The following is a 55252-nucleotide window of genomic DNA, read 5'->3' as shown; positions in this document are numbered from 1 at the left end:
CCGGAAGGGGGTGCGGCCCCGCGGGCCGCGCCGCGAGTGAGCCCGCCACGGCCAGCAGGGCCGAGGCGGCCACCAGGAATCTGCCCATGCTCCGGACCGTACGGGGCACGGCGTCACGTCCCCACCCAGCCTGCTCCGTACGGCCCAGCGCCTCACCCCGCGGTGGGCGCCGCGGGCATCGCCGGGAGGGGCAGCGGGAGTCCGGGCAGTCCGTCGATGCTGGTCGCGATGTCGGACTTCTTCGCGAAGTAGCTGCTGAGGCTTTCGTCGTCCTCGCGCCGGAAACGGTCCGCGTGCAGCGAGCGGTCCTCGTCGTACGACATGAACGGCACCCCGTACCCGCAGGTGTCCCGGATCAGCTCGGCCGTCACCACGATGATCGCGCGCAGTCCGTGAGGAGTCGGGTCCACCCCGGGGAAGTGGCCGAGCAGGCCGGGGAAGCGCGGGTCGTCACGGAAGACCGGTTCACCGCGGCCGTGCACGCGCACGATGTTGGGCGGGCCCTGGAACGCGCACCACATCAGCGTGATGCGCCCGTTCTCCCGGAGATGGGCCACGGTCTCGGCGTTGCTGCCGGCGAAGTCGAGGTAGGCCACGGTCTGTTCGTCGATCACGGCGAACGACCCGCTCACGCCCTTCGGCGAGAGGTTGATGGTGCCGTCGCCGTCCAGAGGCGAGGTGGCGGTGAAGAAGACGGGCTGCTCCTCGATGAAGGTGCGCAGTCGTCCGTCGATACGTTCATGCGTTTTTCCCATGGGTGAAGTCTCCGCCGACGGACGCCGTCGCCGGTAGCGGGTTTCACCCACCGGGACCGGTGGGCGGCAGGGGTTCGTAGCGGGCGCGCTGCGCCTCGTGGGCGACCTCGGGGTCCTCGTCGTCCTCCAGCGGGGCCAGCACGCGTTTGCGCAGGGCCAGGCCGTGGGCGCAGAGCAGGCGGAGGCCGGACCGGCGCACGTGCCGGGGGCGGCCGGGGGCCACCAGGGCGGTCAGCCACTCCTCCGGGACCAGCAGGACGTACGGTGCGAGCGCTCTGCGGGCGACGCGCACCACCGGCGGATGCGGGTCCTCCATGGCGGCCATCAGCTCGTCGGGCGAGGTGGCGTCCAGCATGAGCAGCGAGGCGAGCGCCGCGGCGCGCACCCGGCCTTCGGGGTGGGCCGTCAGCGGCCTCAGCAGGGCCGCGGCGCCGGGTTCCCCGGACTCGGCCAGCCCGAACAGCGCGCCCGGCGCCACACCGGGTGCGACGGGGTCGGCGCACAGGGCCCGGTGGAGCTCCAGCGGGTCCCGGCCTTCCATCCGCAGGACCAGGCGTGCGGCGGAACGCACCCTCGCCGACGGATCGGCCAGGTGCCGCGCGGCCTCCTGGCCGCGGCCCGCCCGGTGCAGTCCCGTCACCGCGGAGGACCGTGTCATGGCCGAGGAGGCGGTGAGCAGGGGGTCCAGGAGCCGCTCCGGGTCACCCGTGGTGACCTGGGCCAGCAGCGCGCCGGTGCACCAGTGGCGGACGGTCCGGTCCGGCGCGGTGAGGACGAGCTCCGTGAGGCCGGCGGGGGTGAGCAGCTCCCGCTCCAGGGACAGCTCGGCCCCGAGGATCCGGGCGCGCGGCACATGGCTCGCGCGGAGCCAGTCCGGCAGTCCCGCAGGCCGGGGGCCCGCGGCCGCCAGCATGCGTTCCAGGGCCCAGCCGCCGTGCGGGCGCAGGTTCACGTGCAGGGCCAGGGGCACCAGCAGGGAGAGGTCCGGATCCTGCCCGCGCAGGGCGGCGGCCGTCGTGCGGCGGGCGCGTTCCCGCACCTGCGCCCTGCGGTCGGCGCAGCGGACCAGCAGCAGGGGCAGCAGGGCGGGGCGCCCGGCGGTGAACGCCAGCGCGGCCTCGCGCACCTGCCACCGGTCGTGGCACAGGGCGATCGCGGTCTCCGGCTCGCCGGGCGGGAAGCGCGACCAGGTGACGTCCCGGGCCTCCTCGTCCCAGCGGGGCGCGGTGGTCCAGTCGACCGATCCCCGTCCGTCCGCGTACCCGTCCCGGAGCAGGGTCCGCAGCGCCCGGACGCGGCTCGGGCGCGCGGTCGCCGACCGAATCCTCCCGTCGAGACGGACCCATGCCTCCCAGTCCCCCGTGTCCAGGGACGCGGTCACGGGCCTGCCCAGCAGGAGCCGGTCCTCCGGCGGGAGGTACTGCGTGGGGGACAGGGGGATCAGGCTCCGCATGAGCGCAGCATAGAGAAGAGCGCACACCGCTCACCAGCATCTTTGACAAACCATACGGTGGACCGCATAGTTATACCTCGTCCTCGAGGATCGAGCGGCCGGGCGAGGGCCCGTCCGATCCACGGCGTCACCACGGCCTCCCTTCCGTACGTGCGGGGGGAGGCGGTCGCACACCCACCCCTTGTACTCCCGAGGAGCACGCAGTGAGCAACGGCACCGGAAACAGCGACGTACGCCTCTGGGGCGGCCGTTTCGCCGACGGTCCGGCCGAGGCGCTGGCCAAGCTGTCCGCGTCGGTCCACTTCGACTGGCGGCTCGCGCCGTACGACATCGCCGGCTCCCGTGCCCACGCGCGCGTGCTGAACAAGGCGGGACTCCTCACCGCCGACGAGCTGACCCGGATGATCGGGGGGCTGGACTCGCTCGAAGAGGCCGTGGCAGACGGTTCCTTCACCGGCACCATCGCCGACGAGGACGTCCACACCGCCCTGGAGCGCGGCCTCCTGGAGCGGCTCGGTCCCGACCTCGGCGGCAAGCTCCGGGCCGGCCGGTCCCGCAACGACCAGGTCGCCACGCTCTTCCGCATGTACCTGCGCGACCACGCGCGGGTCATCGGCGGTCTGATCGCCGAGCTCCAGGACGCGCTGGTGGGACTGGCCGAGGCGCACCCGGACGTGGCCATGCCCGGCCGCACCCACCTCCAGCACGCGCAGCCCGTCCTCTTCGCCCACCACGTCCTGGCGCACGTGCAGCCCCTGTCCCGGGACGCCGAGCGGCTGCGGCAGTGGGACGAGCGGACCGCCGTCTCCCCGTACGGCTCCGGCGCGCTGGCCGGTTCGTCCCTCGGGCTCGACCCGGAGGCCGTCGCGGCGGACCTCGGCTTCGAGCACGGCTCCGTCGCCAACTCCATCGACGGCACCGCGTCCCGCGACTTCGTCGCCGAGTTCGCCTTCATCACAGCGATGATCGGCGTCAACCTCTCGCGCATCGCCGAGGAGATCATCATCTGGAACACGAAGGAGTTCTCCTTCGTCACCCTCCACGACGCCTTCTCCACCGGTTCCTCGATCATGCCGCAGAAGAAGAACCCGGACATCGCCGAGCTGGCCCGCGGCAAGTCCGGACGCCTCATCGGGAACCTGACCGGGCTGATGGCGACCCTGAAGGCACTGCCGCTCGCGTACAACCGCGACCTGCAGGAGGACAAGGAGCCGGTCTTCGACTCCTGCGACCAGCTCGAGGTCCTGCTGCCCGCGTTCACCGGCATGATGGCCACGCTCACCGTCAACCGGGAGCGCATGGAGGAACTGGCTCCGGCCGGCTTCTCGCTCGCCACGGACATCGCCGAGTGGCTGGTCAAACAGGGCGTCCCCTTCCGGGTGGCGCACGAGGTCGCGGGCGAGTGCGTGAAGGTGTGCGAGCAGCAGGGCATCGAGCTCGACGAGCTGACCGACGAGCAGTTCGCGAAGATCTCCGAGCACCTCACCCCGGAGGTGCGCACCGTCCTGAACGTGCCCGGCGCGCTCGCCTCCCGTAACGGGCGGGGCGGGACGGCCCCCTCGGCCGTCGCCGTCCAGCTGGCCGAGGTGAAGGCCGACCTCGCGACGCAGCACGCCTGGGCGACCGCCCGCGGATGATTCGCAGGCATCGCGGGCTACGTTGACGGGAAGGCGTTCGGAACGACCGACCCAGAGGAGCCCGCGATGCCCTTCGCCCGCCTGAACCGAGCGACCACCCCGACCTCCCACATCGGGCTCGGCCTGGCCGCCGTCGGCAGGCCCGCGTACATCACGCCGCACCGTGACCTCGATCTGCCGGAGGACCGGGGTGTGGACGCGCTGCGCGCCCGCACGCACGAACTCCTGGACGCGGCCTACGCCCAGGGTGTGCGCTACTTCGACGCCGCCCGCTCCTACGGCCGGGCCGAGGAGTTCCTCGCCGAGTGGCTCACCGCCCGCCCCGAGGCCACGGACGTGGTGACCGGCAGCAAATGGGGCTACACGTACACCGGCGACTGGCGCCTCGACGCCGAGGTGCACGAGGTGAAGGACCACGGCCTCGCCGCCTTCGAGCGCCAGCACGCGGAGACGGCCGGGCTGCTCGGCGGCCGGCTCGATCTCTACCAGATCCACTCGGTGACCGCCGACAGCCCGGCGCTCGGCGACAAGGGCCTGCACGAGCGTCTCGCGGAGCTCGCCGCCGAAGGCACCACGATCGGCTTCTCCACGAGCGGTCCCGCTCAGGCCGATGCCGTCCGTGCCGCCCTCGCCGTGACCGTGGACGGCGAGCCCCTCTTCCGCACCGTCCAGGCCACCTACAACGCCCTGGAGACCTCCGCGGGACCCGCGCTCGCCGAAGCGCACGAGGCGGGGCTCACCGTCATCGTCAAGGAGGCCATGGCCAACGGCCGGCTCGCCGGGACCGAGGCCCCCGCCGTCGTCCGGGAGATCGGCGCCGAAGCCGGGCTGGACGCGGACGCGGTGGCACTGGCGCTCGGACTGCACCAGCCGTGGGCCGGAGTCGTCCTGTCCGGCGCGGCCACCGTCGCCCAGCTGGCGGCCAATCTGCACGCGCCGCTGCTCGACCTGGACCCGGACCGGCTGGACCGGCTGGCCGCGCTGGTGGAGGAGCCCGAGGCGTACTGGCGCCACCGCACCTCCCTGCCCTGGAGCTGAACACACCGGGAGCGCGGCCTCACACCCACTGAGCGAGCGTCTCGAAGTCCTCACGCACCAGGCCGACCCACGGGTCGACCCGCAGCAGCAGGGACCGCCCCGGGTGGTGTGCGGCCACCCAGGCCCTGTCGAGGTCGGAGATCTCGTCGTCGACCCAGGCGAACGGCCGCCCGTCCGCGTAGTCGACGACATGGCGCGTCTTCCAGTAGGTCCCGTCCGGTCTCAGGGCGTGCATCGCGGGCCAGTCGATGTACGGCAACGAGGGCAGCCCGATGCGCGGGCCGACCCACTCGTTGGCCTCGTCCTTCCAGGTCGTCGCCCAGACGAGCTCGTACCGGGCGGCGAGGGCCAGCAGCTCGTCGCCGTGTGCCGGGCTGAGCAGGACGGGCAGCGGGGTTCCCTCCTTCCATCCCGTCGGCCGCATCTGGTGGAGGGTGTAGTCCTCCGGGAGCGGGCGGCGGGCCAGTGCCGCGAACGGGTTCAGCGGACCGTCGACGTCGATCAGCAGCAGCGGCTTCATGGCGCCATGGTGCCCCGCCCCGCCCGTTGCGGGGGGTCGTCGGCGGCCCGCGTGGCGCCGCGCCGGTCCTCCTCCGGCTGCCGCTGTCAGTACGTGCCGGGGGAAGGCCGGCTCCGCCGGGGCGGCGCGAAGAGCGAGGAGGCGTGCTGCCGGTCGCCGGCGCCCGGTGACCAGGGGGGATTCGCCACGGTGTGACCGTCAGCCGACCATCGAGGATGGGACATCGGTGTCTCAGTTGATCTAATGTCGTCTCATGGCTCTTGATCACGAGCAGGTGCTGCGAAGCGCCGCCGCGCTGCTGACCCGTAGATCCACGGCGACCATGGACGAGGTGGCCCGGGCCGCGGGTATCGGCCGCGCCACCCTCCACCGCCACTTCGCCGGGAGGGACGCCCTGGTCGGAGCGCTGGAAGACCTCGGGATCAGGGAATTCGAGGCCGCCCTGGACGCGGCCGCGCTCGATGAGGGCCCTGCCGAGGACGGGCTCCGGCGTCTGATCGCCGGCGTCCAACCGAGCGCGGGGCTGCTGTCCTTCCTCGTCACCGAGAACCAGCTCTTCGAGGGCGACGACGTCAACGAGGGCTGGAGCCGGCTCGACGCGCGGGTCTCCGCCTTCTTCCGCCGCGGCCAGGAGCGCGGCGAGTTCCGGATCGACCTCACTCCGGCCTGGTTGACCGAGGCACTGTACGGCCTGATCGGGAGTTGCGCGTGGTCCGTGCAGACGGGGCGCGTCGCCGCACAGGACTTCCCCTACATGATCGTCGAGTTGCTCCTCGGCGGAGCACGCCGGAGCGTGGAGAAATGAGCAGCACCAATCAGCGGGCGGGCATCACGGGTGACCCGCACCATCCGGGCCGGTGGATCGCCCTCGCCGTACTCGTCCTCGCCGTGCTGCTGGTCGCCGTCGACGCGACCGTCCTCGGACTGGCGACCCCGTTCCTCAGCGAGGACCTCGAACCGACCGGCACCCAGCTCCTCTGGATCGGCGACGTCTACTCCTTCGTGATCGCCGGACTCCTCGTCTCCATGGGCAGCCTCGGTGACCGCATCGGCCGCAAGAAGCTGCTGCTGACGGGTGCGACCGCCTTCGGGGCGGTGTCCGTGCTCAACGCCTACGCCTCCAGCCCCGAGATGATGATCGTGGCCAGGGCGCTGCTGGGTGTCGCGGGTGCCACCCTGATGCCCTCCACGCTCGCCCTGATCCGCAACCTCTTCCACGACCCGCGCGAGCGCAGTCTCGCCGTCGGCATCTGGGGCGCCATGGCCTCGGCGGGCGCGGCCGTCGGCCCCGTCGTCGGCGGGCTGCTGCTGGAGCACTTCTGGTGGGGCTCGGTCTTCCTGATCAACCTGCCCGTGATGGCGGTCCTCGTCGCCGTCGGCATCAAGATGATCCCCGAGTCCAAGAACCCGGCGCCGGGCCCCTGGGACCTGCTCAGCGTGGGGCTCTCCCTGGTCGGCATGATCGGCGTCGTGTACGCCGTCAAGGAGGCCGCCGCGCATGGTGTGAGCTGGGGGAACGTCGCGGCTGCGGTGGGCGGGGTGCTGGCGCTCACCTGGTTCGTGCGCCGTCAGCTGAAGCTTCCCGCCCCGCTGCTGGACATGAGGCTCTTCCACCACCGGGGGTTCTCCGGCGCTGTCCTCGCCGACCTCCTGACGATCCTCGGACTCTCCGGGATCGTCTTCTTCCTCTCCCAGTTCCTGCAACTGGTCCAGGGCCGTGGTCCGCTCGAGGCCGGACTCGCCGAACTGCCCGCGGCCGTCGGCGCGGTGACCGCCGGGCTGCTGGCCGGAAGGGTGGCACGCCGCTACTCCGTACGCTCCGTGGTCGCCGTCGGGCTCGGTGCCATCGGTGTGTCGCTCGCGACGGTCACGGTGATCCACAAGGAGACCGGCTATCCGCTGATCGGCGTCCTGCTCCTGGTGGTGGGCGTCGGCGCGGGATTCGCCTTCACCGTCACCTCCGACGTGATCCTCTCCAGCGTCCCCAAGGAACAGGCCGGATCGGCCTCCGCGGTGTCCGAGACGGCGTACGAGCTCGGCGCCGCCCTCGGCATCGCCCTGCTCGGCTCCATCGTCACGGGTGTCTACAAGGGCTTCGGGACACCCGAGGGCATCCCGGCGTCCGCCGCGGCGGCCGCCCACGAGTCGCTCGGCGGAGCCGTGGAGACGGCCGAGCACCTCCCCGCGCAGCAGGGGAGCGAGCTCGTCCTCGCGGCGCAGGAGGCCTTCGTCAACGGGCTGCGGGTGTCGTCCGCGATCGGCGCCGTGGTCCTGCTCGCGACGGCGGTCGCGGCATGGTTCCTGCTGCGCGACCAGAAGCTGGAGGAAGGCATCATCCCGGACGAGTGAGTGGCCCGGCGCGCATCGCGCCGGGCCACTCGACTTCACTCGTACGGCTCAGGCGGCCTTGGCCTTCGTGGCGTACATGTCGACGTACTCCTGTCCGGACAGCCGCATCACCTCGGCCATGACGGAGTCCGTCACGGCGCGCAGGACGTAGCGGTCGCGGTCCATGCCCTCGTAGCGCGAGAACTCCATCGGCTCACCGAAGCGGACCGTGACCTTGCCCGGGCGGGGAAGGCCGGCGCCGCCGGGCTGCAGCTTGTCCGTGCCGATCATCGCGAAGGGCACCACCGGCGCACCGGTCATCAGGGTCAGCCGCGCGATACCCGTACGGCCCCGGTAGAGCCGGCCGTCGGGGGAGCGGGTGCCCTCCGGGTAGATGGCGAAGGCGTGGCCCTCCTCCAGGATCCGGCGGCCCGTCATGAGGGCCGCGACGCCACCGCGTCCGCCGTCCCGGTCCACCGGGATCATGCCGCAGCCGGTGAAGAACCAGGCCATCAGCCGCCCCTTGAGGCCCTTGCCGGTGACGTACTCGTCCTTACCGATGTAGAACACCGGCCGGTCGCAGCAGATCGGCATGATCATCGAGTCGATGAACGTCAGGTGGTTGCCCGCGAGGATCACCGGCCCGGTCCCGGGGATGTTCTCGACGCCTTCCACCTGGGGCCGGAAGAGCAGGCGCAGGATCGGTCCGAGCACTGCCTTGATGACCGTGAGTCGGGACAACGCATCCTCCGGTGTCGTGGCCGGGTGGCCGGTGCGGGAATTCGCGAGGGTCTGTGCAGGTGAGGACGATACTCGCGGGTACCGCCTCGGCGCACATCGGGTTCACCGAGCCGATACGCAGTGTTGACGTGTGTTTCCGCCATGTTCGTCCACGGGTCGCCCCACCGATGGCGTAGCTGCCTACGATCAGGCCTTCCCCGAAGGTGCCGGACATCACATGCGAGGAGCATTCATGACAGAGCGCGCGCAGACTGCACCCGGTCGGCGGACCCTGCTGGGGGCGGCCGTCCTGGGCACGGCCCTCAGCCTGTCCGGCACGGCCCACGCGGCCGGGCGCGGCGCCGAGGACGGACGGCGTGGCGGCCACGGCTCCTACCGGGACCTGCCCGTGCCCACCGTCATCGGCCACCGCGGTGCCAGCGGCTACCGCCCCGAGCACACCCTCGGCTCCTACCAGCTGGCGCTGGACATGGGCGCGCACATCGTCGAGCAGGACCTCGTCCCGACCAAGGACGGCCATCTGGTCTGCCGTCACGAGAACGACATCACCGGCACCACGGACGTCGCCGACCACCCCGAATTCGCGAGCCGCAAGGCCACCAAGAAGGTCGACGGCACCACGCTCACCGGCTGGTTCACCGAGGACTTCACCCTCGCCGAGCTCAAGACCCTCCGGGCGAAGGAGCGCATTCCCGGCAACCGCCAGGAGAACACCCTCTACGACGGACGCTGGGAGATCCCCACCTTCGAGGAGGTCCTGCGCTGGGCCGACAAGGAGGGCCGCAGGCGTGGCCGGCCCGTCTGGCTCTACGTCGAGACCAAGCACCCGTCCTACTTCAGGGGCCTGGGCCTCGGGCTGGAGGAGCCGCTCGCGAGACTGCTGCGCCGCCACGGCCGGTACCGGGCGGACTCGGCACTGATCCTCCAGTCCTTCGAGCCGAGCTCGATGCAGCGGCTGTCGAAGCTCGTCGCCACACCCCGGGTCGTCCTGCTGTCCGGGCCGAAGGAAAGGCCCTGGGACTTCGTGGAGGCCGGCGACCCCCGTACCGTCGCCGATCTGGTGACGCCCGCCGGACTGAAGTGGATCGCCTCGTACGCCCAGGGCATCGGCCCGACCCTTGACCTGGTCATCCCCAGGGACGGCGCGGGACGGCTGACCACTCCCACCGCCCTCGTCGCGGACGCCCACGCGCGCGGTCTGGTGCTGCACCCGTACACACTGCGCAACGAGAACACGTTCCTGCCCGCGGAGTTCCGGCGCGGCACGGACCCGAACGCCTACGGCGACGCGTTCGGCGCACTCCAGGTGTACTTCGAGGCGGGCATCGACGGCATCTTCTCCGACAACCCGGACACCGCCCTGCTCGCGGCGGCGGACTTCGCCCAGGACTGAGCGGGCGGGACCGGACGGCGACGTCAGCCGCCCGGCCGGCATGCCCCGGTCGGGTGGAGCTCCCCGTGTGCGGCAACCGGCGGCGCACGGGCGGCGTTGACGGGGCATGACTCTTCTTGATCATGTTCCCGCGGTGCGAGCCGAGGGGGAGGGCGACCGCGGGCGAGCCGTCGTCCGGGCCCTGCACGCGCTCGTGCGCGCGGAGGCGGCGGCCGAGGCCCAGGCCGCCGGGACCGAGGCCGCGGACCTGGAACAGGCGGTGTGGCTGCGGCTGCTGGAGCGAGGGGCCGGTACGGCGGTGCCCGCCGACCCCGTCCGCTGGGTCCGCGCCGCCGTACGGGCGGAGGCGCGCACGGCCCGCCGCCGGACCCGGCGCGAGCGCCCGTACGCCGCGGACGGGCTCCCGGGCGACTGGGCCGGATGCCCCGAACGGATCGCGGTGGGGGCCGACGAACGCAGGGCGCTGCGCGCCGCGGTGGGACGGCTGCCCGGGCGATGCCCGCGCTTACTGGAGGCGATGCTGGCTCCGCACGATCCCACGTACCGGGAGATCGCGGGGGAGTTGGGTATGTCACAGGGCAGTTTGGGCCCTATGCGTTCCCGATGCCTCGGATGTCTGCGCAGAATGCTGGCGGCGGAGGTTGTAGCTCCTGAACTGCGGGGAAAGGAGCGGTAGACAACCGGCGGATCAGGTGAGCGGGAGGCATGCACACATGGGCATGAGTGTGACCATCTCGGCGGCGGCGGCTCAGGACGTCGAGCAGATCTTCAGACTCCAGTACCTCTGCTTCCAGAGCGAGGCGGAGCTCTACGGCAACTACCGGATCGACCCACTCGTCCAGACCTTCGACTCCGTCAGGGACGAAGTCACCACGGACCTGGTGTTCGTGGCCCGGCTCGGCGACGAAGTCGTCGGCTCGGTACGAGGCTTCACCGACGCGGACGGCACCGGCCGGATCGGCAAGCTCTGCGTCCACCCCAGACTCCGCAACCACGGCCTCGGCACCCGTCTCCTGCGGGCCGCGGAATCCGGCCTGGCCGACGGGCGTTCGGCCACCCGCTTCCGTCTGCACACCGGGGAGCGGAGCGAGGGCGGTCTCCGGCTCTACCGGAAGGCGGGGTACGCCCGGGTGGGGAATGCCACCGGAGGCGACGGCGTCAAGATGGTCCTGCTCGAGAAGGACGCCACCGCGCCGGCCTTCGCGGCCAGCGCCTGAACGGCTTCCGTGACGCCCGGTCTCAGGCCTCGCGCACGCGGCGCAGCCAGATCATCCCGGTGACCGGAAGGATCACCGGGATGAGCAGGTAGCCCATGCCGAACCCCGACCACACGGTGGAGTCCGGGAAGGCCGAGGGCTCCACCAGCGTCCAGGTGCCGACGATCAGCACGCCCGCGAGCTCGGCGGCGCAGCACGCCAGCGCCGCCCTGCGCGCCTTCTCGCCGCCCCGTACCAGCGAGTACGTGATGAAGCCGTACACGACCGCGGCGACGGCCGACAGGGTGTAGGCGAGCGGAGCCTTCCCGAAGTCCAGGATCATCTCGACGATCGAGCGGGACGCGGCGGCCACCGTGAACACCCCGTAGAACCAGACCAGCACCCGGCCGGGACCGGTGCCGAGCTCGAACTGCTTCCGCGGCGGGGCGGCGGCGGGTGTCCCCGTGCGGTCGGTGTCGCTCATGGTCAGTTTCCCCAGATGTCGTAGAGCCGTACTTCGAGGACGGCGAGCACGACCGCACCGGCCGCCACCGTCACCGAGCCCCAGCGGGTCCGCTCCGAGAGCGACAGGAACCCCGCCGCCGGCACGGCCGCGAAGGCGCCGATCAGATAGGCGATGAAGATCGTCATGCCCTGGTCGGGCCGCTCGCCACGTGCCAGCTGCACGATTCCCACGAGCAACTGCGCCAGTGCCAGCACGGAGACGACCGCCATGCCGATGAAGTGCCAGTCCTTGGTGGGCTGGTCCCGGTAGGCGGCGAATCCGCACCAGGCGGCGAGGGCGAGCGCGGTCACGGCGACCGCGACCGTCAGGGCGTCAAGCATGAGGCGAGGGTATTACGGGTGGCCGGCGCCGCCGCGTGCGGGCCCGCACGCCGGGCGGCCGCGGACCGTGCCCGGGAATCGTGGGCTTTGCCACAGGGGCCGCGCGGCATGATCCATCCGCTGTCGGTGCGGTTGTGGGCCGGTGCGAGAGTCATCGCAGGTCAGGGCGGTGCGCGGGACGATCCGGACACGCCGGGGAGCCTGTCCGCGAACGTCCGCTATGCGGACAGCGCGGTCTGCGGGAACGTTACGTCTGTTTTACTTGGGGCATGACCACGACGAGCTACCGCACCCCTGCGACCGAGGCGATCCCGACGCCCGGTGCTCGTTGTATGTGTCGAATGCGCGCCTTCTGAGGGCCCCCGACCGAGCCTCGCGCCCCGAAGCGAGACCGAGCCCGGCCGTCCGCGCCCCGCGGACCTCTCCGGCCCGGGCATGCCCCCGCACCCGGCGTCCTGCCAGGTCCGGACCATGCCGAGACTCCTACCGGTCGACCACTGAGAACAGTCTCATCAGACGAATGCCCCGTGCCCGGCGGACACCGCGCCGTGCACTCGACAGTGACGGAAACCCTGTGATCACCACTTCGGGCCTCACGAAGGTCTACCAGTCACGCGGCCGTGAGGTCACCGCCCTGGACGGGGTGGACCTGCACGTCCGCGAGGGCGAGGTCTACGGCGTCATCGGACAGAGCGGCGCCGGCAAGTCCTCCCTCATCCGCTGCGTCAACCTCCTCGAACGCCCCACCGCGGGCACCGTGACCGTCGCCGGACAGGACCTCACCGCCCTCGCGGGCCGAGGCCGCCGCGCCGGCAAGGAGCTGCGCCAGGCCCGCAGCCGCATCGGCATGGTCTTCCAGCACTTCAACCTGCTGGACTCGCGCACCGTGCGGGACAACGTCGAGCTCCCCCTGGAGATCCTCGGTCTCTCCGGGCAGGCACGGACCGCCAAGGCACTCGCGCTCCTCGACCTCGTCGGTCTCGCCGACAAGGCGAAGGCCTACCCCGGCCAGCTGTCCGGAGGCCAGAAACAGCGCGTCGGCATCGCACGCGCGCTCGCGGGCGACCCGAAGGTGCTGCTCTCCGACGAGGCGACCTCCGCGCTCGACCCCGAGACCACCCGCTCCATCCTCCAGCTGCTGCGCGACCTCAACCAGGAGCTCGGCCTCACCGTCCTGCTCATCACGCACGAGATGGACGTCGTCAAGACCGTCTGCGACTCCGCCGCGCTGATGAGGAGGGGCCGCATCGTCGAATCGGGGACCGTCGGCTCCCTGCTGGCCACCCCCGGCTCCGAGCTGGCCCACGAGCTGTTCCCCGTCGGCGGCACCGCCTCCGGCCCCGGCTCCACCGTCGTCGACGTCACCTTCCACGGCGAGGCCGCGGCCCAGCCGGTGATCTCCCAGCTGTCGCGCACGTACAACATCGACATCTCGATCCTCGGCGCCGCGATGGACACCGTCGGCGGCAAGCAGATCGGCCGCATGCGCATCGAGCTCCCCGGCCGTTTCGAGGAGAACGTCGTGCCGATCGGCTTCCTGCGCGAGCAGGGCCTCCAGGCCGAGATCGTGAACGACGGCCCAGCCGTCCCCGCCCAGACCACCAAGGAGGTGGCGAAGTGACCTGGTCCGAAATGCAGCCACTGCTCACGCAGGGAACCATCGACACCCTCTACATGGTGCTCTGGTCCACGCTCGTCACCGTCGTGGGCGGCCTGCCGCTCGGCATCCTGCTCGTCCTCACCGACAAGGGCGGACTGCTGCAGAACACCGCGGTGAACAAGGTCATCGGCGTGATCGTGAACATCGGCCGCTCGCTGCCGTTCATCATCCTGCTGATCGCCCTGATCCCCTTCACCACCTGGGTCGTCGGCACCTTCATCGGCCCGTCCGCGATGATCGTGCCCCTCGCCGTCGGAGCCATCCCGTTCTTCGCCCGGCTCGTGGAGACGGCTGTGCGCGAGGTCGACCACGGGCTCGTCGAGGCCGTCCAGTCGATGGGCGGATCCATCCCGACGATCGTCCGCAAGGTCCTGCTGCCGCAGGCACTGCCCTCCCTGATCTCCGGCGTCACCACCACCGTCATCGTGCTCATCGGCTACTCCGCGATGGCCGGCGCGGTCGGCGGCGAAGGGCTCGGCTCCAAGGCCGTCACGTACGGATTCCAGCGCTTCGACAACCAGTTCATGCTCATCACCGTCGTGCTGCTGATCGTCATCGTGACCGTGGTCCAGCTGATCGGCGACGGAGCCGGACGCCTGCTGGCCCGCCGGGGCCGGACCACCTCCTGAACCTCATCTCCCCATGAAGCCCGAACTCCTTGTCCGGGCGCACCACCATCACCACCGGAAAGAGGCACTCTTCGTGCGCAAGAACATCAAGATCACCGCGGCTGCCGCCGCCACCGCCGCCCTCGCCTTCGGCCTCAGCGCCTGCGGCACGGACTCCGACCCGGCCTCCAAGGGTGAGACCGGCGCCGGCGCGGACACGTCCAAGGCGCTCGTCGTCGCCGCGTCCCCCGTCCCGCACGCGGACATCCTGAACTACGTCAAGAAGAACCTGGCGGAGAAGGCCGGCCTCAAGCTGGAGGTCAAGGAGTTCACGGACTACGTCCTGCCGAACACCGCCACCGAGAACGGCCAGGTCGACGCCAACTTCTTCCAGCACAAGCCCTACCTGGACGACTTCAACAAGAAGAACAAGACCCACATCGTCCCGGTCGTCGACGTCCACCTCGAACCCCTCGGCCTCTACTCCAAGAAGGTCAAGGACCTCAAGGACATCAAGGCCGGCCAGACCGTCGCCGTCCCCAACGACACCACCAACGAGGGCCGCGCGCTGCAGCTGCTCGCCGAGAACGGTCTGATCACCGTCAAGGACGGCGTCGGCACCAACGCCAAGCTCAGTGACATCACGGACAAGAAGGGCCTGGAGTTCAAGGAGATCGAGGCCGCGACCGTGCCGCGTGCCCTCGACGACGTCGACGCCGCCGTCATCAACGGCAACTACGCGATCGAGGCCGGATACCAGCCGGGCAAGGACTCCCTGGCCCTGGAGAAGGCCGAGGGCAACCCCTACGCCAACATCCTGGCCGTCAAGGAGGGCAACGAGGAGGACCCGCGGGTCCAGAAGCTCGCGAAGCTCCTGAACTCCGACGAGGTCAAGAAGTTCATCGAGGACACCTACAAGGGTTCGATCATCCCCGCGTTCGGCACGCCCGCGAAGTCCTGACCTCCCGGCGCCACTTGCCGCACGAGCCCCGCACACCCGCACCAGGGTGTGCGGGGCTCCGCCGTGCGGACCCGGCCATGCACATCCGCGCCCCGATGCTGCATGCTGGAGCCTTTACACGGTCCTCGGCATGGAGCTGCGCATGACTAACACCTTCCCGTCCATCTCCATCAGCACGGACAGGTTGGTGCTGCGCCCCTTCGACATGGAGGACGTCCCGGCGTACATCGAGATGATGAACGACGAGCTGGTCACCGCCTGGACCGACGCACCGCACCCCTACACCCAGGTCGACGCCGAACGTTGGGTCCGCAGGATCGCCCCCGCCGAACGCTCCCAGGGCGGCGGCATCGTCTTCGCCGTCACCGAGTTCCTCACCCAGCGCCTCGTCGGGTCCGTGCGGCTGCTCAACACCGACCGGCGCACCCTGGCCACCGAGGTCCGCTACATCACCGCACCCTGGGCGCGCGGTGAGGGATACGCCACCGAGGCCGTGCTGGCCCTCGCCGAGTGGCTCTTCCGTGACCAGGGCTTCGAGCGCATCGAGCTGCGGACCCCCGCGGGCAACACCGCCTCCCAGCAGGTCGCCCAGAAACTGGGCTGCATCAGCGAGGGAGTCCTGCGCAACGCCCGCATAGCCCGGACGGCGACCGAGGACGGGGGCTGGACCGACATCAGGACCGATCTCATCGTCTGGGGACTGCTGCCCGAGGACCTGGAAGGCGTCGCCGAGCAGCTGGCCGACGCCGGGGGCTACGGCACGTACAACGACTGGAACTGACCGTCCTCCCCGCGTCCGGGAGCCCCCGGCGGAGCGTTGGTACGGACCGGATACGCTCACCCTTGCTCCGCACACCCCGCGGAGAGCCCCCGCCTTGCTACACCCCAGGAGACTGACGACGATGGCCGACCGGGTCACGGTGATCGGCTGGGACGGCTCGCCACTGACCAGAGCGGCCACGGCGGCGCTCTCGGCCGCCACGCTCGTCGCCGGTGCCGCCCATCACCTCGCGCTCCCCGAAGTCCCCGGGCGTGCGGAACGCGTCCGTCTCGGCAGCGTCGACCTGGCCGCCCGCAGGATCGCCGGACACCGCGGGAGCGCCGTGGTCCTGGCCGACGGCGACCCCGGCTTCTTCGGCGTCGTACGCACCCTGCGCAAGCCCGAACACGGCCTCGAGGTCGAGGTCGTCCCCGCCGTCTCGTCCGTCGCCACCGCCTTCGCCCGCGCCGGCATGCCCTGGGACGACGCGCAGGTCGTCGTCGCCCACCCGCGCACCCTGCGCCGTGCGGTCAACGTCATCCGCGCCCACCACAAGGTGGCCGTGCTGACATCCCCCGGAGCCGGCCCCGCCGAACTGGCCCTCCTGCTCGAAGGGGTCCACCGCACCTTCGTGATCTGCGAGGAACTCGGCACCGTGCGCGAGCGGGTCACCGTCCTCACCTCCGACAAGACGGCCGACCACACCTGGCGCGACCCCAACGTCGTCATCGTCATCGGAGGCGGCCCCGAGGCCGCCGTCGACAGCGCCTGGATCGCCGGCCGCCGCCCGGACGGCACCCGGCGGGGATGGGCGCTTCCCGCCGCGGCGTACGGCGGTCCGGGGGAGGGCGGTGAGGGGGAGTCGCCCGGCCTGCGCGCCGCCCAGCTGGCCCGGCTCGGGCCGCGCACCGGCGACCTGGTCTGGGACATCGGCTCCGGCAGCGGCGCCCTCGCCGTGGAGGCGGCACGCTTCGGAGCCGCGGTGCTCGCCGTGGACAGCGACCCCGACGCCTGCGCGCGCACGGCGGCGGCCGCCCGCACCTTCCAGGTGGGAGTACAGGTCGTCAGGGGCACCGCGCCGCACGTCCTGGAGCGCCTGCCCGAGCCCGATGTCGTACGCATCGGTGGCGGCGGCGTCCCCGTCGCCACCGCGGTCGCCGACCGGCGGCCGGAACGTATCGTCACCCACGCCTCGAACCGTGACGAGGCGGAGGCGCTCGGCGCCGCCCTCGCCGGGAACGGGTACACGGTCGAGTGCGCGCTGCTCCAGTCCGTCGAACTGGACACCGCGGCCTGGACGGAGCGCGAACGCACCGTCGTGTTCCTGCTCTCCGCGGTGCGTTCCGATCTCGCCCCCTGACGTGTGCGAGCAGAGCGCGAGGTAGGCTGACCGATTGTTGTACCGCGCCCGGACGTTCGACATTTCGTTCGTCAATGTCCGGAAAAGTGGACCGTTTTGGTCGGCGATGTGGTACGGCGCAACCGGGGGACGCGCAACGTGGCGCAGTCCACAGCGAGCCGAGGCAGAACTGTCTGTCGCGGCGGCGAACGACCGCGAGAATGTATACCTCCGCGCGCGTTTCGTGCCGCACGGGGAGCCCGCTCGTTCTTGTTGACGAGCACCGGCGTGCCGTGGTTCGGGCATCCCGGGCGAAGGGCGAAGGAGCACTGACGATGGGCGAGGGGTACGCATGACTGACACCGGCCAGATCCCGGGCGAGGGACTGCCGGAGAACGCAGGCATGGTGGAGCAGCCGGGCATCCCCGCCCCGGACGCCTACACCTACCTCGAACCCTCCGAGCACACCGCCGAGGACGACGACCTCCTTCTGATGCCCGCGGCCCAGGGCGCGTGGAGCGACGCTCCGGTCGCGCAGCCGGGCGAGCAGTTCCCGGCGTACGACCAGGCCGTGAACGGCACCCACGGGTCCGGCGTCACCGACGTCAACGGCGTACGGGTCCCGGCGCACCCGCCCGTGCAGGTCGCGGCCGCCGCCGCGCCGTCCCGGCGCCCACTGCACCGCGGTCCCGCCTCCACCGAGGCACCCTCCTACGGGGGGACGCCGACCGGCGGAGTGGTCCGGTCGCTCGCGGACCGCGGACCGGCCGGACCGCAGACCAGGATGCCCGTGCGGCACGCCGGACCGCCGACGACCGGTCCCGAGTACTTCGACATCCCGGCGGACGACGCGGCCATGCTGCCCGGCCCGCAGCTGGGCGAGATCCCGCCGCAGGGAGCGCCCGCGTGGGGCTCGCCCGAACCGGTGGCGACCCCTGAGCCGGCCGCCGCTCCCCTTCCCGTGGCGGAGCCCGAGGTGCCGGAGGCCCCGTTCGAGCACGTCGCGCCGACGGTCCCCGCCGAGCCGGCCGCTCCCGCGGATGCCGCTCCCGCCGCACCGGTGGAACTCCTCGCGCCCCTCGCACCCGTCACGCCCGCAGAAACGGTCGCTCCCGCCCCGGCGGCTGACGTGATGCCGGAGGCTCCCGCCGGGCCCACGGTGGAGACGGCCGAGGCGCCGCCCGCCGAGGCTCTGCCCGAGGCTCCCGCCGCCGCCCTGGCCGAAGCCCCCGCCGAGGCCGCCGCCCCGGCTGAGGTGCCGGGGCAGTTCGTGCCCGTGGACGACTCCGTACCGACCGCTCCGCACCCCGCCCCGGCACCCGTCGCCGATGCGGCCGCCCCCGCAGTCGAGGCCGCCCCCGCAGTCGAGGCCGCGCCGGCAGTGGAGGCCGCGCCGGCCGTCGAGGCCGTACCGCAGTCCGCCGCCCCCGCGGCGGAGCCCGCTCCGGCCGCGCCCGAGGCCCTGGACGTACCGGAGCCGGTCACAGCCGAGCATCCGGTCACAGCCGAGCAGCCGGCCGCGTTCGAGCCCCAGCCCCAGGCCCAGGTGGAGCCCCAGCCCCAGGTGGAGCCCGGGGCGCCCGCCGCGTCCGAGCCCCAGATGCCCGCCGCGTCCGAGCCGGAGCCGGCTCCGGAGCCCGTCGCTCTGCCGCAGGCGGGACCCCAGACCTTCACGGAGACGGAGCCGGAGACGGAGCCCGTCACCGGACCCGAGATCATCGAGACCCCGGAAGCAGCGCTTCCCGAAGCCGGGCCCGAGGAGGCACCGGCAGCCGAGGTACCGGCGGCCGAGGCACCGGTCGGGGACATCCCCGAGGAGTTCCCGCTCGTCGAGGCGGCGGGCGCTGCCGTCGCCACCGAGGCCGAGGCGGTTGCCCCCGCCGAAGCCGAAGCCGAAGCCGAGGCCGCACCCGCAGTCGAGGTCGAGGCCGGAGCCGCACCCGCAGCCGAGGTCGAGGCCGGAGCGACGGCGGAAGCCGGTTCGCAGGACGTCGCCCCGTCCCCTCCCGCCCCCGGTTATGACGACGCGGAGCGCGAAGCCGTACTGCGCGTGATGCGTGAACGGCGCGACATCCGCAACGGCTTCCGCAGCGACCCCATTCCGCACGAGGTCCTCCTCCGGGTCCTGGAGGCCGCGCACACCGCGCCGAGCGTCGGTCACTCCCAGCCCTGGGACTTCGTCGTCATCCGTTCCGCGGAGACGCGCCGCTCCATGCACGAACTGGCGCAGCGCCAGCGTGAGGCGTACGCCAAGTCGCTTCCCAAGGCCCGGGCCAAGCAGTTCAAGGAACTGAAGATCGAGGCCATCCTCGACACGCCGGTGAACATCGTCGTCACCGCCGACCCGACCCGCGGCGGCCGCCACACCCTCGGCCGCCACACCCAGCCGCAGATGGCTCCGTACTCCTCGGCCCTCGCCGTGGAGAACCTGTGGCTCGCCGCCCGCGCCGAGGGCCTCGGGGTCGGCTGGGTCAGCTTCTTCGACGAACGCGAGATGGTGCGGGCCCTCGGCCTGCCCGACCACCTCGAGGTCGTCGCCTACCTCTGCGTCGGATACGTCGACGAATTCCCCGAGGAGCCCGAGCTGATGCAGGCGGGCTGGTCCAAGCGCCGCCCGCTCTCCTGGGTCGTCCACGAGGAGACGTACGGCCGTCGGGCCCTTCCCGGTGAGGAGCCGCACGACCTCCTCCAGGAGACCATCGCCGGCATCCGCCCCCTGGACGCCAAGGCGCTCGGCGAGGCATGGGAACGCCAGAAGCGGATGACGAAGCCCGCCGGGGCCCTGGGAATGCTGGAGATCATCTCCGCCCAGCTGTCCGGACTCTCCCGGCTGTGCCCGCCGCCCGTCCCGGAGCCCGCGGCCGTCGCGATCTTCGCCGGTGACCACGGGGTCCACGCCCAGGGCGTCACCGCGTGGCCGCAGGAGGTCACGGCCCAGATGGTCGCCAACTTCCTCGGCGGCGGCGCGGTCTGCAACGCCTTCGCCGCACAGGTCGGCGCCGAGGTCTGCGTCGTCGACGTGGGCGTGGCGGCCGAACTCCCCGCGACGCCCGGTCTGCTGCCCCGCAAGGTCCGTTCCGGCACGGCCGACTTCACCACCGGTCCCGCCCTCACCCGCGAAGAGGTGCTCGCGGCGATCGAGGTGGGCATCGAGACCGCACGCGATCTGGTGGCAGCCGGCAACAAGGGCCTGCTCACCGGTGAGATGGGCATCGCCAACACCACCGCGTCGGCCGCGCTGATCTGCGTCTACACGGGGATGGACCCGGCGGAGGTGACCGGCCGAGGCACCGGCATCAACGACGAGATGCACGCCCGCAAGGTCGATGTGGTCCGCCGCGCCCTCGAACTCCACCAGCCCGACCCGGCCGACCCGATCGGAGTGCTGGCGGCGGTCGGCGGCCTGGAGCACGCCGCCATGGCGGGCTTCCTGCTCGGCGGAGCCTCGCTGCGTACGCCGGTGATCCTTGACGGCGTGAGTGCCGGTGCGGCGGCCCTGGTCGCCCGGGCGATCGCCCCCGAGGCGCTCGCCGCGTGCATCGCGGGCCACCGGAGCGCGGAACCCGGCCACGTCGCCGCCCTCAACAAGCTGGGCCTGCGCCCGCTGGTCGATCTGGACCTCCGGCTCGGTGAGGGCACGGGCGCGCTGCTCGCGCTGCCCATCGTGCAGAGCGCGGCCCGCGCGATGCACGACGTCGCGACGTTCGACTCCGCGGGCGTCACCGAGAAGTAGCCGCTGACCGTGCCCGGACGCGCCTGACCGGCTCGTCCGGGCATCCCGGCTCCTCAGGCACACTCCGTTCTCCCGGTGCCCCGCCCTGCCCGGGCGCCCGCCGGGCGGACCCACGGCCCTCCGGTGATCCGGAGGATGCCGGAGCCCGTCAGGGACGCCGGGGGAGGAGAGACCGCCGCCCCCGGCGGCCGACGGCCTCCCCGGGTCCCCTTCCGGCCACCCCGTATCGTGGTCCCACACGTCACCGCCGTACCCAGCCCACGTCACCGCCGCTCCACCGCCGCAGCGGCCCGCAGCACACGCACCCTGCACGAGGAGCCCGCACGACCATGGCCGAGCATGACGATCACCCTGCCTACCCCGTCGGACTGCGCCTGAACGGGCGCCGCGTCGTCGTCGTCGGCGGCGGCCAGGTCGCACAGCGCCGGCTGCCCGCCCTCATCGCGGCCGGAGCCGACATCACCCTCGTGTCCCCGTCGGCGACCGCGTCCGTCGAGGCGATGGCCGACACCGGTGAGATCCGCTGGGAGCGCCGCAGGTATCAGGACGGGGACCTCGCCGACACCTGGTACGCCCTGGTCGCGTCGTCGGACGCAACCGCCAACGACGCCGCGTCCGCCGAGGCCGAGCGCACCCGCACCTGGTGCGTGCGGAGCGACGACGCCGAGGCGGCCACCGCCTGGACGCCCGCAACCGGGCGCAGCGAGGGCATCACGGTCGCCGTCCTCACCACCACCTCGCAGGGCCGGGACCCCCGGCACTCCGCCGCCGTCCGCGACGCCATCGTGGAAGGGCTGCGCGACGGCACCCTCGCCGCCCCGCACCACCGCACCCGCGCCCCGGGCGTGGCACTGGTGGGAGGCGGTCCCGGTGACCCCGACCTGATCACGGTCCGGGGCCGCCGGCTCCTCGCCGAGGCCGACGTGGTCATCGCCGACCGGCTCGGCCCGCGCGACCTGCTCGACGAGCTCCCGCCGCACGTCGAGGTCATCGACGCCGCGAAGATCCCGTACGGCCGCTACATGGCGCAGGAGGCGATCAACCAGGCGCTGATCGACCACGCCAAGGCCGGCAAGTCGGTCGTCCGCCTCAAGGGCGGCGACCCGTTCGTCTTCGGCCGCGGCATGGAGGAGGCGCAGGCCCTGGCCGCCGAGGGCATCGCCTGCACGATAGTCCCCGGGATCTCCAGCTCGATCTCCGTGCCGGGAGCGGCCGGGATCCCCGTCACCCACCGAGGCGTCGCCCACGAGTTCACCGTCGTCAGCGGCCACGTCGGCCCCGACGACCCGCGCTCCCTGGTCGACTGGGAGGCCCTCGCGCGGCTGCGCGGCACCCTGGTCCTCCTGATGGCCGTCGACAAGATCGGTTCCATCGCACGGGCCCTCATCGCCCACGGCAAGTCCCCCGACACCCCCGTGGCCCTGGTCCAGGAGGGCACCACCGCCGCCCAGCGCAGGGTCGACGCGACCCTCGCGGACGTGGGGGAGCGGGTCGTCGCGGAAGAGGTGCGGCCCCCGGCCGTCATCGTCATCGGCGACGTCGTGGCCGTCGGCCCGGACCCGGACGGCCGCCTCCAGGGCTGAGCCCGTCCACGTCCGTCCGCCGAGCCCCCACCCATCCGACAAGGCAGTAGCATCCCGTGGCTGAACTCATCACCGTCGACGACCCGGACGACCCTCGCCTGGGCGACTACACCGGACTGACCGACGTCGAACTCCGGCGCCGCCGGGAGCCCGCCGAGGGCCTCTTCATCGCCGAGGGCGAGAAGGTGATCCGGCGCGCGGGGAACGCCGGGTACGCCATGCGGTCCATGCTGCTCTCCGCCAAGTGGATCGACGTCATGGGCGACGTCATCGACGAGGCCGCAGCGCCGGTCTACGTGGTGACTCCGGCTCTCGCCGAGCGCGTCACCGGTTACCACGTGCACCGGGGGGCCCTCGCCTCCATGCAGCGCAGGCCGCTCCCCGACGTGGCCACGTTGCTGGCCCCGGAGCAGGGGAGCGTGCGGCGGATCGCCGTCTTCGAGGACATCGTCGACCACGCCAACCTCGGCGCGGCCTTCCGCAACGCCGCCGCGCTCGGCGTCGAGGCCGTCCTGCTCACACCGCGCTGCGCGGACCCGCTCTACCGGCGGGCGGTCAAGGTCTCGATGGGATCCGTCTTCCACGTCCCGTGGACCCGCCTGACGTCGTGGCCCCAGGACCTCGCTCTGCTGCGTGAGGCAGGCTTCACCACGGCGGCCCTCTGCCTCAGCGACCGGTCGATCACCCTGGACGAACTCGTCGCACGGCGGTACGAGAAGCTGGCGCTCGTCTTCGGCACGGAGGGCGACGGCCTCACCCCCGGAGCGCTCGCCGGGGCCGACGCCCACGTCCGTATCCCGATGGACGCAGGAGTGGACTCGCTCAACGTCGCGGCGGCCTCCGCCGTCGCCTTCTACGCGACCCGGATCGATCCCGCCTGATCCACGGGACGGGCGACGGGCCCTCAGGCCCCGTCCGTCCGCGCCGGAGAGGAGCCGGCTCCGTCGTACGTCGGTGAGGTCGGGGCTCCCTGTCCCCGTGCGGGGCCCTGACAGCCCTGAGCGGCCGCGATCCCCAGGGCCACCAGCAGCGTCACCACGACGAAGACGACGAGGCGCTGACGCAGCAGTCGCGGATTGGCAGGCCGCCGCTTCCCGCTCTTCCCCGCCGAGGTCGTCCGCACGCCCGGCCGTGTGGCCTGCCTGCCGTTCGTGCTCTTCGGCCCCTGCGCCTGCTGCTGCCCCTGGCGCGGTCCGCCACGGGTGCCCCGGGCCTGCGAGCCGCCGGTACGGGGGGCCGCGGGGCGCGGGGACGCGGGGCGCCGGGCCGGTGCGCGCGAAGCCTGGGCGGGTCCTCCGGCCGAGCGGCGGGTGGACTGCTCGGTGTAGGGGCCCTCGAGCCGGCCGGTCGGCCGGTCCAGCTCCTGCGCGCTCCGCTGGGCGGGCGGGCGGCGCTCCTGCAGACCCTGCGCCTCGCGCGCGGCGATCTCCTTCAGCCGCATGGAGAGCTGCAGTGTGCTGGGCCGCTCCTCCGGGTCCTTCGCGAGACAGGCCCGGACGAGCGGGGCCAGCGCGTCGTGCACGTCGAACAGGTGCGGTTCCTCGTGGACCACGCGATAGAGCATCACCTCGGAGCTGCCGTGCCCGAAGGGCGAATCCGCCATCGCCGCGTAGGCCAGGGTGGCACCGAGCGAGAAGACGTCCGTCGCGGGTGTCACCGCGGCACCGCGCACCTGCTCGGGCGCCAGGAAGCCGGGCGAACCGACGGCCGTCCCGACATGGGTGAGGGTGCTGGCCCCGGTCGCCCAGGCGATACCGAAGTCGATGATCCGGGGGCCCTTGGGGGAGAGAAGGATGTTGGACGGCTTGAGGTCACGGTGGACGACACCGGCCTCGTGCACCGCCACCAGGCCCTCCGACAGCGCAGCCCCGATCGACGCCACCTCGGCGGCCGGCAGCGGACCCTCCTCGACGACCTTGTCGTGCAGCGAGGGGCCCGGCACGTACTGCGTCGCGAACCACGGGCGGTCCGCCTCCAGATCGGCGGCGACCAGCCGGGCCGTACAGCCGCCGCGGATCCTCCGGGCGGCGGACACCTCGCGCGCGAAGCGCGAGCGGAACTCCTGGTCCTCCGCCAGATCCGGCCGGATCACCTTGAGCGCCACCCGCTGGCCCCGGCGGTCGGAACCCAGGTAGACGACGCCCATCCCACCCGCGCCGAGCCGCCGGTGAAGTCTGAACGAGCCGACGACACGCGGGTCCTCGCGCCGGAGCCGCATCATCGCCATCGTCTGCCCATCCCCGCTGCCGGTCCGCCTGACGAGGCACAGCTTACGTACCCGTGGCGCGGCGCGCTCAGAGGCCGCGCCCTCGCCCGCCCATCGATTGTCAGTGTCCGGTGGGAGAATTGAGGAGTGGTCAGGGAGCCGGGGATCCAGGCTCTGTGGCCCGTGCGAGATCTCAAAGGACCGTCGCAGAAGGGGGATTGGATCAATGAAGGGCGATCGTGTGGAAATAGTCGTGGACGCGGGTGACACGACGAGGACGTACGAAGTGGTGGCCTCCAGGGCAGGCCGGAGGGTGGAGACAGCGGTCCGCAGGGGTGTGGTGGAAGTGAGTGAAGTCACCCGAAGTGGATCAGTTGTCCGTACCGCCCGGTTCATGGCGACCAGGGTGCTAGCCCTGGTCGAACAGCCGGTCCCCCGGGAGGACGCCTCCGAGCGCACCCTCGCGGCCGACCTCGATTCCTGACCGCCCGGGAGCCTGACGCTCACGGCTCACGGCTCACGGCTCACGGCTCCCGGCTCACGGCTCGCGACTCCGGCTCGCGACTCACGGCTCCCGGCCGTGCGACTCCGCGGTGCTCCGGTCCAGGGGCAGGCCCTCTCCGGGCGGGGCCGCCGTCACTCCGGGCCCGCCCGCCGCGCCACTCCGCCGCCGCCCGGCGGCGGAGTCGCGCGGCGCGACGCCCTCGGGCGCCGCCGTCGCCGCCGTCGCCGCCGGGGTGAGATCTCCGGTTCACCCTTGACACCTGGTCCGCGCACCCGCATTCTGTCGCCGGAAAACGCAACGTCGTTGCGATTTCCGCACCGACAGCTCCCGGTCACCGGGAGGCACACGCACCACCCGCACGAAGGAGGCCGGCCATGGCGGACCACGGCGCCGACACCACCCCGGTCGCAGCCGCACCCCAGGCTCCCGGCGTCCTGCAGACCGTGGACCGGGCCCTGGCCCTGCTCCTCACCTTCACCGAACAGCGCCCCGAGTGGGGCGTCAGCGAGCTCGCACGCCACCACGGCTGGGACAAGGCGGTGGTCCAGCGACTCCTCACCACCCTGACCGCCCGCGCGTTCCTGGTCTGCGACGACGTCAGCCGCCGCTACCGCCCCGGTCCAGCCCTGTCCCGGCTCGCCCGGGTCGGCGAACACAGCGGTGTCCTGCCCTCGCTCGCCCGGCCGATACTCGCCCGGCTGCTGCGCGAGACGGGCGAGAGCATCGTGCTGAACGTGCCCCACGGCTCCAGCTACCGCTGCGCCGCGGCCGTCGACGGAACGGGACCCGTCCGCTACACCGCCATCATCGGCGCGGTCATGCCCGGTCACGCGGGAGCGTCCGGCCACACGATCTTCGCGTACCACCCCGAACGCGAGATCCGGCAGATGTTCGGCCCCGCCGGACTGGCCCGGTTCAACGACCGCACCATCACCGGCCTGGACGCGCTGCTCACCTGCTACGCCCAGGTCCGCGCCGACGGACACTGCGTCAGTTACGGCGAGTACGACGAGGCAGTCACCGCCGTCTCCGCCCCGGTCCTCCAGGGCGGAGCCGTCGCGGCCTCCCTCACCGTCATCGGTCCCTCCCACCGTGTGGACCGCGCCGTCGACACCCTCGTCCCGCTGGTACGCGCCGGAGCCGCGGAGATCTCCGCGGCGCTCGGCGGCTGAAGCCGGCCTCACCGCATACCGCTCGATCCCGCGGCACCCCGTGCCGCCGGTGCGCCCAGTCCTGCCCGCGCGCCGACAGGAGAGAGCGCCTCCCCAGTCCCGCTCACCGAAGGGGGTGCCCCGTGGCGCACCAAGCCTCCGCCCCGCACCACGTACCGCCGCCGTCAGGATCCCGGTCCGACCGGACAGACCACGGGCCCCACCCCCGCGTCTTCGAACCCGTGCTCCTGGTCATCCTGGTGGTACTCGCCGCGGTCGGCGCCGTGATCGGCATCGACCTGGTCTCCAAGCTGGGCATCTCCGCGAACACCTCGGTCGTCGGGGCGCTCGTCGCCATGCTCATCGGCCGCATCCCGCTCGGGTTCCTGCGCCGGATGAGGTCGGTGCAACGCCAGAACCTCGCCCAGAGCGCCATCTCGGCGGCGACCTTCGCCTCGGCGAACGCCCTGCTGACCTCCGTGGCCATCCCGTATGTCTTCGGCCGCCAGGACCTGGTCTGGCCGATGCTCGCCGGATCCTTCATCGGCCTCGTCGTGGACGCCTGGGTGCTCTACCGCGCGTTCGGCTCCCGGCTGCTGCCCGCCGACGCCGCATGGCCGCCCGGCACCGCGGCGGCCGAGACGATCAAGGCCGGTGACCGAGGAGGCCGTCGCGCGCTGATCCTCGCCGGCGGCACCGCGGTCGGACTGGCCGGAACCCTCTTCAGCCTGCCGCTGTCCGCCGCCGGCGTGGCCTTCCTGGGCAACGTCTGGGCGCTCATGATGTTCGGCATCGGCCTGATGCTGCGCCAGTACAGCCCGGGCCTCTTCGGCACCGACCTGGGCGCCGGATTCATCCCGCACGGCGTCATGGTCGGTGCGGGCGTCGTCGCCCTCGGGCAGGCCGCCCACCTCCTGACGGGCCGCCGCGCCCGCAAGAGGCAGAAGGAGGCCGAGGAGTCGGCCGCCACGCTCGCCGTCACCGACCCGACGGTCGAGTACACCGTGGACGAACGCGGCCTGCGGATCACCCTGATCCGCGGCTACGCGCTCTTCACCGCGGGCGCCGTCGTGCTCGCCGTCCTCGGCGGGCTGATCGGTGACATGAGTCCGCTGGGCATCGTCGGATGGGTGCTGTTCGCCGCCTTCGCCGCACTGGTCCACGAACTGATCGTCGGCCTCGCCGCCATGCAGTCCGGCTGGTTCCCGTCGTTCGCCGTCACCCTGATCTTCCTCATCCTCGGGCTCGCCATCGGCATCCCGTCCGTACCGCTGGCCCTTCTCATCGGATACGTGTCCGCCACCGGCCCGGCCTTCGCCGACATGGGCTACGACCTGAAGGCCGGCTGGCTGCTCCGCCGCGACCACCGCCCCTGGAACCCCTACGAGCGTGAGGGCCGCCGCCAGCAGTTCCTGGCCGCCCTCATCGGCTTCGCCGTCGCCCTGGCCGTCGTCGCCGTCGCCTGGCGCTCCTACTTCGGACAGGGCCTCATCCCGCCCGTGGCCAAGGTCTACGCCGACACGATCAAGACCGGCCTCAGCGACCCGGACGCCGTGCGGACCATGCTGCTCTGGGCCGTCCCGGGCGCGGCCATCCAGCTGATCGGGGGCACCCGGCGCCAGATGGGCGTCATGCTCGCCACCGGCCTCCTCATCCTGACGCCGCAGGCCTGCTGGATGGTCCTCGGCGCCCTCGTGGTCCGCGTCGTCTACCGCAGGCTCCGCGGCCCCGCCGCCGACGAGGAGCTCAACCTGGTCGGCGCCGGTGTCATCGCGGGCAGCTCGCTCGGCGACTCCGCCCAGATCCTCAAGACCTGACCCCCCTAGCCACCACCCGCACCACCCCGCACCACCCGCAAGGCAAGGAGAACCCCCACCGTGGACATGTACAGCAGGCTCGAACCGCGTTCCGAGTACCTCAGCTTCGAACTGGCCCTGGCCGCACGCAAGCTCGTCGAGGAGGTCATGCTCGTCAAGCGCGGCGAGCACGTCGTCCTCACCGGGGACACGAGCAGCGACCGCCGGGTGCTCGAAGCGACGGCACAGGCGGTGGCCGCCGCCGGCGCACACCCCGTCATCGTCTGGTACGAGACGCTGCCCGGTGCCTCGATGGAGCCGCCCCGCCCGGTCGCCGGCGCGATCGCGGACGCCGACGTGTGGATCGAGTTCGCCGTCTCCTACCTGATGCACTCCGACGCCTTCCGCACCGCCATGGCCAACGGCTGCCGCTACACCAACCTCACGGCCATGGACGTCCAGATGCTGGTGGCCACCGTCGGCCGCCCCGACTTCCAGGGCGTCATCCGCCTCGGCAAGGCACTCGTCGGACTCCTGGAGGCCGCCGACGAGGTGCGCATCACCTCCGCCAACGGCACCGACCTGGTCGGCCGCAACGGCGACCGCCCGATCAACCTGCGCGGCAAGCCCGCGGAGAAGCCCGGCGAGACGGTCATGCTGTCCGGCCAGATCTCCTGGAACCCGCTGGAGGAGACCCAGGACGGCGTCCTCGTCTTCGACGGCGCGCTGTGGCCGCCGGACGAGATCGGCCTGCTGCGTTCCCCGGTCCGCTGCACCGTCGAGAAGGGCGTCGTCACCAAGATCGAGGGCGGCGCCGACGCCGACACCTTCCGTCGCTGGATGGAGTCCTTCGACGACCCGAACATGTTCCGCGTGGCCCACTGGTCCCTCGGCTTCAACCCGGGCGTCCTCGCCCCCACGGGCCGCATCGTCGAGGACGAGCGCGTCTTCGGCTGCGTCGAACTCGGCATCGGTACGAAGGGCGCCTGGATCGGCGGCGAACCGTGGGTCGCCGCCGCCCACACCGACGGCAGCGTGCTCGGCCCGTCCATCTACCTGGACGGTGTCGCGATAGAGGAGAACGGGCGCTACGTGCACCCCGAACTCGTCGAGATCTGCCGCGACCTGGGCGTCGCCGGCTACTGAGCCCGATCGGCGGCGGGCGGGCCTCCCTGGGCCTGTCCGCCGCCCCGGCCGTCCGTGCGCCCCGCCCGCCGGGGCGCACGCGCCGGGCCCGTTCCCGAGGGGGCGGGTCCGCCGCCACGTCCCTCCCCGCGACAAGGAGCGCTCATGTCCACGCCCCCGCCCGTCTCCTACCGCCACGGTGGCCTGGTCTGCACCGACCACACCATCGACGTGCCGCTCGACCACGGCGACCCCGGCTCCCCGGCCATCAGCCTGTTCGCCCGCGAAGTCGTCGCCGAGGGACGGGAACACGAGAACCTGCCCCGGCTCCTCTGGCTCCAGGGCGGACCGGGCGGCCGGGCCGAGCGGCCGAACGCCTCGGGCGCCTGGCTGCGCCGCGCCCTCGCCGGCCACCGCGTCGTCCTCATGGACCAGCGCGGCACCGGACGCTCCACCCCCGCCGACCGGCTCACCCTCGCCCGGTTCGGCACGGACCACAGGGCGGCGGCCGACTTCCTCGGCCACTTCCGCGCCGACTCGATCGTGCGGGACGCCGAACTCCTGCGCGGGCACTTCCAGGGCGAGAGGCCCTGGAGCGTCCTCGGGCAGAGCTTCGGCGGCTTCGCCACCCTGACCTACCTCAGCATCGCGCCCGAAGGACTCGCCCAGGCCTACATCACCGGTGGCCTGCCGACGCTCACCGGCCATGCCGACGACGTGTACCGGGCGGCCTACACGCGCACCCTCGCGCACAACGAGCGCTACTTCGCCCGCTATCCGGCGGACCAGCCGCTCGCCGACGCCGTCGCCGCACACCTGGACGCGCACGACGTGCGGATGCCGAGCGGCGAGCGGCTCACCGTCCGCCGCTTCCAGACGCTCGGCATAACCTTCGGCACCTCCGCGAAGTTCGACTCACTGCACTACCTCCTGGAGACCGCGTTCGCCCAGGGAGTCCGCGGCCCCGAGCTCACCGACACCTTCCTGCGCGGCGTGGACGCCGCGGTGTCCTTCGCCGAACGCCCGCTCTACGCGGCGCTCCACGAACCGATATACGCCCAGGGCTCCCGCCCCACCGACTGGTCGGCCCACCGCGTCCGGCAGGAGTTCCCCGCTTTCGACGCCGGGGCCGGGGGCCCGGTCCGCTTCACCGGCGAGATGGTCTACCCCTGGCAGTTCGACGAGGACCCCGCACTCGTCCCGCTGCGGGCGGCGGCGGAAACCCTCGCCGCGCGCACGGAATGGCCCGCCCTCTACGATCCCGACAGGCTCGCGGCCAACGAGGTCCCCGTGGTCGCCGCCGTCTACCAGGACGACATGTACGTCGACCGCGAGCAGTCCCTCGCCACCGCCGACGCGGTCCGCGGGCTGCGCACCTGGGTCAGCCCGGACCACGCCCACGACGGTGTCCGGGCCGACGCCGCCGTCTTCGACCGGTTGTTGTCCATGGCGGACGACACGCGCTGACCGGGCCCGCACACGGGGCCGCCGGAGTCCGGCGGGCAGCGGGCCGCGTCGGTCCCGCCGAGCCGCGCGCACCGGGCGAGGCCGGCCGGGTTCCCAGGGGCGTGCGGGGGCACCCCTAGGTGCCAGGGGCCGTGACCCACACCATTTCTCCACCCAGGGGAGTACACCGAGGGGGGCCGGCTCATCCTCCGGGAGGCCCGGCATTCGGTACGCGGGCATGACGCCGGGTGGCTTCCGCCTCCCTAGTCTTGAACTCAAGCGGCGGGTGCGGAACTCGTCCCCCGAGGCCAGACGCCCGCCGCTCCGGAACAGGTCAGGAGAGGAACCATGGCGGACACGGCCACGCGGACCATGATCCGCGCGCAGGGCCGCAAGGCGTACGCCTCGTTCGGCGTACGCCGGTCCGGCACGCGTCACCCACTGGTGGCGACAGCCATGGTCCTTCCTCTGGCGGCCCTGCTGGTCGTCGTCTTCGGCGGCTGGGACGCAGTGGTCACACAGGCGTCGTCCGTGGGCGTGATGCTGGGGCGCTGAGCGGCGCCCCGGGTCCGGAAGAGCGGTCCGGACCGGGACATCCGGCCAACAGCCCCGTGGGGACGGGGGTGCGGCGGACGACAGCGTTTGTCCGGCCAGCTGGGGAGCTGGCCGGACATCGCGCTGTCCGGACCCGTTTCGGATCCGGCCCCTCGCCTCGCGCCACGGCCGTGGTCAGCCGTCCGCGGGGCAGGCAGGGTGCGGCCGCGTACGATCACGGCCGGGGCCGGCCACGGGGCCGGCCGATCACCGCCGCGGGAGCCGAGCCGATGACCACCACCCCTGTCGTCCGCGCGCTGGGCGAGCTCGCGCACGACGGCGCGCACGCGGGCGCGACGGCCTGCGCGTGCGGCCCGCCCCAGGTGCTCGCGGACCGGCCCGACGGCACCGTGGTGCGCAGTGGCCACGTCGTCGCCAAGGCCCACGCCCCCGACACCGAGACACCAGCCCTGGCGGCACGGCTGTCCCTGGCCGCGTCCCCCCTGCTGGCGGGCATCCTGCTCCAGCCGCTCGATGCCGCCGACGGGCAGCCCCCGGCCGCCGAGGGCCGCACCGTGAGCCTCTGGCCGTACGGGGCACCCGTCGACCCCTCGGCCCCCGACGCCGCCCCCTGGGAGGAGACCGCGGTCCTCCTGGCCCGGCTGCACCGCACCCCACCGCCCCATCCGCTCCCGCCGATGCGCGGCCCGGTCAAGGCCGCCCGTGCCGTCGCCCGGATGCGCGCCGCCCGCCCCGGCGATCCGGTCGTCGCCCCCGTGCTGGCCGCGTGGCAGGGGCTGCCGGGATGGGCCCGCGGCGAGAGCGCGGCGCCTGTGCACCGCGACGGTTTCCTCTGCCACGGCGACCTCCACCTCGGCCAGCTCGTCCGGCACCCCGCGCCGCACGGCCCCTGGCTGCTGATCGACATCGACGACACGGGCCTGGGCGACCCCGCGTGGGATCTCGCCCGCCCAGCCGCCTGGTACGCGGCGGGGCTGCTCACGCCCGAGGTCTGGCTGCGCTTCCTCGGCGCCTACCGGACGGCCGGCGGTCCGGCCGTGCCGGCCGAGGGGGACCCGTGGCCCGAGCTGGACGTCGTGGCGCGGGCGCTCACCGTGCAGACGGCCGCCCTGGCCCTGGCCAAGTCCGTGGCGGAGGAACGCGATCCGGATGAGGTGGAACAGCTGATGATCGACGCATGTGCCCGAATTGCGTCCCTCCCGCCCGAGTTGGTGTCCGAAGCGGCGTCGTAGGGTGAAGCGATCGCCGCCGGGCATGAATTCCGGTGACGTCGTCACGACCTGAGGAGCCGACCGATGATCCAGTGCCCCAAGTGCCACGCCCAGATGCACACGTACAACCGAAACGGCGTCCAGATCGAACAGTGCAGCGGCTGCAGGGGGATATTCCTCGACTACGGCGAGCTGGAGTCCCTGACCCGCCTGGAGTCGCAGTGGGCCCAGCAGGCCCCGCCGGCGCCGCCCGCCCCGCAGGCCTACCCCGCCGCACAGGCTCCGGCCTGGGGCGCACCGCACCAGGGCGGTCACTACGGCGGCCACCACCGTCAGAAGAGCTTCGGCCGGATGCTGTTCAGCTCCTGACCGGCCTCCAGGCGGGTGCCGCCGCAGGACGGGTCCGGGCCGGGGGCCCGGACCCGCATTGCATACGGTCGACGGACTTCCGTTCGTGATCTAGTCATGGCCATGGCTGATGCCTAAAGTGCAGGTCCATGAACTTCCTCGACAGGTCCCGAACTGTCGCGCCCCCGGGGTGGAGCCGCTGGCTCGTGCCGCCCGCCGCGCTCGCCGTGCACCTCTCCATCGGACAGGCCTACGCCTGGAGCGTGTTCAAGCCCCCGCTCGAATCCGCCCTCGACCTCTCCGGAACCGCCAGTGCTCTCCCGTTCCAGCTGGGCATCGTCATGCTCGGTCTCTCAGCCGCGTTCGGCGGCACGCTCGTCGAACGCAACGGCCCCCGCTGGGCCATGTTCGTCTCGCTCGTCTGCTTCTCCTCCGGCTTCCTCGTCGCCGCGCTCGGCGCCGCCATGGGCCAGTACTGGCTCGTGGTCCTCGGCTACGGCTTCATCGGCGGCATAGGCCTGGGCATCGGCTACATCTCGCCCGTCTCCACGCTCATCAAGTGGTTCCCCGACCGCCCCGGCATGGCGACCGGCATCGCCATCATGGGATTCGGCGGCGGCGCTCTCATCGCCTCGCCCTGGTCCACCGGGATGCTGGAGAGCTTCGGCACGGACCGCTCCGGCATCGCCACCGCCTTCCTCGTCCACGGTGTCGTCTACGCCGCCTTCATGGCGCTCGGTGTCTTCCTCGTGAGGGTGCCGGCGGACGGCTGGCTGCCCGACGGATGGCAGCCGAAGCAGGAGACCCGAAGGCTCGTCACCGATGCCCAGGTCTCCGCCCGGAACGCCCTGCGCACACCGCAGTTCTGGTGTCTCTGGGTGGTCCTCTGCATGAACGTCACCGCGGGCATCGGCATCCTCGAGAAGGCCGTCCCCATGATCCAGGACTTCTTCGCGGACACCTCCGCCCCGGTCTCGGTCTCCGCGGCGGCCGGCTTCGTCGCCCTGCTCTCGCTCGCCAACATGGGCGGCCGCATCCTGTGGTCCTCCACCTCGGACCTGATCGGCCGCAAGAACATGTACCGGGTCTACCTCGGCGTCGGCGCGCTCATGTACGTGGTCATCGCGCAGCTGGGAAACGACTCGAAGCCGCTCTTCATCTGCTGCGCACTCGTGATCCTGTCCTTCTACGGCGGCGGCTTCGCGACCGCTCCGGCCTATCTGCGTGACCTCTTCGGCACCTACCAGGTGGGAGCCATCCACGGCCGGCTGCTGACCGCCTGGTCCACCGCCGGGGTGCTCGGCCCGCTGATCGTCAACAGGGTCGCCGACGCCGGGGAGCGCGCCGGGCACAGCGGCCCCAGCCTCTACACGACATCCCTGACGATCATGATCGGGCTGCTGGTCGTCGGCTTCGTGGCCAACGAGTGCATCCGCCCGGTCCACGCACGCTTCCACGAGGCACCGGAAGGGAGCCCCCGTGTCCACCAGCAGTCGTAAGCCACTCATGGTGTTCGTCTGGCTCTGGGTCGCCGTGCCGTTCGCCTACGGACTGTACGAGCTCGCCCGCAAGGCCACCCAGCTCTTCACGGACTGACCCGCCCCACCCACCGCACGACGAAACCCCCGGTCGTCGAGACGACCGGGGGTTCCGGGTGGTGCGCGATACTGGGATTGAACCAGTGACCTCTTCCGTGTCAGGGAAGCGCTCTCCCGCTGAGCTAATCGCGCAGGGTGACCCTGCGTGTACTGCGTGCGCGATACTGGGATTGAACCAGTGACCTCTTCCGTGTCAGGGAAGCGCTCTCCCGCTGAGCTAATCGCGCGGGGATCCTTGCGGACCGGTGGACGATACTGGGATTGAACCAGTGACCCCTTCCGTGTCAGGGAAGTGCTCTCCCGCTGAGCTAATCGTCCTTGGAGGTGGAGACGGGATTTGAACCCGTGTAGACGGCTTTGCAGGCCGTTGCCTCGCCTCTCGGCCACTCCACCAGGGGTGGGGATTCGGGAAGATTCCCCACCTTCTGCGAGCGGACGACCAGGTTCGAACTGGCGACCTCAACCTTGGCAAGGTTGCGCTCTACCAACTGAGCTACGTCCGCTTGTCTTTCCCGGTCGGCTTGCGCTTCCCGGCGACGTGTTGAACTCTAGCGGATTCCCGGGCCAGCACAAAAACGCGTTTGCGCAGCGTGCTGCGCCGCCGGTGCCCGCCGCAGGTCACCGCGTGCCGTCCTAGACTCGGTCACGTGCCAGACCTCACCCCCCTCGCCCGCTTCGGCGGCCTCGTCGCCTCCGGTCTGCGGGACGTCACCAGCGACCCGTCGGCTCTTGATTCATCCGGCTTCTGGGCGGTATGTGCCGATTTCGAGGGTGCTCTGGTCTGTGCCCGCTTCGATTCCCTCCGGTCCGAGGAGGTCCCCCTCCCCGTGCCCGGGGCCTGGCGGGGGCCGGCTCCCGAGGACTGGACCTCGTCACTCGACGAGCACGCCTACACGGCCGGCGTGCGGCGGATCCGTGAACACATCGCGGCCGGCGAGGTCTACCAGGCCAACCTCTGCCGGGTCCTGTCCGCACCGCTGCCCGGCCCGCAGGCGGACGTGGACGCCCTCACGGCCCTGCTCGCCCGGGGCAACCCGGCCCCGTACGCGGGAACGCTCCGGCTCCCGGAGCACGGTGTGGAGATAGCCACCGCGTCCCCCGAGCTCTTCCTCGCACGCGACGGCCGGACCGTCGAGTCCGGTCCGATCAAGGGCACCGGGCGCACCGAGGGCGACCTGCTGGAGAAGGACCACGCCGAGAACGTGATGATCGTGGATCTGGTCCGCAACGACCTGGGGCGTGTCTGCGTGCCCGGCAGCGTGAGCGTTCCCGATCTCTGCGCCGTGGAGAAGCACCCGGGACTGGTCCACCTCGTCTCCACCGTGCGCGGGCGGCTCGCCGACCACGTGGGATGGCCGGAGCTGCTCACCGCGGCCTTCCCGCCCGGGTCCGTCACCGGCGCGCCCAAGTCCAGTGCGCTGCGGATCATCGAAGCCCTGGAGACGGCGCCCCGCGGACCGTACTGCGGAGCGGTCGGCTGGGTGGACGCCGACCGGGGTACATCGGAACTGGCCGTCGGCATACGGACCTTCTGGATCGACCGCACCGGCCCTGCGCCGCTCCTCCGCTTCGGGACCGGAGCCGGCATCACGTGGGGGTCCGACCCCGCGCGGGAATGGGCGGAGACCGAGCTCAAGGCCTCCCGGCTGCTCGCTGTAGCGTCGGGCGCCTACGAGGAGACAGGAAGGACCGCGTCATGAGGATTTGGGTCAACGGCGGACTGCACGACGCCGATGACGCCCGGCTGTCCGTTCTCGATCACGGGCTGACCGTGGGGGACGGTGTCTTCGAGACGGTGCGGGTCTCCACGGGCCGCGCCTTCGCCCTCACCAGGCACCTCGACCGGCTGACGCGTTCGGCCAGGGGGCTGGGCCTGGCCGACCCCGACCACGACGACGTCCGCCGAGCGGTCGCCGCGGTGGTCGAGGCCAACCCCATGGAGCTCGGCCGGCTCCGGATCACCTACACCGGCGGCCTCTCGCCGCTCGGCTCCGACCGCGGTGACGCGGGCCCGACCCTGGTCGTCGCGATGGGAGAGACCTCGCGCCGCCCCGACAGCACCGCCGTGGTCACCGTCCCCTGGACGCGCAACGAACGCGGCGCGGTGACGGGGCTCAAGACCACCTCGTACGCGGAGAACGTCGTCGCGCTCGCGCGCGCCCACGAGCAGGGCGCCTCCGAGGCGCTCTTCCCCAACACGGTCGGACAGCTCTGCGAGGGCACCGGATCCAACGTGTTCGTCGTCCTCGACGGCCGGATCCACACGCCTCCCGTCACCTCCGGGTGCCTCGCGGGGATCACCCGTGCCCTGGCCGTGGAGTGGACGGGGGCACAGGAGACGGACCTTCCGCTGGACGTGCTCGAGCGGGCCGAGGAGATCTTCCTGACCTCCACCCTCCGGGACATCCAGGCCGTCCACCGGATCGACGGCCGCGAACTGCCGGGCGCCCCCGGGTCCGTGACGGCGAAGGCGATGCGGGTGTTCGCAGAGCGCGCCGCGGACGATCTCGACCCGTGACCCGTGACCCGTGATCCGTGATCCGTGATCCGTGATCCGGCTCCGGGCAGCCGGAATCCGTAAAAGGGGTGACGGCCCGCCGTCCAGCGGATAGAACACCCTGATGACCACGACCATCCGGCCGGCCGGGCCGGTCCAGCAGGGCGCCGACGGCGCACGGGCGCGCAGCTACGACGTGTGTGACAACGGGCGGCCCGTGGGCGCCGTCTCCCTCTCCACCGACCCGGCGTTCGGCGCCTCGGCCGGCATACTCCGCTCGCTCGTCATCCAGGAGGCGGACCGCAGGCGCGGCCGGGCGACCATCGCCGCGCTCGCCGCCGAGGAGGTGCTGCGCGGCTGGGGCTGTACACGGGTCAGCCTGGTGGTCCCCGAGGACAACCCCGCCGCCCTGGGCCTCGCGGCCGTGCTCGGCTACACCGAACGCAGCCGCAACATGCTGAAGCCCCTGCGGGGGGCGGCCCCCGCGTTGCCGTCCGGGCTCACGGGGCGTCCGATGACGGAGCGGGAGTACGCCGAGTGGGCCGCCACCAGCGCCGAGACGTATACGCGGGAGTGGATGGAGCGCGGCGTTCCGGAGGAACAGGCCCGGCGCAAGACCGAGAGGGACCACGCCACGAGCCTGCCGGACGGCCAGGCCACCCCCGGAATGTACTTCCACGTCCTCGTCCACGACGGAGCCGTCGTCGGCTACGTCTGGGTGGCCCGGCGCGAGGGGGCGGACGGCGACGCGCTCGGGTACGTGTTCGATGTCGAGGTGGGCGAGCAGTACCGGGGGCACGGCTACGGCCGGGCGCTGATGCACCTCGCCGAGGGCATCACGCTCGACGCCGGCCTCGGCCTGCTCGGCCTGCACGTCTTCGCCTCGAACACGCCCGCGCTGCGGCTGTACGAGTCGCTCGGTTACGAGGTGACGCAGTACAACCTGGCCAAGGCGCTGTAGCCGGCCGCCGGAGCCCCCCTGGCGGTCAGCCCTGGCCGGCGAGCAGGCGGTCGGCGATCTCCTCGATGCGCGCGCGCAGCCCTTCCTGGCTCTTCCCGCCGTCCAGCCGCTCGTCGCCGATCACATACGTCGGGGTCCCGGTGACACCGATGGCCTTCCCCTCGGCCTGGTCGGCGTCCACGATCAGCATGTGCCGGCCGTCGATGAGGGCGGTGTCGAACTCCTCCGCGTCCAGCCCCAGTTCGCCCGCCACCTCGAGCAGAAGGGGCTCACCCGCGCGGGCGAGGTCGGCGGTGCGGGTGAGGACGGCCTCGATGTACGGCCACCCCTTGCCCTGGACCACGGCCTCCTCGGCGGCCTGCGCAGCCGCGTACGCGTGCTTGTGCTTCTCCAGCGGGAAATGGCGCAGCCGGATCTCCAGCCGGTCGCCGTAGCGGGCCCGCAGGGCACGGACATCGGACAGGGCCTGGTGGCAGTCGGGGCATTCGAGCTCGCACCAGAGGTCGAGGACGACCGGCGCGGCGGAGGGGGAATCGCTCATGCGGTCAGTCTTCCAGGCCGGACCGGCCCTCCCAAACGGGGACCTGGGGAGGACAGCGGCCCTGAAATGTCCCTGATGTGGTCCCGCACCGTGGCCCCTGCGAGGGTGGCCGGTGCAGGATGGAAGGGACGTATCCCGATCGCTGGAGGCCCCGATGCTTGCCGAGACCATCTGTTCCGCGGTGTCGGCGGCCGGTTTGGGCATCGCCGCGATCACCGCGTACCGCAAGCGGTTCCTCGCGGCCACCCGGATCGCCGCCTACTCCCTGGTGCCGGTCGGCCTGGTGATGGCCGGCGTCGTGGAGTGGGTGTCGGACATCGCCTTCAAGCCGAGCGTCTGGCTCGGCTTCGGCCTGCTGGCGCTGGCCTGGCTGCTCTTCATGACCACGCGTGCCGTGGAGCGCCGCAGGGGCTCCACCCGCAAGGACCGCAAGGCCGCGCGCGCCGCGCAGAGGGGCGATGCCGTCGCGCCGGCCGCCTCGTCGCCCTCGCTCACCTCCGGGGCCGGAACGACGGGCGCGCGGGCACAGGGGGACCCGGCGAAGAAGCCCGAGCGGGCGGCCGCGCCCGGGGACGACTTCAGCGACATCGAGGCGATCCTCAAGAAGCACGGGATCTGACCGCGCGCCGCGGCCTCGCGCTCCACGCGATGGTCCGCGCGGCATGAATCGATTCATGCCGCGCCGTGGGCGCCCTGCGGGCCCGCGTGTTCGCCAGGGCTCGGTATATTCGGGTTGCGCCGCTCCGATCTTGACGGTATCCCGTGGATGCGGTTAGCGTCCCCAACCGGATTGAAACAATTCAATGGGGCGCGCTCCGGGCGGCGGCGCGACGGACCACGCCGTACGCCCGTCCGTTGACCAGGGACCCGGCGCCGACGCGCTGCGGCCGAACGCATCAGTGGGGCAGGACAAGTGGGTCGTGTGGCAGGGATCAAGGACGTGGCCCGGCAGGCCGGAGTCTCGGTGGGCACGGTCTCCAACGTGATCAACCGTCCCGAGGCGGTGCTTCCCGACACCCGTGCCCGTGTGCTGGCGGCGATCGAGGAACTCGGATACGTGCGCAGTGAGTCCGCCAGGCAGCTCAGGGCGGGCCGCAGCCGCATCATGGCCCTGCTCGTGCTGGACATGGGCAACCCGTTCTTCGTCGACATCGCCCGCGGGGCCGAGCGCGCGGCCCGGGAGGCCGGGCTCGGCGTGATGGTGTGCAACAGCGGTCAGAGCCCGGAGGAGGAGGCCGAGTACCTCGGGCTCTTCGCCGAGCAGCGGGTCTGCGGGGTGCTGGTCACCCCGGCGGACGCCACCGGCGGCAACCTCGAGGCGTTCGCCCGGCACCGCATCCCCTACGTGCTGGTCGACCGGGTGGCATCGTCCACGGACAGCTGCGCCGTCTCCGTGGACGACGTGCGCGGCGGCATGCTCGCCGTCGGGCATCTCGTCTCGGCGGGCCACCGCTCCGTGGCCTACGTGAGCGGCCCCGGCGATCTCCATCAGATCAGGGACCGCCGCGAGGGGGCCCTCGCGGCACTCGCCGAGGCCGGCCTCGGCCCCGAGGCGCTCGTCGAGATCCCCTCCGACCGGCTGGACGTGGCCGCGGGCCGCGACGCCGGAGCCAGGCTGCTCGGTCTCGTGCCCCGGCCGAGCGCCGTGTTCTGCGCCAACGACCTCCTGGCTCTCGGTGTACTGCAGTCGCTCTACGCCGCCGGTGTGCGGGTTCCGCAGGACGTCGCCATCGTCGGCTACGACGACATCGAGTTCGCCGCAGCCGCCGCCGTCCCCCTCACCTCGGTCCGCCAGCCCGCCGTGGTGATGGGCAGGATGGCGGCGGAGCTCCTCCTGGAGGAGGCGGACGACCAGGGCGGGAAGCACCGGCACCGCAGCGTGGTACTCCAGCCGGAACTCGTCGTACGCGCCTCCAGCGCCGCACCGCGTTGACGGAGACGCGACCGGAACCCCGGGCCCGGCGCGCGGCGGCTGGCGAACGGGGCGCGCGCGGTACGGACCCCGGGCGGCCCCCGGTGCGGGCCTCCGGGGGCGAACGTACGGGGGGTGTTCGGACGCCGTAGCGAATCTTTTCGTACCGGTGAGGGTGAACCGGCCCTGGGCAACCCCCTGTTGGTGATCAGCAGGGGCCGCGCTGCGTCATGATCGCAACGAGATGGTGGACACATCCCGGGGCGAGGCCCCCGCATCCCCTGCCGAAGAGCCGCGTGGCTGCCTCTTCGCGCTTTCCCAGCCGCCGCTGATGATCTTCCTGACGGTGGTCGGCGGCCTGCTGCTGATGGCCGCGCTGCACGATCTCTTCCTCCTGTGAGCGACGCCGGGCCGCGGTGCCCGCTGAGCCGTCCGCCCCCGTGGGGCGGCGGCGCCGCACGCCCGGGGCAGGTCAGCGTGCCGCTTCCCGGCGCCGGGCGCGGTAGGCGGCGACATGGAGCCTGTTGCCGCAGGTGCGGCTCGAGCAGTAGCGGCGGGAGCGGTTGCGCGACAGGTCGACGAAGGCGTCCCGGCAGTCCGGTGCCTCGCAGCGCCGCAGCCGTTCCTGCTCGCCCGCCACCACGATGAAGGCAAGGGCCATGCCGCAGTCGGCCGCGAGGTGGTCCGCGATCGAGGCGCCCGGCGCGAAGTAGTGGACGTGCCAGTCGTAGCCGTCGTGGTCGGTGAGCTGCGGGGTGGTCCCGGCGGCGGCCACCAGGCTGTTGACGAGATCAGCGGCCGTGCGGGCGTCGGGCGCCGCGAATATCTCGGCGAACCTGCTCCGGACGTCCTGTACGGCGCGCAGGTCCTTCTCGTCGAGGGTTCCGACGTCGCTGATGTGGTGGCGCTCCGCGAAGTCGTAGAGCGCGGAGAGCTCCGCGAGCCCGTCGCCCGCGTCGTCCTCCGGTGCGGTGTTCACCAGATCGACCACCGTTTCGAGGGCGATCCGGGTGTCGTGTGGGATCAGCACGCTTCGCTCCCTGGCCTCCGGCGGACGGGCGTCCGCCGTTGCCGGGTGACTCTACTGGCTCGGCGAGGCCCCTCAGGGCCCGGTGCGGGCTCGGGGGAGGTGCCGGGCCCCCCGCCGCCCGGCCCGGCGCTCCGGAGCGGCCTGTGGTCACTTCTGCGGGTTCCGGGGATCGCCCCGGCGGTAGGGCTGAGGCGCACGGTGCGGGTTGGTCACGCGGGCCCCCTCGGCCCCGCACGCGCGCCCCTCGGGCCCGCCCGTACGCGTGATCCTTCGGGCCCGCCCGCACGCGCGCCCCGGCGCCGCCGCCGCGGTGGGTTCCGCGGCGACGGCGCCGGTGTCAGCCCTATGAGGTTGTCCGCGCGACGCCGTCTCCCCGAGTCGGACGGCGTCCCGCAGCTCTCTGCCTGGCTCAGCTCTCGGCCAGGATGTGCGAGAGCTCCGTATCGAGGTCGAAGTGACGATGCTCGGTGCCGGGCGGGACCGCGGCGTCGGTCCTCTTCAGGAACGACTCCAGGGCCCTTGCCGGGGCTTCCAGCAGGGCTTCTCCCTCCGGGGAGCTCAGTGCGATGCAGACGACGCCTTGGCCGTGACTTCGAGATGGCCAGACGCGGACGTCTCCGGTGCCGGTGGGCCGGTGCAGCCCCTCGGCAAGGAGGTCACGGGCGAAAACCCATTCGACCGTCTCCTCCGCTCCGGTGTGGAAGGTGGCGTGCACGGCATAGGGGTCGGCCGTGTCATACCGCAGGCCCGCGGGTACAGGCAGTGAGGACTCGCTCGACACAACGAGGCGCAGGTGCAGCTCGCAGCTGACCGTGGTGTTCATAAGCGCCAGGGCCTTTCGCTCAGTGTGCGCTCGGGGATTCGCACGTCGGCGAAATCGACATGCCACCTACGGTGGCGTTGTAAACCCCTCTGACCTATTTGTGATGCTTCGGGTCCCTCATCCAGGGGTGTGTAACTTTGGGTCATGCGTCCATTCCGGTGACGATCGCGATTCCGGTAGGTTGGGCTCCATGAACGCGGAGAGTGACGAGCGGGAAGAGGTCGCCGCAGCGCCGGCGTCCGGGTCCGCTGCGGGGGACGGGGCCGAGACCGAGCGTGAGCTGGGGTCTCGAGCGCCGGGATTCATCCGGGGGTCGAGGGTGCTGCACCTGAGCTGGCAGGTCGGGATCTTCCTCGTCGGTCTGGCCGTGGTCGGGGCGGGCATCGTGATGCTGCCGCTGCCCGGCCCGGGGTGGCTGGTGATCTTCGGTGGCATGGCGATCTGGGCGACGGAGTTCGTCTGGGCGCAGCTCGTCCTGCGCTGGACCCGGCGCAAGGTCACCGAGGCCGCCCAGCGCGCTCTCGACCCCAAGGTCCGGCGGCGCAACATCATCCTCACCGCGGTGGGGCTCGTGATCATCGCCGTGCTGGTCGGGGTCTACGTCTGGAAGTTCGGCATGGTGATGCCGTGGAAGATCGACCAGTGACCGGGTGATGGTCCGAAGGCACCGCTGACATGGGGTAATGTTTGCGGTGCGCCGGGGCGATTAGCTCAGTGGGAGAGCACTTCGTTCACACCGAAGGGGTCACTGGTTCGAACCCAGTATCGCCCACCCCGGACCGATGGCCCGGAAGCTTCTGAGAAGCTTCCGGGCCATCGGCGTTTTCGTGTGCGCCCGAGGCCTCCGCCTGTTCGGCCGGTCGTCACACCGCCGAAATTTCGCCCTAACCGTTGACGTGCCCGGTGCGGCTCCTTACTTTGACCCAGCAAGCGCTTTCTAAAACGATTCAATGCGAACGGTGGGGGCGAGCTATGTCTCGTAACAACGGCATGGACAGGCGACAGCTGCTGAAGCTGGCAGGCCTCTCGGCGGCGGGTCTCGGGCTGACCGCGGCGGGCTGCGGATCGGGCGGCAGCGGTTCCGGCGGTCCGGTCACCATCCGGCACTCGTGGTGGGGCGCGGACGACCGGGCCAAGAAGGTGCAGAGCTGCGTCGCCCTCTTCGAGAAGAAGCACCCGAAGATCAAGGTGAAGACGGACTTCCAGCAGTACCCGGACTTCTGGAAGAAGTTCAACACCCAGGCGGCCGGAGGCAACCCCCCGGACGTCATCCAGAACGCCGTGACCTTCCTGCGCAAGTACGAGGCGAAGAACGTCCTCCTCGACCTCAAGCCCCAGGCGGACAAGGGCAACCTCGACCTCGGGGGCTTCCGCTCCGGTCTGGAGAAGTTCGCCGAGATCGACGGCAAGCTGCTCGGCGTGCCGGTCGGCAGCAACTCGATGGCCCTGGTCATCGACGAGAAGGTCTACGAGAAGGCGGGCATCACGCCTGAGATCGGCTGGACCTGGGACGACTGGTACGCCGGCCTCCAGAAGATCAAGAACGGCCAGAAGATCGCCGGTGACGCCGGGCCGCACGGCGTGATGTACCTCTACGACCTGGTACTCCGCCAGAACGGCAATGCCTTCTTCACCGAGGACGGCATGGGCTTCGGCGAGGCCGAGCTCCTGCCCTACTGGACCGAGGCGCTCGAGCGGGTGAAGTCCGGGCTCTACGCCGACCCCGGCAAGGTCGAACAGATCAAGCCCGCGTCGGCGACCGCCAAGGGCCTGTCCGCCGGTGAGTTCACCTGGGACAACTTCTCCGTCCGCTACAGCGCCGAGGGCAAGAGCAGCTACGGCCTCGCACCGATCCCCAGCACCGACGGCAAGAAGACCGGCCAGTACCTGGGCTCGCTGATGCTGAGCGGCACGGCCCGCACCAAGCACCCCGCCGAGGTGGCGACCTTCATCAGCTTCATGACCCACGACCCCGAGGTGGCCCGGATCATGGGCTACGACCGCGGAGTGCCCGCCACCACCGCCCAGTTCGAGGCCTACGAGCCCTCCGACGCCCCCAGCAAGGCGATCGGCGCGTACGAGACCGCGATCGCCGACGCGGGTGTCCTGGAGCCCATCACCCCGCACCCGGCGGGTGCGGACGTCATCGAGGCGGCCTTCCTGCGCGTCGGTACCGACCTCTCCCTGGGCAAGGCCTCGCCGAAGGACGCCGTGAAGCAGTTCTTCTCCGAGGCGAAGACCGCCCTCGCCTCGAACTGAGAGGACCGTGGTGACTCACATCCACACCTCCCCGGGCGTGCTCGCCCCCGGGGACGACCGCTCCGTCTCCAAGCGGAACGGTCCCGGAGGAAACGCGCCGCCCGCCGTGGAGAAACGGCGGGACCGGCGGGAGAACCTGGCCGGCTATCTGTTCATGTCGCCCTGGATCGCGGGCTTCCTGTTCCTGATCGCCGGGCCCATGGTGTTCTCGCTGTACCTGTCGTTCACCGAGTACAACCTTTTCGAGGCGCCCCGCTGGATCGGCCTGCAGAACTTCACCGACATGTTCGCCGACCCCCGCTGGCGCCAGTCGGTCAAGGTCACTTCCTGGTACGTGCTGATCGGCACCCCGATCAAGCTCGCCGCGGCTCTCGCCGTCGCCATGCTGCTCGCCCAGAAGCGGTGGGGACAGTCGTTCTACCGGGCGGCCTTCTACGCCCCGTCCCTGATCGGCGCGAGTGTCTCGGCGGCCATCGTCTGGCGTGCGCTCTTCTCGGACGACGCGCTCGTGGACCGTACGCAGAAGGTGTTCGGTGTCGAGGTCGGCGGCTGGATCGGCGACCCCAGCATGATCATCTACGCGCTGATCGCCCTCACCGTGTGGCAGTTCGGCGCGCCGATGGTCATCTTCCTGGCCGGCCTGAAGCAGGTCCCGCGTGAGCTGTACGAGGCGGCCGAGGTGGACGGAGCCGGGCCCTGGCGCAGGTTCTTCCACATCACCCTGCCGATGATCTCGCCGGTGCTGTTCTTCAACGTCCTGCTGGAGACCATCCACTCCTTCCAGATCTTCGGCTCGGCCTACATCGTCAGCAACGGCAGCTGCGGGCCAGCCGACGGAACGCTCGTCTACACCTGTTACCTGTACGAACAAGGCTTCGTGAACAGCCGTATGGGCTTCGCCTCCGCCATGGGATGGCTGCTGCTGCTCGCGGTCGGCCTGGTCACCGCCGTGCTGTTCTGGTCCCAGAAGCGCTGGGTGCACTACGAGGAGGGCGGCCGATGAGCCTCCTGTCAGCAGCCGTACGCCGCCGGGGACCCGGCGCGCTCGCCTGGCACCTCGGCGCACTCGTCGTCCTCGCCGTGGTCCTGTACCCGGTGGTGTGGACGATCGGGGCGTCGTTCAAGCCCAGCTCCGAGATCATCGGCGCCCTGGACCTGTTCCCGGCCGACCCCATCGGTGACAACTACACCCGGCTCACCGAGGGCATCGCCGACATCCCCATCTCGACGTTCTTCCTGAACTCCGCGTACATAGCCGTCGGTTCCGTGATCGGCGTCGTACTGTCCTGCTCGCTGACCGCCTACGCCTTCGCGAAGGTGCGGTTCGCCGGCCGCAACGCCATGTTCGCCATCATGATCGGCACCCTGCTGCTGCCGTACCACGTACTGATCATTCCGCAGTACGTGCTGTTCCAGAAGCTTGAGCTGATCAACACCTTCACGCCCCTGCTGATCGGCAAGTACCTGGCGACGGACGCCTTCTTCGTCTTCCTGATGGTGCAGTTCATGCGCGGCCTGCCCAAGGAGCTCGACGAGGCGGCCAGGCTGGACGGCTGCGGTCACCTGAGGACGTACTGGTCCATCGTCATGCCGCTCTGCCGGCCGGCGCTCGTCACCAGCGCGATCTTCACGTTCATCAACGCCTGGAACGACTTCATGGGCCCGCTGCTCTACCTCAACGAGCCGGGCAAGTACACCGTCTCCATGGGGCTGAAGATGTTCATCGACCAGGACGCGGTGGCCGACTACGGCGGCATGATCGCCATGTCCCTGGTCGCCCTGCTGCCGGTGCTGGCCTTCTTCGTGGCCTTCCAGCGCTACCTGATCGACGGCATGGCCACCTCCGGCCTGAAGGGCTGACGCACCGTGGCGACCAGGATCCGTACCTCCGAAAGGCGTTCGCGCCTCATGGGCCGCTTCGCCCTGTTCTCCGAATGCCTGCTCACCGGCGTGTGGATCGCCGTCGCCGCGCTGCCGCTGTTCACGTTCCCCGCGGCCTTCGCCGCGGGGACCCGGCACCTGCGGCGCCACCTCGCCGGTGAGCACGGCGGCCTGCGCGAGTTCGCGGCCGACGCCGTGGCGGCGGCCCGCGGCGGATGGCTCGTCGGCGCGGCCGTGTGGGCCGCCGGGGCTCTGCTCTGGCTCGACCTGGCGGCCGTCCGGGCGGGGCTGCCCGGCGGCCCGTTCGTGGGCGCCGTCGGGATCGTCGCCCTGATCGGGTTCCTGGTCGCCGTGGTACGCGCGGCCTCGTGCTGGGAGACCGGCGCACGCTGGCCCGCTCTCCTGGCCGAGGCCGGCCGCAGGACGGTCACCGACCCCGCCGGATCCCTCCTCCTCGTCTGCGGGATGGCCGTCGTCGTGCTGTCCGGCGCCCTGGTGCTGCCGCTCGCCGTCCCCGTCCTCGGGGCCGTGGCCGCCGCGGCCACCGCCGTGCGGCAGCGCGAGCTCTCCCGCTGACCCGTTCCCGTTCGTCACCGTTCCGATCACCCGCACGGAGAGAGGCACACCCATGTCCACGATGCCCCGCAGGACCCTCCTGAAGGCCGCGGCAGCGGCCGGCGCGGCCGCACAGTTCGGCTGGTCCCTCGGCACCGCCCCCGCCTCGGCCGCCGAGAGGGAGGAGAGGACCGCCGAGCCGGTCTCCCTGACCTGGCTCGAGTCCGGCGGTCTCGGCGCGGCCCCCGGCTCCACCGTGGGCGTGCCCTGGCCGAAGGGGCAGTACGCCAAGGACCAGACGTTCGCGCTGTCCACCGAGGACGGCAAGGACGTCCCCGTGCAGTCGTGGACCACCGCCACCTGGCCGGACGGATCCGCCAAGTGGACCGCGCACGCCGTCGGTCCGGAAGCCGCGGGCACCGAGAAGTTCGTCCTCGCCCCGGGCACTCCCACCGCGCCCGCACACAAGGTCACCGTGAAGAACTCCGGCGGGGCCATCAGCGTCTCCACCGGTGTCGTCACCGCGAAGATCGGGAAGAGCGGCTCCTCGCTGATCACCTCCCTCACCCGCGGCTCCACCGAGATCGCCAAGGACGGCAGGCTCGTCCTGATCCGCCAGGGAGAACTCGAGGACGGCGACCAGGGACGCGAGACCTACGAACGGTTCGAGAGCGCCGTCACCACCGCGGAGGTGGAACAGAGCGGGCCCGTGCGCGCGGTCGTCCGCATCGAGGGCAAGCACCGCCGGGGGAAGCGCTCCTGGCTGCCGTTCTCCGTCCGGCTCTACTTCTACGCCGGCGCCGAGTCGTTCCGGATGGTGCACACCATCACCTTCGACGGCACCCAGGAGCCCGGCAAGGCGAGCGGTGACTTCATCCGCGGCCTCGGGGTCCGCTTCACCGTCCCCATGCGGGACGAGGCCTACGACCGGCACATCCGGATCGGCGGCGAGGGCACCGGCATGCTTCGCGAGGCGGTCAAGGGCATCACCGGACTGCGCCGCGACCCCGGCGCCGCCGTCCAGGCGGCCCAGTTCGAGGGCACGAAGCTCCCCGACCCCGCCACCTGGGACCAGCGCGTCACCAGCCGCCTCCACCTCATCCCCACCTGGGGCGACTACACCCTCAGCCAGCTCTCCGCCGACGGCTTCTCCCTGCGCAAGCGCACCAAGAAGGGCCACGGGTGGATCGCCGCCGGCGGTGGCCGGCGCGCCTCGGGCTTCGGATACGTCGGAGGGGCCAGCGGCGGACTCGCCTTCGGGCTGCGCGACTTCTGGGAGAAGTTCCCCGCCCAGCTCGACATCCGCGACGCCCACACCGACGCCGCGGAGGTCACCGTCTGGCTCTGGTCACCCGAGGCCGAACCGATGGACCTGCGCTTCTACCACGACGGCCTCGGCCAGGACACGTACGCGGAGCAGCTCGAAGGCCTCAACATCACCTACGAGGACTACGAGCCCGGCTTCGGCACCCCCTACGGCATCGCCCGCACGAGCGAACTCGTCTTCTGGGCCCACGACTCCACCCCCGGCGCCTCCGCACTGGCCCAGCAGACCGAGGCCGTGCGCACCCTCCCGCAGCTCGTCGCGCCACCGTCCCAGCTGATGGACGCGAAGGTCTTCGGCGGCCTGTTCTCCCCGGTCGACCGCTCGACCCCGGCGAAGGCGAGGATCGAGGACCACCTCGACTTCCTCTTCACGTACTACAAGGACCAGGTCGACATGCGGCGCTGGTACGGCTTCTGGGACTACGGCGACGTCATGCACTCGTACGACCCCGCCCGCCACCAGTGGCGTTACGACGTGGGCGGCTACGCCTGGGACAACTCCGAGCTCTCGCCCGACCTCTGGCTCTGGTACGCCTACCTGCGGTCCGGCCGCGCCGACATCTTCCGCTTCGCGGAGGCCATGACCCGCCACACCGGCGAGGTAGACGTCTACCACCTCGGCGAGTGGGCCGGCCTCGGCACCCGCCACGGCATCCAGCACTACGCCGACAGCGCCAAGCAGCAGCGCATAGCCAACACCACCTACCGGCGGTTCTACTACTTCCTCACCGCCGACGAACGCGTCGGCGACCTGATGCGCGCCAACGTGGACTCCGACGAGACGTTCCTCGCCCTCGACCCCCTCCGCAAGATACGCACCGAGCCGTACACCCCCGACCGGCACGCGCTCTCCGTCGGCTTCGGCACCGACTGGAGCGGACTGGTCTCCGCCTGGCTCACCGAATGGGAGCGCGGCGGCCCGCAGGCCGCGAAGGCGAAGGCCCGCGTCCTCGGCACGATGGAGACGATCGCCGCCCAGCCCAACGGCTTCGTCCAGGGCAGCGGCCTGTACGACCTGGACACCGGGAAGTTCGCCGTCGCCGACGAGCCCGTCGTCAGCGTCTCGCACCTCTCGGCGGTCTTCGGCCTGGGCGAGCTGTGCGCCGAACTCATCGACCTCGTGGGCGCCGACGTGCCCGGGTTCGAGGAGGCCTACCTCGACTACTGCCGCTACTTCAACGCCACCAAGGCCGAGCAGGCGGAGCGGTACGGGTCGAACTTCGGCAGCCTCATCCTGTTCCAGGGCCACTCACGGCTCGACGCCTACGCCGCCGTCCGGACGGGCGACGAGAAGCTCGCCGCCCGCGCCTGGGAGAAGTTCTACAACAGCGACGGGTACAAGGAGTCCGCTCCGTGGAAGACCGAGAAGGTGACCGGCCCGGTCGCCACCGTGCCCGGCACCGAGGCGAACTGGGTCTACACCAACGACACCGCCCTCTACGGTCTCGCCGCCATCGAGAACCTCGCGCTCATCGGTGACCGGATGCCGGCCTGACACCATGCCCTCGGTGCCGGCCCGAGGCCGGCACCGAGGCGTCACCGCATCCGGCCGAAACTCTCCCGCACCCGGCGCGCGTCGCGCAGCCGCTGTTCGTACGTCGCACCGACCGCGAGCAGCAGCAGCCCGGCGAGCGCCGGGGGCGCCCAGCGGGGGAGTGCGTCGAAGACCTGCACCACGTGCGGGGCGAGCTCGTGCAGCCCGTCCAGCGCCAGGACCGAACCGCCCAGCACCAGCGGGGCCCGCAGCCGCAGGCGGGCACCCGCCAGCGTGACCACCAGCGCCGCGATCCCCAGCAGCAGGGGCCGCAGCCAGTGCGGATCGCCCCACGCCACCACGAGGCTCGGCACCATCGTCATCGACAGGGCGGGGCCGTACGCCACCCACGAGGAGGCGGCCGGATCCCTGCGGCGACGCAGGTACCCCACCGCGAACGCGGCCAGCGACACGGGCAGCGTGTACGCCTCGGGGTCCGTCACACCCGAGGCCGCCAGCCGCACCCACGCCGCCGCCACGAACAGTCCCGCCGCCGGGTACCCCGCCGTCCGCCGGCGCTCCGGCCGCAGGGCCGTCGCGGCGGCCAGCACTCCGCACAGCCCCAGTACCAGCGACAGGCACGGAGCGTCCGTCAGCGCGAGGCACACGGCGACCACGGCGGCGAACGCCCCCGCGAGTTCGACCGGTACCGCCGTCACGGGCACCCGCAACCGCGCCCCGAGCAGCACCGTCACCGCCGTCACCACCAGCACCAGCGGAGCCGTGTGCGGGGCGCTCCACCCCAGCGAGGCCCCCACGGCGCAGGGGAGCGTGATCGCGCACAGCACCGAGGCGCAGGCGAGCACCGACCGCACCGCCGGCTCGCCGGACCGGGCCGCCGAGCCGGCGAGCAGGACCACCAGCGCCGCGGACACCGCGTACGTCGCGGGCTCGGCGGCCAGCCCGAGCAGTCCCACGCTCACAGCACCGACCAGCGCGCACACCAGGCAGGCCACGGCGACCGCATCGGCCGCGCGCCGCACGGCGAACGCCAGCAGCACCCCGACCAGCAGCAGTTCCACGACGACCGCCACCGCGTACGGCACATCCGCCACCGCGAGCAGCGCCGCCGCCGCGCCCCAGCCGAGGACGGCCCCGGCGGCCGCCGAGGCGGCGCGCCACCCCTTCTCCGGAAGCACCCGCGGCCACCTGACGTGCAGCGCGGCCGACAGACCGGCCGCCACCGCGAGCACCACCGGGGAGGAGACCGACCCGGGCCACGGCACCGAGTACCCCAGCGCTGCTCGGAAACCGTCCGGCGTCCCCGACCACACCTCCGCCGTCAGGGAGGCCGGCCCCAGCAGCACCGCGGCCACGACAGGCGCGGCCCAGAGCACGGAGGCCGCCACCACCGAAGCCGACGCCGCCAGGACACCCCACACGACCGGCCGCGGAACGCCGGGCCGCAGGGCCACCGACAGGGCCGCACCGCAGAGCAGGTACACCACGACCGCCCAGTGCCACGGCAGCGCCGCACCCGGCACACCACCCACGCCGGCGACCCCCGCGAGGCCCGCCAGAGCGCCGCCGAGAACGGCGAGGTGCTTCGGCGCGCGCCATCCGCCGGACACCGCCACCGCAGCTCCCGCCAGCAGCAGCACGCCCGGCCCCACGGCGGCGAGCACGCCGTCCGCCGACACGGACAGCCCCAGAGCCAGACCCAGCGAGATCAGCAGCGTCAGCAGCGCCCCGACGCAAGCCGTGACCCGCACCCCGGGCCCCCGGCCCCGGAGCGCCACCGCGACGTCCGCCGCCGCCGTCACCAGGAGTGCCCAGCCGAATCCCGTCGCCGACGCACCGGCCGCCCACGCGGTGAACACCAGCGGGAGCTGTCCCGCCACCACCGCCATGGGCAACGGCGTCCGGAGCCGGCCGAGCAGCAGCCCGTACAGGGTCCACACCGCCATCAGCACGGCCGAGGCGACCGCCGAGAAGACGAGGCCGTCCGTGTCCGGTGCCGCCACCGCGTGCAGCGCGATCGCGTCCAGCACCGTCAGCACAAGGGCCAGAACGGCCACCGCCTCCGCCGTCGAGGGCAGCGAGCGGCCCAGCAGCAGGGCAGGTGCCACCAGCGCCCCGGCCGTCACCACCGCCAGCACCGCGGAACGGCCGGCGATGCCCATCTCACCCCAGCTGAACAGGGTGAACGCCACCGCCGCGACCGTCAGCAGCAGACCACCCAGGACCAGCAGAACGTTCTGCGTGCCGTGGGCGGGGGCCGACGGACGGGGGGCCGGCCCCGGAAACGGCTGGGGAGGGGCGGGTACGGGAAACGGCTGGGGAGCCGCCGGTGCGTGCAGCACGCTCAGCAGCCACGAGCGACGGTTGAGCAACTGAAGCCGGCGGGCGTCCAGCCGGGTCAGTTCTTGATCGAGGAGGGCCAGTTCCTCGGCAGGCGGCGGCACATGTCTCATGTACGGGAGTGTGGCGGCCGCCACACCCGAGGGCATGCGCGCGCGTACTCAGTTCCGCGACTGAGTAGGAGTTTGAACCCGGGGCGCCACGCCCTGTATGGTTCAACCCGTTCCCGGGCGATTAGCTCAGTGGGAGAGCGCTTCGTTCACACCGAAGAGGTCACTGGTTCGAACCCAGTATCGCCCACCCGGGAAGAGCCGGTCCGTCAGCACCACCGACGGACCGGCTTTCGCGTACCCGGTCGGGATCAGGCCGCCGCGGGAAGCTCCGGACGCAGCGGCCACGCCGGATCCACCGCCTCCGGCGCACCGCTCTTCTCGAACCACGCCTGCAGCCCACGTGCCTGAGCCGCGTGCCACACCGCCTGCAGCGAGTGCACCTCCGCCGGGGACAGCCGCTCCAGCCGGGCGGAGAACCGCCGGCCCACGGCCCGCACCAGCTCGAGCGACGCCGCCGCGTCGGCCGCCGCGTCGTGCGCCCCGTCCAGCGTCACCCCGTACAGCTCGCAGAGGTCCGTCAGCGTACGGCGGCCCTTGCGATAGCGGTCCAGATGCTTGTCCAGGACCCGCGGATCCAGCACGCAGAGCGGTTTGTTCCGCAGATAGCCGGCCAGTGACGACGCCCGGTGCCGCCTCAGTTCCCGGTCCAGCAGGGTCAGATCGAACGGCGCGTTCATCACGACCAGCGGCCGTCCCGTCGCGCACTGCTCCGCCAGCGCCCTGGCTATCTCCTCGACGACCGGTGCGGGCCACCGGCCGTTGCGCTGCAGGTGGTCATCGGTCAGACCGTGGATCTCGGTGGCGCCGGGCGGCACCGGAATCCCCGGATTGACCAGCCAGCGGGTGACGCGGAGCCGCCCGCCCGCCGCGTCCTGGACGACGAGGGCGGCCGAAACGATCCGGTCCTCCTCGACGTCCACGCCTGTCGTCTCGGTGTCAAAAGCCGCCAGCGGCCCCTCGAACCAGTGCGTCATCCCCGAACTCCTCGCGCCTGCTCGGCAGATGGCGGGATTCCTCTGCCCGGTTCGGTGATACCCGCGCCCTATGCCTGATACGCCGTTTACGGCCCGCCTCCTGCGGTGACAACAGAAGGGACGGGCAAGGAAGTTGACCAGCCCGCCAGCGGAGACCGGGCAACCGGTCGGCACAGCCCGGAAGGCACGGAGCCATGGCGCTCGCGCAGCCGAACCCAGGGAGTCCCGCCCGCACCGAGGACCACGGGGGAAAGCCACCGCAGCAGCGGAGCACGCCACCGCTGCGCGGCACACTCGCCACCACCGCCTGCATGGAGACCCTCCAGGTGGGCTACCTCCACGCGGTCGCGGCCGCGGCGGGCTGCTCACTCTCGCAGCCCTTTCCCGACAACGGCATCGACTGGCACGTCAGCCACGGCGCCCCGGACCACACCGTCGACGACGAGGTGACCATCAAGGTGCAGCTCAAGTGCACCTACCAGATCCCCGCGCACCCGCCCGGCGCCGCGTTCTCCTTCACCCTCGACAACGCCCACCTGGTGAAGCTCGCGCGCACTCCCGTGTCGGTGCACAAGATCCTGGTCGTGATGCTCGTGCCCCGCAGCCAGGACGACTGGCTGCGGGCCGGACACGACAGCCTGGACCTGCGGCACTGCTGCTACTGGACGAACCTGGCCGGCCACCCCGTGACGGGCCGGAACCGGACCACCGTACGCATCCCGACCTCGCGGATCTTCGACGACCGCGCGCTCTGCGACATCATGGCCCGGGTCGGGGCGGGAGGGAGACCCTGATGCACCGGTCGACGGACGAACCCACCGGAGGAACGGTCCCGGCGGGCAGCCGCGCACACCCGTACACCGACGGCCCGGATCCCGGCCGGACGCCCGACCCCGCACGGGTCGACCCCGCGGTCCTCGCAACGCTGCTCCGGCGGCACGGCTGGCTCCGGAGCGGAGGCGTGCGGGGGCACTACAGCCGCTGGGTCCCGCCCGGCCCCGCCACCACCGGCACCAGCCTGCTCGTCCCCGACACCACCGCCTTCCCCGACAGCGAGGACCTGCTCGCCGAGGCCCTCACCGCGCTCACCCGCAGCGCCGCCCCCTCGGCCCGCGACATCCTCGTCGCCCTCACCGTGCCCAGCGACGAGGTCCGCTGGTGGCGTGACGTCCCCGAAGCGGCCGCGGGAGCCGCCGACTGGACGGGAACGGACCAGCTGCGCGCGGCCGCCCGGCAGATCCTCCTCGCCGGAGCCCTCGCCGTACGCGGCCGGGCCGGGTACCACGGCGCACGCCACCGCAGGAAGGCCCGGAGTGTCCTGGACGGCACCCTCGTCGGACCGGTGGCCGACGGCCGTGCCCTCACCGCGTTCGTCCCCGTCACCTCGGGACGTGCCGTCGCCGTCCAGCTCTACGCGGCGCTCCACGCCGCCCGGGAGGCCGTCGACTACCAGCGCGCCACCGGGGGGATGGAGGCGTTCGACGCCGCGGTCGCCGCCGGCGTGAGCCGGGAACTGACCGAGGCCGTCGTCGCCCTCGTCCGCGGGGCCGAGAGCACCAGGATCACCCTGGCCTGGGCCCCCGCCGCGGGGACCCCCGAAGGGTGCCCGGACGGTCCCGAACCCGTCGAGTTCTCACCCGGGGACCTGCCCGCCCTCCGCCTGGCGGGAGCGCGCTACCTGCAGGACGAACCCGCCGTCGCCGTACGGATCACCGGAGCCGTCGTACGGCTGCGCCGCTCCGGGCCGCGCGGCTCCGGCGTCGTCCGGCTGAGGGTGCTGGCGGGGGCGGAGATCGCGCACGTACGGATCGAGCTCGACGAGGAGGCCTACCGGATCGCCGGCCACGCCCACCTGGTCGGACTTCCCCTGCGGGTGGAGGGCAGACTGGAGAACCGGGGAGGTTTCCGGAGGCTCACCGGCGCCTCGCAGGTCGCGCCCGTCCAGGTCGACGAGGCGGAGCGGGACCGGCTGATGAAGTCGCTCCAGGAGAACGTCGACTTCTTCGAGGAGGCGTGCGCGGGGGACGAGGAGTAGGCCGCCCGGTATCCCTTT

Annotated in this window: 51 protein-coding genes and 7 tRNA genes (1 of these 58 running past the window's edge); 40 read left to right on the top strand and 18 right to left on the bottom strand. The window is 72.0% G+C overall.

The annotated features are described in order from the left end of the window. The 3 genes from ACIRJR_RS22180 to ACIRJR_RS22170 all read right to left on the bottom strand — a co-directional run. Window positions 1–88: the 5' end (the start) of a L,D-transpeptidase gene (locus ACIRJR_RS22180; protein WP_403783419.1), read on the bottom strand. The gene continues 614 nt to the left of window position 1, outside the view; only the first 88 of its 702 coding nucleotides appear in the window; the start codon lies at window positions 86–88; its stop codon lies beyond the left edge, outside the window. Between the two features lie 64 nt (window positions 89–152). Next, window positions 153–755: a pyridoxamine 5'-phosphate oxidase family protein gene (locus ACIRJR_RS22175; protein WP_403783417.1), complete on the bottom strand. Its 603-nt coding sequence runs from the start codon at window positions 753–755 to the stop codon at window positions 153–155. Between the two features lie 43 nt (window positions 756–798). Continuing rightward, window positions 799–2208: a hypothetical protein gene (locus tag ACIRJR_RS22170; protein ID WP_403783415.1), complete on the bottom strand. Its 1410-nt coding sequence runs from the start codon at window positions 2206–2208 to the stop codon at window positions 799–801. A gap of 203 nt (window positions 2209–2411) precedes the next feature. Between ACIRJR_RS22170 and argH the strand changes: the two genes are divergently transcribed. Beyond that, entirely contained in the window at window positions 2412–3845 is a 1434-nt protein-coding gene (argH, locus tag ACIRJR_RS22165) for an argininosuccinate lyase (protein ID WP_403783413.1), read from the top strand. 66 nt (window positions 3846–3911) lie between these two features. Next, a complete protein-coding gene (locus tag ACIRJR_RS22160) occupies window positions 3912–4883 on the top strand; it encodes an aldo/keto reductase (protein ID WP_403783411.1) in 972 nt (323 codons plus the stop codon). A gap of 19 nt (window positions 4884–4902) precedes the next feature. Here the strand turns inward: ACIRJR_RS22160 and ACIRJR_RS22155 are convergent, their stop codons facing one another. Next, the gene (locus tag ACIRJR_RS22155; RefSeq protein ID WP_403783409.1) at window positions 4903–5403 is read right to left on the bottom strand and encodes an HAD domain-containing protein; all 501 of its coding nucleotides are present in this window, start codon (window positions 5401–5403) and stop codon (window positions 4903–4905) included. Between the two features lie 253 nt (window positions 5404–5656). On the opposite strand from ACIRJR_RS22155, the gene ACIRJR_RS22150 reads away from it, so the two are divergent. Both ACIRJR_RS22150 and ACIRJR_RS22145 read left to right on the top strand, forming a co-directional pair. Beyond that, window positions 5657–6208, top strand: coding sequence for a TetR/AcrR family transcriptional regulator (locus ACIRJR_RS22150; protein WP_403783407.1), 552 nt, complete (start codon window positions 5657–5659; stop codon window positions 6206–6208). Continuing rightward, window positions 6205–7752: an MFS transporter gene (locus ACIRJR_RS22145; protein ID WP_403783405.1), complete on the top strand. Its 1548-nt coding sequence runs from the start codon at window positions 6205–6207 to the stop codon at window positions 7750–7752. Before ACIRJR_RS22150 ends, ACIRJR_RS22145 begins: the two co-directional genes overlap by 4 nt. A 48-nt stretch (window positions 7753–7800) precedes the next feature. On the opposite strand, the gene ACIRJR_RS22140 is transcribed toward ACIRJR_RS22145, so the two are convergent. Continuing rightward, complete coding sequence (locus ACIRJR_RS22140; RefSeq protein ID WP_103514795.1) at window positions 7801–8472, bottom strand: 1-acyl-sn-glycerol-3-phosphate acyltransferase; 672 nt, start codon at window positions 8470–8472, stop codon at window positions 7801–7803. A 232-nt stretch (window positions 8473–8704) separates the two neighbouring features. On the opposite strand from ACIRJR_RS22140, the gene ACIRJR_RS22135 reads away from it, so the two are divergent. The 3 genes from ACIRJR_RS22135 (at window position 8705) to ACIRJR_RS22125 (ending at window position 11082) form a co-directional block, all read left to right on the top strand. Next, window positions 8705–9865, top strand: a complete 1161-nt coding sequence (locus ACIRJR_RS22135; protein WP_403783401.1) for a glycerophosphodiester phosphodiesterase — start codon at window positions 8705–8707, stop codon at window positions 9863–9865. A 106-nt stretch (window positions 9866–9971) separates the two neighbouring features. Continuing rightward, a complete protein-coding gene (locus ACIRJR_RS22130; RefSeq protein WP_403783400.1) occupies window positions 9972–10541 on the top strand; it encodes a sigma-70 family RNA polymerase sigma factor in 570 nt (189 codons plus the stop codon). A 37-nt stretch (window positions 10542–10578) separates the two neighbouring features. Next, window positions 10579–11082, top strand: a complete 504-nt coding sequence (locus ACIRJR_RS22125; protein WP_403783399.1) for a GNAT family N-acetyltransferase — start codon at window positions 10579–10581, stop codon at window positions 11080–11082. Between the two features lie 22 nt (window positions 11083–11104). Here ACIRJR_RS22125 and ACIRJR_RS22120 read toward each other — a convergent pair whose 3' ends face one another. Together ACIRJR_RS22120 and ACIRJR_RS22115 are read right to left on the bottom strand one after the other, a co-directional pair. After that, window positions 11105–11545: a hypothetical protein gene (locus tag ACIRJR_RS22120; RefSeq protein WP_403783397.1), complete on the bottom strand. Its 441-nt coding sequence runs from the start codon at window positions 11543–11545 to the stop codon at window positions 11105–11107. Between the two features lie 2 nt (window positions 11546–11547). Continuing rightward, window positions 11548–11907, bottom strand: a complete 360-nt coding sequence (locus tag ACIRJR_RS22115) for a hypothetical protein (protein ID WP_103516013.1) — start codon at window positions 11905–11907, stop codon at window positions 11548–11550. Between the two features lie 574 nt (window positions 11908–12481). Between ACIRJR_RS22115 and ACIRJR_RS22110 the strand changes: the two genes are divergently transcribed. The 8 genes from ACIRJR_RS22110 to ACIRJR_RS22075 all read left to right on the top strand — a co-directional run bounded on the left by ACIRJR_RS22110 (window position 12482) and on the right by ACIRJR_RS22075 (window position 23432). Further along, a complete protein-coding gene (locus tag ACIRJR_RS22110; RefSeq protein WP_403783395.1) occupies window positions 12482–13528 on the top strand; it encodes a methionine ABC transporter ATP-binding protein in 1047 nt (348 codons plus the stop codon). Then, complete coding sequence (locus ACIRJR_RS22105) at window positions 13525–14196, top strand: methionine ABC transporter permease (RefSeq protein ID WP_403783393.1); 672 nt, start codon at window positions 13525–13527, stop codon at window positions 14194–14196. The genes ACIRJR_RS22110 and ACIRJR_RS22105 overlap by 4 nt, the downstream gene beginning before the upstream one ends. A gap of 73 nt (window positions 14197–14269) precedes the next feature. Further along, complete coding sequence (locus ACIRJR_RS22100; RefSeq protein ID WP_403783656.1) at window positions 14270–15136, top strand: MetQ/NlpA family ABC transporter substrate-binding protein; 867 nt, start codon at window positions 14270–14272, stop codon at window positions 15134–15136. A 142-nt stretch (window positions 15137–15278) separates the two neighbouring features. After that, window positions 15279–15917: a GNAT family N-acetyltransferase gene (locus ACIRJR_RS22095; RefSeq protein WP_403783391.1), complete on the top strand. Its 639-nt coding sequence runs from the start codon at window positions 15279–15281 to the stop codon at window positions 15915–15917. Window positions 15918–16038: 121 nt separating this feature from the next. Then, window positions 16039–17256 carry a precorrin-6y C5,15-methyltransferase (decarboxylating) subunit CbiE gene (gene cbiE, locus ACIRJR_RS22090; RefSeq protein ID WP_403783389.1) on the top strand — a complete coding sequence of 406 codons (1218 nt, stop codon included), beginning with the start codon at window positions 16039–16041 and terminating at the stop codon, window positions 17254–17256. A gap of 331 nt (window positions 17257–17587) precedes the next feature. Then, the gene (cobT, locus tag ACIRJR_RS22085) at window positions 17588–20968 is read left to right on the top strand and encodes a nicotinate-nucleotide--dimethylbenzimidazole phosphoribosyltransferase (RefSeq protein WP_403783387.1); all 3381 of its coding nucleotides are present in this window, start codon (window positions 17588–17590) and stop codon (window positions 20966–20968) included. Window positions 20969–21297: 329 nt separating this feature from the next. Then, on the top strand, window positions 21298–22551 hold the full coding sequence (cobA, locus tag ACIRJR_RS22080; protein ID WP_403783385.1) for a uroporphyrinogen-III C-methyltransferase: 1254 nt from the start codon (window positions 21298–21300) through the stop codon (window positions 22549–22551). 56 nt (window positions 22552–22607) lie between these two features. Then, the gene (locus ACIRJR_RS22075) at window positions 22608–23432 is read left to right on the top strand and encodes a TrmH family RNA methyltransferase (protein ID WP_403783383.1); all 825 of its coding nucleotides are present in this window, start codon (window positions 22608–22610) and stop codon (window positions 23430–23432) included. Between the two features lie 23 nt (window positions 23433–23455). Here ACIRJR_RS22075 and ACIRJR_RS22070 read toward each other — a convergent pair whose 3' ends face one another. Next, on the bottom strand, window positions 23456–24778 hold the full coding sequence (locus ACIRJR_RS22070) for a protein kinase (RefSeq protein WP_403783381.1): 1323 nt from the start codon (window positions 24776–24778) through the stop codon (window positions 23456–23458). Window positions 24779–24983: 205 nt separating this feature from the next. Between ACIRJR_RS22070 and ACIRJR_RS22065 the strand changes: the two genes are divergently transcribed. The 9 genes from ACIRJR_RS22065 (at window position 24984) to ACIRJR_RS22025 (ending at window position 34393) form a co-directional block, all read left to right on the top strand. Beyond that, window positions 24984–25241: a hypothetical protein gene (locus ACIRJR_RS22065; RefSeq protein WP_403783379.1), complete on the top strand. Its 258-nt coding sequence runs from the start codon at window positions 24984–24986 to the stop codon at window positions 25239–25241. Between the two features lie 395 nt (window positions 25242–25636). Then, window positions 25637–26434, top strand: a complete 798-nt coding sequence (locus tag ACIRJR_RS22060) for an IclR family transcriptional regulator (RefSeq protein ID WP_403783377.1) — start codon at window positions 25637–25639, stop codon at window positions 26432–26434. A gap of 221 nt (window positions 26435–26655) precedes the next feature. Beyond that, window positions 26656–28230: an OPT/YSL family transporter gene (locus ACIRJR_RS22055; RefSeq protein ID WP_403783654.1), complete on the top strand. Its 1575-nt coding sequence runs from the start codon at window positions 26656–26658 to the stop codon at window positions 28228–28230. A 66-nt stretch (window positions 28231–28296) separates the two neighbouring features. Continuing rightward, window positions 28297–29355: a hypothetical protein gene (locus tag ACIRJR_RS22050; RefSeq protein ID WP_403783652.1), complete on the top strand. Its 1059-nt coding sequence runs from the start codon at window positions 28297–28299 to the stop codon at window positions 29353–29355. Between the two features lie 144 nt (window positions 29356–29499). Further along, window positions 29500–30801 (top strand): alpha/beta fold hydrolase, encoded by a 1302-nt coding sequence (locus ACIRJR_RS22045; RefSeq protein WP_403783375.1) that lies wholly within the window; start codon window positions 29500–29502, stop codon window positions 30799–30801. A gap of 327 nt (window positions 30802–31128) precedes the next feature. After that, a complete protein-coding gene (locus tag ACIRJR_RS22040) occupies window positions 31129–31335 on the top strand; it encodes a hypothetical protein (RefSeq protein WP_403783373.1) in 207 nt (68 codons plus the stop codon). A gap of 269 nt (window positions 31336–31604) precedes the next feature. Continuing rightward, entirely contained in the window at window positions 31605–32567 is a 963-nt protein-coding gene (locus ACIRJR_RS22035) for a phosphotransferase family protein (RefSeq protein ID WP_403783371.1), read from the top strand. Between the two features lie 63 nt (window positions 32568–32630). Further along, complete coding sequence (locus ACIRJR_RS22030; protein WP_307127990.1) at window positions 32631–32915, top strand: zf-TFIIB domain-containing protein; 285 nt, start codon at window positions 32631–32633, stop codon at window positions 32913–32915. A gap of 128 nt (window positions 32916–33043) precedes the next feature. After that, window positions 33044–34393 (top strand): OFA family MFS transporter, encoded by a 1350-nt coding sequence (locus ACIRJR_RS22025; RefSeq protein ID WP_403783369.1) that lies wholly within the window; start codon window positions 33044–33046, stop codon window positions 34391–34393. Window positions 34394–34549: 156 nt separating this feature from the next. Here ACIRJR_RS22025 and ACIRJR_RS22020 read toward each other — a convergent pair. The 5 genes from ACIRJR_RS22020 to ACIRJR_RS22000 form a co-directional block, all read right to left on the bottom strand. Continuing rightward, window positions 34550–34624 (bottom strand) — tRNA-Val (locus ACIRJR_RS22020). Between the two features lie 23 nt (window positions 34625–34647). Further along, window positions 34648–34719 (bottom strand) — tRNA-Val (locus ACIRJR_RS22015). 19 nt (window positions 34720–34738) lie between these two features. After that, window positions 34739–34810: transfer RNA gene (locus tag ACIRJR_RS22010), tRNA-Val, on the bottom strand. A gap of 1 nt (window position 34811) precedes the next feature. Beyond that, a tRNA-Cys gene (locus tag ACIRJR_RS22005) sits at window positions 34812–34885 on the bottom strand. 37 nt (window positions 34886–34922) lie between these two features. Beyond that, window positions 34923–34995: transfer RNA gene (locus ACIRJR_RS22000), tRNA-Gly, on the bottom strand. A 144-nt stretch (window positions 34996–35139) separates the two neighbouring features. On the opposite strand from ACIRJR_RS22000, the gene ACIRJR_RS21995 reads away from it, so the two are divergent. From ACIRJR_RS21995 to ACIRJR_RS21985, 3 genes are all read left to right on the top strand, one after another. Further along, window positions 35140–36192: a chorismate-binding protein gene (locus ACIRJR_RS21995; RefSeq protein WP_403783367.1), complete on the top strand. Its 1053-nt coding sequence runs from the start codon at window positions 35140–35142 to the stop codon at window positions 36190–36192. Next, window positions 36189–37010: an aminotransferase class IV gene (locus tag ACIRJR_RS21990; RefSeq protein WP_403783365.1), complete on the top strand. Its 822-nt coding sequence runs from the start codon at window positions 36189–36191 to the stop codon at window positions 37008–37010. Before ACIRJR_RS21995 ends, ACIRJR_RS21990 begins: the two co-directional genes overlap by 4 nt. A gap of 103 nt (window positions 37011–37113) precedes the next feature. Then, a complete protein-coding gene (locus ACIRJR_RS21985) occupies window positions 37114–37950 on the top strand; it encodes a GNAT family N-acetyltransferase (RefSeq protein WP_403783363.1) in 837 nt (278 codons plus the stop codon). Between the two features lie 25 nt (window positions 37951–37975). On the opposite strand, the gene ACIRJR_RS21980 is transcribed toward ACIRJR_RS21985, so the two are convergent. Next, a complete protein-coding gene (locus tag ACIRJR_RS21980) occupies window positions 37976–38491 on the bottom strand; it encodes a DsbA family protein (protein ID WP_403783361.1) in 516 nt (171 codons plus the stop codon). Between the two features lie 154 nt (window positions 38492–38645). Here ACIRJR_RS21980 and ACIRJR_RS21975 point away from each other — a divergent pair, with 154 nt between their 5' ends. The 3 genes from ACIRJR_RS21975 to ACIRJR_RS21965 all read left to right on the top strand — a co-directional run bounded on the left by ACIRJR_RS21975 (window position 38646) and on the right by ACIRJR_RS21965 (window position 40803). Next, on the top strand, window positions 38646–39110 hold the full coding sequence (locus ACIRJR_RS21975; RefSeq protein ID WP_403783359.1) for a hypothetical protein: 465 nt from the start codon (window positions 38646–38648) through the stop codon (window positions 39108–39110). 294 nt (window positions 39111–39404) lie between these two features. Beyond that, window positions 39405–40424, top strand: a complete 1020-nt coding sequence (locus tag ACIRJR_RS21970) for a LacI family DNA-binding transcriptional regulator (RefSeq protein ID WP_403783357.1) — start codon at window positions 39405–39407, stop codon at window positions 40422–40424. A 223-nt stretch (window positions 40425–40647) separates the two neighbouring features. Beyond that, window positions 40648–40803, top strand: coding sequence for a hypothetical protein (locus tag ACIRJR_RS21965; RefSeq protein ID WP_365526622.1), 156 nt, complete (start codon window positions 40648–40650; stop codon window positions 40801–40803). 72 nt (window positions 40804–40875) lie between these two features. Here ACIRJR_RS21965 and ACIRJR_RS21960 read toward each other — a convergent pair whose 3' ends face one another. Continuing rightward, window positions 40876–41433, bottom strand: coding sequence for a CGNR zinc finger domain-containing protein (locus ACIRJR_RS21960; protein ID WP_403783355.1), 558 nt, complete (start codon window positions 41431–41433; stop codon window positions 40876–40878). Between the two features lie 409 nt (window positions 41434–41842). Further along, window positions 41843–42256 (bottom strand): SsgA family sporulation/cell division regulator, encoded by a 414-nt coding sequence (locus ACIRJR_RS21955; protein ID WP_003959770.1) that lies wholly within the window; start codon window positions 42254–42256, stop codon window positions 41843–41845. 190 nt (window positions 42257–42446) lie between these two features. On the opposite strand from ACIRJR_RS21955, the gene ACIRJR_RS21950 reads away from it, so the two are divergent. The 7 genes from ACIRJR_RS21950 to ACIRJR_RS21920 all read left to right on the top strand — a co-directional run bounded on the left by ACIRJR_RS21950 (window position 42447) and on the right by ACIRJR_RS21920 (window position 49772). Further along, window positions 42447–42902: a TIGR02611 family protein gene (locus ACIRJR_RS21950; RefSeq protein ID WP_403783353.1), complete on the top strand. Its 456-nt coding sequence runs from the start codon at window positions 42447–42449 to the stop codon at window positions 42900–42902. A 54-nt stretch (window positions 42903–42956) separates the two neighbouring features. Then, a tRNA-Val gene (locus ACIRJR_RS21945) sits at window positions 42957–43028 on the top strand. Between the two features lie 200 nt (window positions 43029–43228). Further along, window positions 43229–44515, top strand: a complete 1287-nt coding sequence (locus ACIRJR_RS21940; protein ID WP_403783351.1) for an ABC transporter substrate-binding protein — start codon at window positions 43229–43231, stop codon at window positions 44513–44515. 10 nt (window positions 44516–44525) lie between these two features. Beyond that, window positions 44526–45518 carry a carbohydrate ABC transporter permease gene (locus tag ACIRJR_RS21935; RefSeq protein ID WP_403783650.1) on the top strand — a complete coding sequence of 331 codons (993 nt, stop codon included), beginning with the start codon at window positions 44526–44528 and terminating at the stop codon, window positions 45516–45518. Beyond that, on the top strand, window positions 45515–46375 hold the full coding sequence (locus ACIRJR_RS21930; protein WP_403783349.1) for a carbohydrate ABC transporter permease: 861 nt from the start codon (window positions 45515–45517) through the stop codon (window positions 46373–46375). The genes ACIRJR_RS21935 and ACIRJR_RS21930 overlap by 4 nt, the downstream gene beginning before the upstream one ends. A 48-nt stretch (window positions 46376–46423) precedes the next feature. Next, the gene (locus ACIRJR_RS21925) at window positions 46424–46972 is read left to right on the top strand and encodes a hypothetical protein (protein ID WP_403783648.1); all 549 of its coding nucleotides are present in this window, start codon (window positions 46424–46426) and stop codon (window positions 46970–46972) included. 52 nt (window positions 46973–47024) lie between these two features. Beyond that, on the top strand, window positions 47025–49772 hold the full coding sequence (locus ACIRJR_RS21920; RefSeq protein ID WP_403783347.1) for a Tat pathway signal sequence domain protein: 2748 nt from the start codon (window positions 47025–47027) through the stop codon (window positions 49770–49772). Between the two features lie 41 nt (window positions 49773–49813). Here the strand turns inward: ACIRJR_RS21920 and ACIRJR_RS21915 are convergent, their stop codons facing one another. Beyond that, on the bottom strand, window positions 49814–52225 hold the full coding sequence (locus tag ACIRJR_RS21915) for an SCO7613 C-terminal domain-containing membrane protein (RefSeq protein WP_403783344.1): 2412 nt from the start codon (window positions 52223–52225) through the stop codon (window positions 49814–49816). Between the two features lie 115 nt (window positions 52226–52340). On the opposite strand from ACIRJR_RS21915, the gene ACIRJR_RS21910 reads away from it, so the two are divergent. Further along, window positions 52341–52412, top strand: a tRNA-Val gene (locus ACIRJR_RS21910). A gap of 61 nt (window positions 52413–52473) precedes the next feature. Here ACIRJR_RS21910 and ACIRJR_RS21905 read toward each other — a convergent pair. Then, window positions 52474–53199 (bottom strand): 3'-5' exonuclease, encoded by a 726-nt coding sequence (locus ACIRJR_RS21905; protein ID WP_403783341.1) that lies wholly within the window; start codon window positions 53197–53199, stop codon window positions 52474–52476. Window positions 53200–53393: 194 nt separating this feature from the next. On the opposite strand from ACIRJR_RS21905, the gene ACIRJR_RS21900 reads away from it, so the two are divergent. After that, complete coding sequence (locus ACIRJR_RS21900; RefSeq protein ID WP_403783338.1) at window positions 53394–53993, top strand: DUF4365 domain-containing protein; 600 nt, start codon at window positions 53394–53396, stop codon at window positions 53991–53993. Next, complete coding sequence (locus tag ACIRJR_RS21895; RefSeq protein WP_403783335.1) at window positions 53993–55234, top strand: hypothetical protein; 1242 nt, start codon at window positions 53993–53995, stop codon at window positions 55232–55234. The genes ACIRJR_RS21900 and ACIRJR_RS21895 overlap by 1 nt, the downstream gene beginning before the upstream one ends. Window positions 55235–55252: the final 18 nt, after the last annotated feature.

The organism is Streptomyces sp. NPDC102402 (assembly GCF_044765765.1).
Lineage (GTDB): Bacteria > Actinomycetota > Actinomycetes > Streptomycetales > Streptomycetaceae > Streptomyces.
Note: the sequence above shows the minus strand (reverse complement) of the source record. Positions and strands in the feature narration are given on the sequence as shown.

Excerpts from the sequence above, each read along its gene's own strand:
- ACIRJR_RS22175 (WP_403783417.1), bottom strand. The coding sequence starts at position 755 with ATGGGAAAAACGCATGAACGTATCGACGGACGACTGCGCACCTTCATC.
- ACIRJR_RS22170 (WP_403783415.1), bottom strand. The coding sequence starts at position 2,208 with ATGCGGAGCCTGATCCCCCTGTCCCCCACGCAGTACCTCCCGCCGGAG.
- ACIRJR_RS22160 (WP_403783411.1), top strand. The coding sequence starts at position 3,912 with ATGCCCTTCGCCCGCCTGAACCGAGCGACCACCCCGACCTCCCACATC.
- ACIRJR_RS22155 (WP_403783409.1), bottom strand. The coding sequence starts at position 5,403 with ATGAAGCCGCTGCTGCTGATCGACGTCGACGGTCCGCTGAACCCGTTC.
- ACIRJR_RS22150 (WP_403783407.1), top strand. The coding sequence starts at position 5,657 with ATGGCTCTTGATCACGAGCAGGTGCTGCGAAGCGCCGCCGCGCTGCTG.
- ACIRJR_RS22145 (WP_403783405.1), top strand. The coding sequence starts at position 6,205 with ATGAGCAGCACCAATCAGCGGGCGGGCATCACGGGTGACCCGCACCAT.
- ACIRJR_RS22135 (WP_403783401.1), top strand. The coding sequence starts at position 8,705 with ATGACAGAGCGCGCGCAGACTGCACCCGGTCGGCGGACCCTGCTGGGG.
- ACIRJR_RS22130 (WP_403783400.1), top strand. The coding sequence starts at position 9,972 with ATGACTCTTCTTGATCATGTTCCCGCGGTGCGAGCCGAGGGGGAGGGC.
- ACIRJR_RS22125 (WP_403783399.1), top strand. The coding sequence starts at position 10,579 with ATGGGCATGAGTGTGACCATCTCGGCGGCGGCGGCTCAGGACGTCGAG.
- ACIRJR_RS22120 (WP_403783397.1), bottom strand. The coding sequence starts at position 11,545 with ATGAGCGACACCGACCGCACGGGGACACCCGCCGCCGCCCCGCCGCGG.
- ACIRJR_RS22115 (WP_103516013.1), bottom strand. The coding sequence starts at position 11,907 with ATGCTTGACGCCCTGACGGTCGCGGTCGCCGTGACCGCGCTCGCCCTC.
- ACIRJR_RS22095 (WP_403783391.1), top strand. The coding sequence starts at position 15,279 with ATGACTAACACCTTCCCGTCCATCTCCATCAGCACGGACAGGTTGGTG.
- cbiE (WP_403783389.1), top strand. The coding sequence starts at position 16,039 with ATGGCCGACCGGGTCACGGTGATCGGCTGGGACGGCTCGCCACTGACC.
- cobT (WP_403783387.1), top strand. The coding sequence starts at position 17,588 with ATGACTGACACCGGCCAGATCCCGGGCGAGGGACTGCCGGAGAACGCA.
- cobA (WP_403783385.1), top strand. The coding sequence starts at position 21,298 with ATGGCCGAGCATGACGATCACCCTGCCTACCCCGTCGGACTGCGCCTG.
- ACIRJR_RS22070 (WP_403783381.1), bottom strand. The coding sequence starts at position 24,778 with ATGGCGATGATGCGGCTCCGGCGCGAGGACCCGCGTGTCGTCGGCTCG.
- ACIRJR_RS22065 (WP_403783379.1), top strand. The coding sequence starts at position 24,984 with ATGAAGGGCGATCGTGTGGAAATAGTCGTGGACGCGGGTGACACGACG.
- ACIRJR_RS22060 (WP_403783377.1), top strand. The coding sequence starts at position 25,637 with ATGGCGGACCACGGCGCCGACACCACCCCGGTCGCAGCCGCACCCCAG.
- ACIRJR_RS22050 (WP_403783652.1), top strand. The coding sequence starts at position 28,297 with ATGTACAGCAGGCTCGAACCGCGTTCCGAGTACCTCAGCTTCGAACTG.
- ACIRJR_RS22045 (WP_403783375.1), top strand. The coding sequence starts at position 29,500 with ATGTCCACGCCCCCGCCCGTCTCCTACCGCCACGGTGGCCTGGTCTGC.
- ACIRJR_RS22040 (WP_403783373.1), top strand. The coding sequence starts at position 31,129 with ATGGCGGACACGGCCACGCGGACCATGATCCGCGCGCAGGGCCGCAAG.
- ACIRJR_RS22035 (WP_403783371.1), top strand. The coding sequence starts at position 31,605 with ATGACCACCACCCCTGTCGTCCGCGCGCTGGGCGAGCTCGCGCACGAC.
- ACIRJR_RS22030 (WP_307127990.1), top strand. The coding sequence starts at position 32,631 with ATGATCCAGTGCCCCAAGTGCCACGCCCAGATGCACACGTACAACCGA.
- ACIRJR_RS22025 (WP_403783369.1), top strand. The coding sequence starts at position 33,044 with ATGAACTTCCTCGACAGGTCCCGAACTGTCGCGCCCCCGGGGTGGAGC.
- ACIRJR_RS21990 (WP_403783365.1), top strand. The coding sequence starts at position 36,189 with ATGAGGATTTGGGTCAACGGCGGACTGCACGACGCCGATGACGCCCGG.
- ACIRJR_RS21985 (WP_403783363.1), top strand. The coding sequence starts at position 37,114 with ATGACCACGACCATCCGGCCGGCCGGGCCGGTCCAGCAGGGCGCCGAC.
- ACIRJR_RS21980 (WP_403783361.1), bottom strand. The coding sequence starts at position 38,491 with ATGAGCGATTCCCCCTCCGCCGCGCCGGTCGTCCTCGACCTCTGGTGC.
- ACIRJR_RS21975 (WP_403783359.1), top strand. The coding sequence starts at position 38,646 with ATGCTTGCCGAGACCATCTGTTCCGCGGTGTCGGCGGCCGGTTTGGGC.
- ACIRJR_RS21965 (WP_365526622.1), top strand. The coding sequence starts at position 40,648 with ATGGTGGACACATCCCGGGGCGAGGCCCCCGCATCCCCTGCCGAAGAG.
- ACIRJR_RS21955 (WP_003959770.1), bottom strand. The coding sequence starts at position 42,256 with ATGAACACCACGGTCAGCTGCGAGCTGCACCTGCGCCTCGTTGTGTCG.
- ACIRJR_RS21950 (WP_403783353.1), top strand. The coding sequence starts at position 42,447 with ATGAACGCGGAGAGTGACGAGCGGGAAGAGGTCGCCGCAGCGCCGGCG.
- ACIRJR_RS21940 (WP_403783351.1), top strand. The coding sequence starts at position 43,229 with ATGTCTCGTAACAACGGCATGGACAGGCGACAGCTGCTGAAGCTGGCA.
- ACIRJR_RS21930 (WP_403783349.1), top strand. The coding sequence starts at position 45,515 with ATGAGCCTCCTGTCAGCAGCCGTACGCCGCCGGGGACCCGGCGCGCTC.
- ACIRJR_RS21925 (WP_403783648.1), top strand. The coding sequence starts at position 46,424 with ATGGGCCGCTTCGCCCTGTTCTCCGAATGCCTGCTCACCGGCGTGTGG.
- ACIRJR_RS21920 (WP_403783347.1), top strand. The coding sequence starts at position 47,025 with ATGTCCACGATGCCCCGCAGGACCCTCCTGAAGGCCGCGGCAGCGGCC.
- ACIRJR_RS21915 (WP_403783344.1), bottom strand. The coding sequence starts at position 52,225 with ATGAGACATGTGCCGCCGCCTGCCGAGGAACTGGCCCTCCTCGATCAA.
- ACIRJR_RS21905 (WP_403783341.1), bottom strand. The coding sequence starts at position 53,199 with ATGACGCACTGGTTCGAGGGGCCGCTGGCGGCTTTTGACACCGAGACG.
- ACIRJR_RS21900 (WP_403783338.1), top strand. The coding sequence starts at position 53,394 with ATGGCGCTCGCGCAGCCGAACCCAGGGAGTCCCGCCCGCACCGAGGAC.
- ACIRJR_RS21895 (WP_403783335.1), top strand. The coding sequence starts at position 53,993 with ATGCACCGGTCGACGGACGAACCCACCGGAGGAACGGTCCCGGCGGGC.